Raw genomic sequence first — 56,233 nt, forward strand, 5'->3', positions numbered from 1 at the left:
GCTTGTTACGTGCCCGCCTGCTGAAGCGGCTTGATGTGGCCACGCTGGTGCCAACGGTGCTTGTACCTGACGAACAGCGGTTCAAGAAGCTGGGTACATGGTCTGATTACATCGCTGCTCTGTGCGTAGATGCCGAACTAGTGTGGCAGCCATTGCTTGCACTGGGTCTATGTACCGCTGAACAGGTTGAAGCTGCCCGCACTGGCTTGCTTGATTGTCTGCACGCCGCCATCGAAAAGGGCCGTCGAGACTACTTGGCACAGCCCCGGTTCAAGCGGGTGTATCGAGGCCGCTACTACGGCCAGTGGGGCTTTAAAGGTTACCCAGCACACCTCGAATTTCCACCAGTGGCAATAGAACCGGTAGCACAGGCGGCATAGGGGTATATCCAGCTTTGGCGATACCCATATAAGGACGCTCCTGAAAAGTCGGGGGCGTTGGTGAGGCTGAGTTTTCAGCAGTGATGTGGGGACGAACGCAAGTTTGCGTCGGTCTACTGGCACGCCAGCTAAGTGTAGGGCGATCCCCCATTGGTGGTAGGGCAAGGTGTATATAGCCCAGGCCGAACTTGGACATCACTTTTCTTCAGTTTTGAGGGAAAGTAGCAGCCGCCAGATAACTAATGGAAAACTAACGCCATATCTAATCCCGCTGGCCACCATTCCGACCCGTCTGGATACCGCTACACGGCTACAGCCCAGTGGTTCCGGGGACTTGCACTATACGGGGTCAAGCGAAGTGCCGCTTTCCCGTGTATCCCACAGTATTTGTACGGAAATGATGCCGGCCACGGTCGGTAAAGGGCGGGATTCCTACCTTTTTCCAATGCACTCAAATTTGAGTTGATCTCATCAGCCCGCTTCGGTGCGGGCTTTTTCGTGCGTGCTGGAAAGCAACCGGTGTGCCGGGGGCCAGTCGGGCGGGCCTACCATTTGGGTATAGGTATCCGAGATGGCGATAAAAAGTAACTCGGGCCTATCATTCACAAGTTGAAACAGAGCCAAACGATAGGTTATCATTTGTCTATCGAAAATCATGACAAAGGATAAACTGATGATCAAGGCCCATCTCTACCTTCGTGCTTCGACTAACGATCAGGACGCAGAACGAGCGAAACAGTCCTTGCTGGACTTCGCCCTGGGTAAGGGCCTGGAAGTGGCAGCTGTATATGCCGAGAACATCAGCGGAACCAAACTGGAACGCCCTGAGCTGTCTCGCCTGCTGGCTTCAGCTACGGCTGGTGATGTGCTGCTGGTGGAATCAGTAGACCGCCTGTCTCGCCTTTCTCAAGCTGACTGGAAGCAGCTGAAGCACATTATCGAATCCAAGGGGCTACGGCTCGTGGTGCAAGACCTAGAAACTACTCACCAGCTTGCCGACCAGAGCATTGCTGGCCAGATCATGGATGTGATCAACGGTATGCTGATCGATCTGATGGCCACCATGGCCCGTCTAGATCAAGAGAAGCGGGTAGAGCGGATCAAGCAGGGGCTGGATAACAAGCGTGCCCGTGGCGAGAAGGTGGGCGGCAAGGGCCGTAACCAGCAGAAGTGGGATAAGGTGGCTGCTTTGCTCAAGCGTAATGGCAACACGATGGAAGAGATTGCCAAGCTGGCTGATGTGGGTATTGCTACTGTTTACCGTATCAAGAAAGAAATGGCGCTTCAGGTGCCGTAATCGCCTACGCTGCGGTATCTGCCCTATAACGAGAACGCCACATGGATGATAAAGCTACGGCTGATTTCTCAGCTACAGCCGATGCCCTAGAGCTGCTGCATATGAACCAGACAGCCTTGAGGGCAGCCATCGAAGAAGTAAGCACATGGATACAGCAGCGTGGCTCTGTAAATGCCCACGAAAACACCATGACCTGCCTACAGGCACTTGATGCCAACGCTGACGCCATCACTTCAGCGATAGAACGCCTTCGCACGTAGCCGCCTTCGGGCGGCTTTTTGCTGCCTTGGATATTCGGCGATTGTGCTGTGCGGCTCGCTACGGGCCAGCCAGTAGCATTAAGCACCGATACTCACTTGGCCGACTTTGGCCAATCTCTTCGACCATATTCCCGCCCACTGCTCACAGCGATATTCGGCTGTGGGCGATGGTCTGCGTGGAAAAGTTGGGGTTACCGGTTGCCAGAATCTTCTGTAGGCCATTCTCGCATAAAACCTTTAGACGCTTGAGCCGAACACTATGGCACCATTGTGCCACTTAATCTCGCACCGTCTCGTAACCCGTCCTGTATACTCATGAAAGCCCCTGACGGTTTCCATCAACGATTGGCACAGAATCCTAGGCAGGATTCAACCTCAACCGTCCATCAGGAACGTGATGCTTTAGCCACACCTGAAGGCTGCAAAATGGAAAACCTAGAGACCCATAGGTTAGGTCTGCTTCGTCGAATCGCTGCAGGAATGAATCTGATCGAAAAACCCGCCGATTTGCCGCTACTCGATGGTTTGATTGAACAGGGCTATGCGGAAGGTTTAGAAACGACCTTCTGTGGGCAGCGGCTCTTCTTCGATGTGCGTATCCTCCCCAAAGGTGACCTTTACCTTATGAGGTCAAGGCCACCAGGCTCATCATAAATAGTCAGCAAGAAAGACACCATCACCCGCAATCACCGAGCTACTCGGTTGCATGGCTCGTACCCGCTGAATAACTAGGAAACGAGAGAAGATGAAACGCGAAAGAATTGCATTGGCAGATACAATCGAGCTGCTTCTATTAAATCAGGAAGCCTTGCGTGCCGGACTGGAAGAAGTGGCGTTGTGGCTCAAGCAACGCGGGTCAACCGTTGCTCATGAGAACGTTTCCGGCGCCCTTGAAATTCTTGACGCCAATGCTGAAGGCATCGCTAAAGGGATTGAAGCGCTTCGTGAAATGGGAGCAGAAGGCTGAAGTATGGCATTGGCAGTAGTGGAAAAAATGCGGCCACGTTTCTTATGGTGCTCGCGGCCTGAAATGGAATTTTAACCATTACGCTTAGCTTTTCAAAATAGATGGCAAACGTTCACGAGGGCCGCTGATCGGTTTTTCCCGCTTTCTCGGCAGATCGACGCACCCAGCTTACCTAATCCCCTAATATTCAACAAATTGTAGAGGAGATTAGGGACATGGAAATGAGCGACAACCTGATCTATCTATGTGTCCTTGCTGCCGTAATCGGAGCAGCACTATTCGCTTGGCTTGCCTACGACTCGTCTAGCGTAGACTTCATCTGGGCAATTCTGCACCGCTCATAATCAGCTCTGATACCGCAGCCTTCAGGCATTAGCAATGCTTCCAGCTTCACGCAGGTCTAATCACCGCTCAAGTAGACTGAACGCCCCTTTAGGTCGTCTGGTTGGTGGTTGGACATCGTGGCAAAAATGCTTCATCGCACCTTGCCCAACTCAATGGCACCATAGCCAGTGGCAGCCAACAGTGGCATTTCACCCAAAAGGACTGGTTATGACGGCAAAATCTTCATGGACGCCGATGATCGCCGACGCCTACGCCAACAAGTACGGCGAGGTGGCTCAAGACTTCCTTTCGCTCGTGGTGATTCCGTCCCTAGCAGCCCTGGAGCAGAAGAGCGTCGAGATTGCTGCACAAGAAGATCAAATTCTTGCCGCCTTCCATCTACATGATCATCGCCATCTGATCACAAAGACGAGCATGGCGCTGTGCTTGGGTATTCAGTCGCTGTGGGAACAGCAGTTACGCGAGTATCTTGGCAATTGCGGGGTACAGATTAAGCACAATGGGCCGACTTTGGATCTAATCCAACGTGCCCACTGGGGCATCTCGGGCAAAGTCCCTTCGCTGAACCATCTCTTTAGCGAGATACGCGGTTTGCAGCTTGAGAGTTTTGAGTCCTACAGTCGTCTAGACATGCTACAGCTACTGGGAAACGTCTGCCGACACGGTGAGGGTGCATCAGCGGCGAAGCTCAGGGGGAAGTACCCGAAGCTTTGGCCAAAGGCGATGACCGAGAGCGAGCAGTTTGGGATATCTGTAACGGCATTTATGCCCGTGGGCGGTATGCTGATTACAGCCGATGTATTGCGGGACTTGGTGAACGCGGTGGTGTTGTTTTGGCTGGATATGCGTATAGCGTGTACCGAAGCCCTGATTCCGAATAACCCGGCGATGATCGAAGAAGTGGCAAGGTTGCGTGCCAAGCGGGAACCGCTCATGTAGAGCCAATGCCGCTGCTAGCACAGGCCCTGAGCTGCCTACGGCTGGTGTCGGTATGCTGCGAGGGGTTGGGAAGGCGCAGGCCTCGATGAGTAGTACAATCGAGTAGTACAATCGGAAAGCAAAAAGCCCCGCAAACCGTTGATTTGCGGGGCTTTTCAGAATGTGGCGGTGAAGAAGGGATTTGAACCCTTGATACGATTTCTCGTATACACACTTTCCAGGCGTGCTCCTTCGACCACTCGGACACTTCACCGTTTTCTCTTCAAGCCTTTCAGCCTGTCGAGGCGCGCTAATTTAGTGGAAGGTCTTTCCTTTGGCAAGCATTTTTTTCAATTTTTTCATGCATTTGCATTTGAGCCCCGGCGAACGCTGACCGACCGGTCAGCCTTGCTGCTTTACCTGGCCCCTGGCGCTGGGTAACGTCGTCGCCACGCCAACAAAAGGACTCTGCCATGAGCGAGCTGATTACCTACCACGCCGAAGACGGCATCGCCACCCTGACCCTGAACAACGGCAAGGTCAATGCCATTTCGCCAGACGTCATCGCCGCGTTCAACGCCGCGCTCGACCGCGCCACTGAAGAACGCGCGGTGGTGATCATCACCGGCCAGCCGGGGATTCTGTCCGGCGGTTACGACCTCAAGGTAATGACCAGCGGCCCGCAACAAGCCATCAGCCTGGTCACCGCCGGTTCCACCCTCGCCCGCCGCCTGCTCGCGCACCCGTTCCCGGTGGTGGTCGCCTGCCCGGGCAATGCCGTGGCCAAGGGCGCCTTCCTGCTGCTGTCCGGCGACTATCGCATCGGCGTCGAAGGGCCATACAAGGTGTGCCTGAACGAAGTGCAGATCGGCATGACCATGCACCATGCCGGTATCGAGCTGGCCCGCGACCGCTTGCGCCGTTCGGCCTTCCACCGCGCGGTGATCAACGCCGAAGTGTTTGACCCGCAAGGCGCGGTAGAGGCCGGCTTCCTCGACAAGGTGGTGCCTGCCGAACAGTTGCATGAGGCCGCACTGGCGACGGCGCGCGAGCTGAAGAAGCTGAACATGCTGGCGCACAAGAACACCAAGCTGAAGGTACGCAAAGGGTTGCTGGAAGCGCTGGACAAGGCGATCGAGCTGGACCAGCAGCACATGGGTTGACCGCACTGGCTCACACCAGGGTTTGCCGCGACCAGTGCACACCCGTACACTGCGCGGCGAATGTCTGGTGTGAGTCGTACCATGCTCTACTCCCTTCGCATGTTCCTGCTGGCGCTGCATTTTCTTGTGGTTGGCGCGGTGGGCCTGGTCATTGGCCTGTGCCGCCCGTTCAACCCCGACAACAGCCGCGTGTTCGCCCGCCTCTACAGCCTGCCCGCCACCTGGCTGATGCGGCTCAAGGTCAAGGCCGAAGTCGGCCCGCTGTGGGACCAGCCGCCCGGCTGCGTGATCGTCGCCAACCACCAGTCCAACTTCGACCTGTTCGTGCTGGGCCAGGTGGTGCCCCAGCGCACCGTGGCCATCGGCAAGAAGAGCCTGGGCTGGATCCCGCTGTTCGGCCAGCTGTTCTGGCTGGGCGGCAACGTGCTGGTCGACCGCAAGAACGCCTACCAGGCACGCAAGGCCCTGCAGAAGACCACTCGGGTGCTGCAGGACGACACCTCGATCTGGATCTTCCCGGAAGGTACACGCAATGCTGGCAGGCAGTTGCTGGCGTTCAAGAAAGGTGCGTTCCACATGGCCATCGAGGCCGGTGTACCGATCGTGCCGGTGTGCGTCAGCCGTTACGCCGGGCGCTTGGCCCTGAACAGCTGGCGCCAGCGCACGGTGATCGTGCGCTCGCTCCCCCCGATCGCCACGGCCGGCATGACCCTGCAGGACCTGCCAGCCTTGATCGACCAGTGCCGCCAACAGATGCAGCACTGCATCGACCGTATGGAAGGGGAACTGGCCAAAGGCTAGGTTGCCTGCACTGGCCCCTTCGCGGGCACGCCCGCTCCCACAGGTCACCCACAATGCCTGAAGCTGTGGTAATCCTGTGGGAACGAGCAGGCCCGCGAAGAAGCCAGTAACAACTCCAGCCTTGCAGGTTGCTCTTGCGCCAGGTACAGCCCAAGCTGTACGTCGTGTCCAACCGGAATAAGCGAACAACCATGGGTCGAGTCGTGGCATCGGCGGTGTACAGCGCCGGCAGAAAGGTCACCAACATCAGCATCGACGAAGGCAGCGAGTGGGCACGCAAGCCCGGGCACTTCGTGTGGATCGGCCTGGAAGAGCCCAACGCCGAGGAGCTGGCCAACCTGCAGCGGCAGTTCAACCTGCACGAACTGGCCATCGAGGACGCCCTGGAAAAGCACAGCCGGCCCAAGCTGGAAACCTTCGGCGACGCCCTGTTCATCGTCACCTATTCGCCGGTGCGCCACGAAGGCAAGCTGGAGTTCATCGAAACCCACATCTTCGCCGGCAACGGCTACATCATCACCTGCCGCAACGGCCACTCGAAATCCTACGCCCTGGTGCGTCAGCGCTGCGAGGCGCGGCCATTGCTGCTGGAGCACGGCGAAGACTTCGTGCTGTACGCCCTGCTCGACTTCGTCACCGAGAACTACCAGCCGGTCAGCGAGGCCATTCATGGCGAGATCGAGGAGCTGGAGCAGAGCGTGCTCGGTGGCTCGCTGCAGGAGGACGATATCCGCCGCCTGCACAGCCTGCGCCGCGACATCCTGCGCCTGCGCCGCTACGTGGCGCCGATGGTGGAGGTGAGCGAGGAACTGCAACGCCTGAGCTTCCCGTTCATCGACAAGAACATGCGCCCGTATTTCCGCGACGTGCAGATCCACGTGACACGGCAGATGGAGGACCTGGCCGGCATCCGCGACATCGCCAGCCAGACCATCGAGATCGGCATGCTGCTGGAATCGTCGCGGCAGAGCATCGTGCAGCGCAAGTTCGCCGCCTGGGCGGCGATCCTGGCGTTCCCTACGGCGATTGCCGGGATTTACGGGATGAACTTCCAGAACATGCCGGAGCTGGGCTGGCACTACGGCTATTTTGCGGTGCTGGGCGTGATCGGCTTGGGCTGTAGCGGGCTCTATGCCAGCTTCAAGAAATCGGGCTGGCTCTAGAAAGCCGGGGCCGCGTTGCGGCCCCCGGCCGTTACGCCGCGTCGTGCTTGCTGATCGGGTGCTGGATGAAGCGCAGCATCCACTCCCCGACCAGGTCCCCCTGGTGCTCGGTGGCCAGGCTGGCCACCGCCTTGTGGTACACCTCATCCCCTAGGTATTCCTGGCGCGCATCCAGCAGCGCACGGGAATAGTCATGGACGAATTCCGGGTGGCCCTGGAAGCACAGCACCTGGTCACCAATGTGATAGGCCGCGTTCGGGCAGAAGTCACTGGACGCAATCACCGTGGCCCCCTCGGGTAACTCGGTCACCTGGTCCTGGTGGCTGATCAGCAAGGTCAGTTCCGACACTTCCGGGTCCATCCACGGCGCATGGGCCGCTAGCGAATAGCGATGAATGCCCACGCCCCAGCCCTGTTCGGCGCGCTCGGCCTTGCCGCCCAGGGTCAACGCCAGCAGCTGGTGGCCGAAACACACCCCCAACAGCTTCTCGCCACGCTCGTACAGCTTCAGCAGGTAGGCCTTGAGGGTCTGGATCCAGGGGTCGGTACCGAAGGAGTCGGCCTTGCTGCCGGTCACCAGGTACGCATCGAACACTTCCTCGTCGGCGGGGTAGTCGCCATTCATCACGTTGTACACACGAAACTCGGCGGCGATCGGCTGACGCGAGAAGAGCTGCTCGAACATCCTGCCGTAGCCCTGGTACTGCGCGATCAACTCCGGTCGCAGGACATCGGTTTCAAGGATGCAGATGCGTAACGACATAGGGATAGTCCTGAACGACATAGGTGGGAATTTGCTGTAGAGACTGACGCGAAAGGCACGTACAAGCAAGTAGGGCGCACTGACGAACGGTCACATTTCGTCGGCGCGCTGCTGGCACTTGCGCCACTGTCTAGTGAGAGGATGCCAGCCGGATGGCACATGGCCTCATAGCCAGATAAACCGATATCGTCAATTGTTAGAACAAAGGGTTCTCAAACATGGATGACGCACACCCTACTGTTGGTTGTATATCCACTTTCAAGAGGCAGGCAGTACCGGCGTCCACCCACGCCACTGCGATCAGCCCGAAGCTCGACAGGGAAGCCAAGGGGTATTCAGGAATAACAACAAGAAGGCGGTCCGCCATGTTCAGACAATCGAAAATTCGCCAAGCTGGGCTCATTCTCTTCGCCACGACTCTGCTGCTGATCCTGCCGAACCTGACACGCTTGTTTGGCTGATTGCCGCTGTGGCGTCAACAGGCAACGCACAGGTAACCTGCTGGCCTTGATGGTTGGAGATTACCCATGCGCCACTGCCTTGCACTGTTAGCGTTACTCCTGAGCCTGCCGCTGTCGGCGGCGCAACTGCACCTTGAACTGGGCTCCACGTCGCGCCAATGGAGCAGTGCCGAGCTGCTGGCGCATCCGCAGGCTCGGGAGATCAGCATCGACCAGGACGTGTCCTACCAGCGGCCCATGCATTATCGGGCGGTGCCGCTGGCCGTGCTGCTCGAGGGGGTGAACGCCAGCGACCATCTGCAGGCGGTGGCCCTGGACGGTTTTGCTGCCGAAATGCCCGCCGCGCCGCTGCTGCAGCGCGGGCCGGCACAGGCCTGGCTGGCCGTGGAAGACCCGGGCAAGCCGTGGCCGGCACTGGGCCAGGGCAAACCGAGTGCTGGGCCGTTCTACCTGGTGTGGACTGCACCGCAGGCAAGCGGCATCCGCCCGGAACAGTGGCCGTTCCAGATTGCCACGATTCGCAAGCTCGCCTCTGTCGAAGCGCGCTTTCCGGCGCTGCTGCCCGACCCCAAGCTGCCGGCCGACAGCCCGGTCCGCCAGGGCTTTGCCTTGTTCCAGCAAAACTGCCTGGCCTGCCACCGGCTCAACGGTGCCGGGGATGCGCAGCTGGGCCCAGACTTGAACGTGCCGCACAACCCGACCGAGTATTTCCAGCCGGGGTATCTACGGCAACTGATTCGTGACCCGCAGCGCCTGCGGCAGTGGCCGCAGGCGAAGATGCCGGCGTTTACGCAAAGCGTGTTGAGCGAAGCAGAGCTGGATAGCCTGCTGGCATATCTGGCGCACATGGCCAAGCGCAAGCCTTGAGAGCGGCGTACACGGTTTCGCGGCTGGCCCGCTGGCACAGGATGACCGGTGAATTGCCCCGGGCCAGCTCCCTGGTTGAGCGGGCACACTCGCGAAGCAGGCAGCACAGAACGCTCAGGCGGTGACCCGCTCCTGCTTGACCCCCCACCCTTCCACCTCGCCACCATAGGGCGTGACCAGCTGCTCGAAGGCCTCTTCGAAGTCACCTATGCCACCGTGGGTGGCATACATGACCTTGCTCAGTTCCAGGTGCCAGGCACCGTCGTCCAGTTCCTTCACCTGGGCATTGAGGGACTCGCCGCGAAACTGGCCGGCGGCGCGACGGGCGCCAGCCTCGTCGGGGAACACCGCGTAGAACTCGATGGGGTGGATCTGGGTGAAGTCGAAACCGCCTGCTTTCATCTGGCGCAGGACGTTGCTGCTGATATCGTCGTTCTGGCTGCTCATGAATCGTCCTCCTGAATAATGCGATGGATAGACTTTCCGTGCACTACGCACCTGCCGGCAGCGGCCGGGCAGTTCGAGCTGATGCAAGACGCGAAGAGATGCGGTGCCAACCTGCGGAACAACAGGCACCTTCCACCAGCGTAGTGCCTGCCTCGGCACCACGCAAACGTACAGGTCAGGGCGCTTCGTGGATACTGGTGATAGTCACGCCGCTCTGCTCCTTGAGCCAGCGGGCAGTGGGAGAAATGGTGCGGTCCTGGAAGTCGTTGAGGTCCAGCTCATCCATCACCGGGAACAGGTGCGAGCGTATCGCGCGGGCGGCGTCCTCCTCACTGGGACGGTGCTCGGCATGCAGCACCAGCGAGGACGGTTCGCCTTTCTGGTCGGCAAAGATGACTTCCCACTCTTTCATTGAACGAGCCCTCTCAATTCAAGGAACACAGGTGTGTGATGCCTGAATAAATGACCTTGGGCCAAGAAGAATGTTCAGTCGGGGAGGTTTGAGGCGGGGCCATTGCCAGCAGGCCGGCCCCCACCGGGGGAGTGCACAGGTTGCGCACCATGCGCTGTACCGGTGGGCGCCGGCTTGCCGGCGAACAGGGCCGCAAGGCGGCCCTGACTGCAGCCTTACTTCGGGGTACCGTGCACTACACCGGCGGTGTTATCCAGCAGGCTCTTGGTCGCCGTCTGGATATACGCCTCGAGCTTCTTCAGCATTTCCGGCTGATCCGGGCTTTCGATCAGCTCGGCCTTGAACTCGCGCCCCAGCTGGTAGCGGTACATGCGCGGGGTCATGTCCTTGGACTCGATCAGGATGCGGTCGCCCTGCACCAGGCCGACGATCTGTTCGCTGCCCGATGGCTTGATCATGCCCATGCCCTGGTCGCCCTCAGGTAGGTTGAGCAGGTCGCGGCCCCAGCACTGGTGGCGGGCCTGGCCACCCAGGCGGCCCATGATGGTCGGCACGATATCGACCTGGGTGCCCACGGTGTGGTTGACCGCGCCAAACTTCTCCTGGATGCCCGGGCCAATCAGCAGCAACGGCACGTTGAAGCGGCCCAGGTCCAGCTCGGTGACCTGCTGCTGGTTGCCAAAGCCATGGTCGCCGACGATGACGAACAGGGTTTCCTTGAAGTACGGCTGCTTGCGCGCCTTCTCGAAGAACTGGCCCAGCGCCCAGTCCGAATAACGCATGGCGGTGAGGTGCTCGTCCAGGCGGCCTTGCCCGGTGACTTTCTCTACCGGCAGGTCCTTGGGCAGCGCATACGGTGTGTGGTTGGACAGGGTCTGCAACAGTGCGTAGACCGGCTTCTTGCCGTCGTGCTTGGCCAGCTCTTCGGCGCCACGGTCGAACATGTCCTGGTCGGACACGCCCCAGGTCGGGTCGGAGAACACCGGATTGACGAAGTCGTTACGGCCAATGAAGGTGGTCATGCCCTGGTTGCCGAAGAACCCGGACTGGTTATCCCAGGCGAAGTCGCCGTTGTAGACGTACATGTCGTCGTAGTCGCGGGCGCTGAGCAAGGCCGGCAGGCCAGACAGCTTGTGGCCGCCTTCCGGGGTCTGCATCAGGTATTCGAAGCCTGGCAGGTTGGGGAAGCAGGCCATGGTGGCGAACATGCCCTGGTGGGTATGGGTGCCGTTGGAGAAGAAGCGATCGAACAGCAGGCCCTCTTTGGCCAGCTTGTCGAAGTACGGGGTGATGTTGTTGGGGCTGCCCAGCGCGCCCACCGAGTGGCCGGCAAAGCTTTCCATCAGGATTACCACCACGTTCTTGATCGGCAGGGTGCGCTCGGCCGGCGGCGTGAAGTCGCGGCGGATGGCAGCCTCGTCGGCGTCGACCAGCGTGTCGTTGGCGGTCAGCAGTTGCTCACGCACGCTTTGCGTGGCCACGTCCTGCGGCAGCACCGGCTTCCAGATGTTGGCGCGGTCCTCGCCGAAGCGGCTCTTGGCGGCATCGATCAGGGTCAGGGTGCCGTTCAGGCCCAGCTGGTTGACGAAGTTGGAATCGGTGGTGAAGGCATCACCCCAGCGCATCGGCGGGCCCTGGCGCAGGGTGCCACGCGCGGCGACCACGGCCACCAGCAGGATCACCATGAACACGGCCAGGCGGTTGTACCACGGTGCCACGCGGCGCTGCAGGGTGACTTCGCCGTTGCCAGCGCCGCGGGTGATGCGGTCGATGCCCTTGAACAGCAGGCTCAGCAGCCAGGTACCGAACAGCCAGGCCAACAGGTAGCGCACCACCGGGAAGCCGTACCAGAGCATGCTCAGCACGGTTTTCGGGTCTTCCTTGATGTACTGGAAGACCAGGCCGTTGAGGCGCTGGTGGAACTCGCGGTAGAAGTCCATTTCCATCAGGCCGAGGAACATCACCACGCTCGCGCTGATGGTCAGCCACAAGCGGAACACCCCGCGCCGGGCCATGGCCCAGGGGCTGAGGATGGCCAGCAGCAGCGGAATACTCAGGTACACCACCACCCGCAAGTCGAAGCGCAGGCCGTTGAGGAAGCCTTCGGCGACAGTCGCATATGGGGTTTCGCCGATCATGTCGCTGTTGTAGACCAGCAGCGCCAGGCGCACGAGGCTGAGCATCAGCATGATCACCAGGCCGCTGAGCAGCGTGTAGGCCAGGTGGGATTTCAGGGTCGGCGGGAACGGCGCTCGCGCGCCCCGTTGCTTCAAGGCGTCAGGGTTGGCCATGAATGGGAAGGTCCTAGGATTGCGGTTTGCGGAGATGGCGCAGGTGTGAACCAACGCAGCATGGTGCGGGTGCGAATTCTGTTTAACCCAATGTGAAAATTTTGTCACGGGGGTGTTGCCGGTTTTGTCCGTTGCGGCGCTCAGATACGCACATTTCCCCGCGGCCCGGCTATCGCCCAGATCACCAGCCCCACTACCGGCAACAAGGCGATCAGCAGGATCCACAGCACCTTGATACCCACCTCGCTGGCACTTCTGACTACATTGAGAATGGCCCAGATATCCAGCGCCAGGATGATCAGCCCGACCAGGCTGTTGAACATCGACCCCATGGCAAAACTCCTGTCAAAGGCTTTGCTGCACAGCATAGCCAGCTATCACGTCGATAGAAGGGAATCCTTGGCCGTTTGCGCGGGTCACTGCATAAACTGGCCCATCCACTGATTTCGAGGTTGCCATGCCACCCGCACACACCCACAGCATCGTCCCGCCGTCAGGCATCAGTGCCTGGCGCCAGCAGATCAACAACAGCCCGTGGGTCGGCGCCGGCCTGGCGCTGAGCCTGCTGGCGGTGCTGGTATTGCTGGGGGCAAGCCTGTGGAACGCGATCCACGGCGACCATGCTCAGCACCTGCACCTGGCGGCGCTGGGCGGGCTGTCCGGCTTCGGCGCGACCGCCCTGGGTGCGGTGCTGGCGGTGGTACTGCGTGACGTCAGCACGCGCAGCCAGGACGTGATGCTGGGCTTTGCCGCCGGCATGATGCTGGCAGCCAGTTCGTTCTCACTGATTCTGCCGGGCCTGGACGCTGCCCGGGAAATCACCGGCAATGGCCCTGCTGCGGCCCTTACCGTAGTGGTGGGCATGGGCCTGGGCGTGCTGCTGATGCTCGGCCTGGACCGTTTCACTCCGCACGAGCATGAGCGCGTCGGTGTGGCCGGGCCGGAAACCGAACGGTTCAGCCGGGTGTGGCTGTTCGTGCTGGCGATCACCCTGCATAACCTGCCCGAAGGGATGGCGATTGGCGTGAGTTTCGCCAACGGTGACATGAACATTGGCCTGCCGCTGACCACCGCCATCGCCATCCAGGACATCCCCGAAGGCCTGGCCGTGGCCCTGGCCTTGCGGGCCACGGGTTTGTCGAACCTGAAAGCGGCCCTGGTGGCGATCGGGTCGGGGCTGATGGAGCCGCTGGGCGCAGTGATCGGCCTGGGCATCTCGACCGGCTTTGCCCTGGCCTACCCGATCAGCATGGGCCTGGCGGCGGGAGCGATGATCTTCGTGGTGAGCCATGAGGTGATTCCCGAAACCCACCGCAACGGGCACCAGACCACGGCGACCCTGGGGCTGATGGGTGGGTTTGCGGTGATGATGTTTCTGGATACGGCGCTGGGCTGAAGTCATCAGCGGCCTGGGCCGGCCTCTTCGCGGATAAATCCGCTCCTGCAAGGATATCAACGGGCCTGCAGGAGCGGATTCATCCGCGAAGGGGCAAAAGGTGCCATCAGACGTGTACCGCTACCTTCAACGCCTCCAGGGCTGGCTCGACCTTGATGCCCACTTCCGCCCCCAGCTCCAGCACCCGTGCCAGGTCGTTCTGCCCCACCATCACCATCTGCAGCTCGTCATCCAGCAACTGGCTGAAATTGAGCAGTACATAACCCCCTGCTTCTTTGTTCAGCGCGCCCATTTGCACCTGGATACGGTTGAGCGCGGTCAGCGGCTCGGTGCGGGCCAGCTGCTTGGGCTTGAGGGTGAACGGTACGCTCTGGTCGAACGAAGCACTGATCTGCTCGAACAGCTCCTGGTAGCTGTCGGCCTGGAACACCACGGTGTCCGGCAGGCTGCCCAGCACCACCCATTCGCCCAGCGGGATAGGGAAGCTGTCGTCGTAGTTGATGTCAGGGTTGGCGGCGAGGAAGGCAGCCGGGTCGGCGTAGGCCTGGGCGGCTTCGTCGGCGATGCGCTCGATGTCCTCCTCGCGCATGCAGCCAGCGCCAATGAGGCTGATGAATTCGAGCAACTGAGTTTTCATGAAAGGGGCCTGCGACGGGTGAAAAGTCGCCAAGGATAGCCGCAAACGCCCCCTTGCGGTTAGCCGGCCAGCGCTTGCAGCCGTGCTGCGGTATCCACTGCGCCCATGGTTTGCGCCGCCATCAGTGCGGTGGCGCCGCGGACATCCTGGCGCGCCGGGTCGGCGCCCTGGGCCAGCAGGTAATCGAGGATTTCGCCGCGGTTGAACATGGCCGCCAGCATCAAGGCGGTGCGGCCATCCTGCGCGGCGGCATCCACCGGCACGCCATGCTCGAGCAGCAGGCGGATCATGGCCAGATCGCCCTTGAACGCGGCGCCGGCGATGGGCAACTGGCCGTTGTCATTGGCAATCAGCGGGTCGGCGCCGTGTGCCAACAGCACCCGCACGGCGTCGTGATGACCGTGGTAGCTGGCCAGCATCAGCAAGGTGTCGCCCTTGTGATTGCGCAGGTTGGCCGGCAGGCCGCTGGCCAGCAGGCGCCCGAGCATGTCGGCATCGCCCTGGCGGGCACGGTCGAATACCTGCTCGGCGAATGCGGCCGCCTCGTCTTCGCTCATGGTGGTGGGTGCGGTTTGGGTGGACATCGGGAACCTCCTGGCATCAAACATTGCCCAAGTGTTTGTCAGGCCCCGGTTGCCGGTCAAAGGTTCAGTTTCTATCGAGCCGATAGGCAACAGGCGCACCGTGCAAAATGCACTGTGCAAAATGCACGACCTTGCAGATTGCACGGCCCACCGCTTCCACAACTATATTAACCCTCTGATTTTAAACGATTTTTCCAAAACAAAACTCTTGGCACGCTCACTGCAATCTACCTGTTCACGATTGCTACCAAACCTGCCAGGAGTTGATATGGACCTCATCCAGGAAAAGTTCGTCTCGGTATTTCCGGCCTACCAGGTCACTACCCAGCCCCGCCCGGACGGCGGCATCCTGCTGACCCTGCGCGCGGCCGACGGCAAGGTGACCCGTCGGGTGCTGACCTATGGCCAACTGCATAGCGCCGAACAGCTGTCGTGGGCGATCAGCGCCATTCGCCGTGACCTGGCCGAGCAGGCCAGCGAGTTGCCGGTGATTTCCATGCTGCAGAGCCAGCAGCGCTTTGCCTTGCCAACTTACCGCTGAGTCTTGGGTTGGCGTTACCGGCCGCTTCGCGGGCTAGCCTGCGAACGGGCCGGTAATACCCTCACAACTCGTCGATACCAAGAAACGCCCTGGCGCTTTCATCCCCGGTAAAACGTGGCTGCGCACCTTGCTCGCTGGCATACAGGCGCAACGCCAGGCAAAACGGCGTATCGCCCAGTTCCACCCAGCGCCGGGTCCCCGCCGGCACCACCAGCTGGTCGCCCTTCTCGCACAGCAGCGAATATACCCAGTCGCCCGCACGCAGGCCAACCTGGGCACGCCCGCTGATCACGGCAAATACCTCTTCAGCGTCATGCACGTGTTCATCGCGTAGGTCTACCTGCGCCGGGTCGGCACCGTCACGGTTGAGCACCACGAAGGCCTTGCTGCCATGCGCTGTCATCAACCGGTCCAGGTGCTCCCGGCAGGCGCCCAGCACCTCTTCGTGGGCCGAGCCCGGGCGCACCCGCAGGCCAGGTTCGGCATGGGCAAATCGCACGCCCTGTTCGGCCAGGGTGGCGGCGATGTCATCGTGATGGGTCAGCACCTTGTTCGGCAGTTCCGGGCTGGAAGTGTGGAAAACGCTGAGAATGCTCATCAGGGGCGGGTCCTGGTCGGTTGCGAACAAAAGGCAATGATAACGGCTGCGGCCAAGGCTGCGGCACTGGCCATACCAAAGGTGAAGGTGGGCCCCAGCAGGTTCCAGCTATAGCCCGAATACAACGCCCCCAGCGCCCCGCCAGTGCCGGACAGTGCCGCATACAGTGCCTGGCCCTGGCCCTGCTGACGGGCGCCGAAGCTGGCCTGGACGAAGGCGATGCTGGCGGCGTGGAAGCAGCCGAAGGTGGCCGCATGCAGCAGCTGGGCGAACACCAGGACTGCCGGCTCGCCGGCCAGGTTACCCAGCAACAGCCAGCGCAGCGCCGCCAGCACGAAGCTGGCCAGCAGCACCCGCTGCACGGAAAAGCGCGCGAATACCCGGCTCATGAACATGAACACCAGCACTTCGGCCACCACGCCAAGGGCCCACAACAAGCCGATGGCACCGCGGCTGTAGCCCAGGTGTTCGAGGTGCAGGGTGAGGAAGGTGTAGTACGGCCCGTGGCTGAGTTGCATCAACGCCACGCAGGCATAGAACGCGATCACCCCGGGGGCACGCAACTGCTGCAGGAAGCCGCCGGCGCTGCGGCGCTCGCCCTGCTCCAGCGGCTGTGCATTGGGCACCCACAGGCTGGCGGCGACGATCCCGGCCATGATCGTGACCAGGGCCACCGGGTAGATATCCAGGCTCAGCCACTCGAACAGCCGGCCCAGGCCGACCACGGTGAGGATGAAGCCGATCGAGCCCCACAGGCGCACCTGGCTGTAGCGGGCGGTTTGCCCGTGCAGGTGGGCCAACGTGATGACCTCGAACTGGGGCAGCACCGCGTGCCAGAAGAACGCATGCAGGGCCATGACCAGCGCCAGCCAGGCATAGCTCTTGCCGAAGAAGATCAGGGCGAAGGTGGCCAGGGTCGACAGCGCGCCCAGGCGCACGATCAGCAGGCGCTGGCCGGTGCGATCGCCCAGCCAGCCCCACAGGTTGGGGGCGACGCAACGCATCAGCATGGGGATGGCCACCAGCTCGCCGATACGCGCCGCAGAGAAGCCCAGGTGGTCGAAGTACAGCGCCAGGAACGGCGCGGTGGAACCGAGCAGGGCGAAGTAGAACAGGTAGAAGCTGGACAGGCGCCAGTAGGGGATTGGTTGCTGCATGGGATGCCCTTGTGGGGACCTGGGCCGGCCTCTTCGCGGGCGCGCCCGCTCCCACAGGGAACCCACAGACTCTGAAAGCGGCGATGAACCTGTGGGAGCGGGCATGCCCGCGAAGAGGCCGGTACTGGCGAATCAGAGCTGGCCCAGCACCGGGGTATTCACCTTCACATCGGCATTCTGCGCACGGTGGCGCAGCAGGTGGTCCATCAGCGCAATGGCCATCATCGCCTCGGCGATCGGCGTGGCACGGATGCCCACGCACGGGTCGTGGCGGCCTTTGGTGATGACGTCCACCGAGTTGCCGTCGATGTCGATGGAGCGGCCCGGGGTGGTAATGCTGGAGGTTGGTTTCAGCGCCAGGTGGGCAACGATCGGCTGGCCCGAAGAGATGCCGCCGAGGATGCCGCCAGCGTTGTTGCTGAGGAAGCCTTGCGGGGTCAGCTCGTCACGGTGCTCGGTACCGCGCTGGGCCACGCTGGCGAAACCGGCGCCGATTTCCACGCCCTTGACTGCGTTGATGCTCATCAGCGCGTGGGCCAGCTCGGCATCCAGGCGGTCGAAGATCGGCTCGCCCAGGCCCGGCATCACCCCTTCGGCGACCACGGTGATCTTGGCGCCTACCGAGTCCTGGTCACGACGCAGCTGGTCCATGTAGGCCTCCAGCTCCGGCACCTTGCTCGGGTCGGGGCTGAAGAAAGCGTTCTGTTCCACCGACTCCCAGCTCTTGAACGGAATCTCGATCGGCCCCAGCTGGCTCATATAGCCACGCACGGTGATGCCCTGGGTGGCCAGGTACTTCTTGGCGATGGCACCGGCGGCCACGCGCATGGCGGTTTCGCGGGCCGAGCTGCGGCCACCGCCGCGGTAGTCGCGGATGCCGTACTTGTGGTGATAGGTATAGTCGGCGTGGGCCGGGCGGAACAGGTCCTTGATCGCCGAGTAGTCCTTGGACTTCTGGTCGGTGTTGCGGATCAGCAGGCCGATCGAGCAGCCGGTGGTCCGGCCTTCGAACACGCCGGAGAGGATCTCCACCTCGTCGGCTTCCTGGCGCTGGGTGGTGTGCCGGCTGGTGCCGGGCTTGCGCCGGTCGAGGTCGTGCTGCAGGTCGGCCAGGGAAATTTCCAGGCCCGGTGGGCATCCATCGACAATGGCGACCAACGCCGGGCCATGGCTCTCGCCAGCGGTGGTGACAGTGAACAGCTTGCCGTAGGTATTGCCGGACATGGACGCTCCGCGAGATCTGCCTGAAGTGAACGAAAGCGGCAGTATACAGATGGATTGCCTGCCTGTGCTGGGCATCGTGAACCCGTGGCAGCGGGTTTACCGGCGAAGAGGCCGAGCCTGCCCTGCACAGGCCGAGAACCTTCCCGTGGACATAGGGTCAAACTGACATCTCCCCACTGTAGTACCGCATGATGTCGCGCCTCGTCGCTTTGTTGTTCCTGCTGGGCACCAGCCTGGCCCAGGCCGCCCCCACCGTGCTGCAACGCCCGATCGACCTCGATACCGGCCAGGGTGTGCTGCACGGCAGCCTGCTGCTGCCACTGCAGGCCACCCCGCCGCCAGTGGTGCTGATCATCGCAGGCTCCGGCCCCACCGACCGCGACGGCAACAACCCGGCCTCGGGCCGGGTCGACAACCTCAAGCGCCTGGCCCTGCTGCTGGCCAACGAACACATCGCCAGCGTGCGCTACGACAAGCGCGGGGTCGCTGCCAGCCAGCCGGCCACCCCCGACGAGCGTGACCTCAGCGTGGAGCGCTACGTGGCCGACGTGGTCGCCTGGAGCCACAAGCTGAAGGCCGACCCACGCTTTGGCCCGCTGATTCTGCTCGGCCACAGCGAAGGTGCGCTGATCGCCAGCCTGGCCGCCGAGCAGGCCGGTGCCAGCGCGGTGATTACCTTGGCCGGCAGTGGCCGGCCGCTGGCCGAAGTGCTGCGCGAACAGTTGGCCCAGCGCCTGCCGCCAGCGCAACTGGCCGGTGGCAGCGCCCTGCTCGACCGCCTGCAGGCCGGGCAAACCAGCCTGGAAGTGCCGGCACCGCTGCGCCAGGTGTTCCGCCCCAGCGTGCAGCCCTACCTGATTTCGCTGTTCCGGCAGAACCCGGCCGCAGCCTTTGCCCGCCTGCCCATGCCGGCACTGATCGTGCAGGGGCGCAACGACGTGCAGGTGGACGTGGACGACGCCGAGCGGCTGAAGGCGGCCAAGCCGGATGCCCAGCTGGTGCTGATCGACGGCATGAACCATATGTTGCGCATCAGCCCCAAGGGCATGAGCCAGCAGCGCGACAGCTACCTCAACCCCGAGCTGCCGCTGGCGCGCGAGCTGGGTGAGCGGATCGTGACGTTCATCCAGCATTTGCCTTCGGCGTGAGGTAAACGGGCTCAGGTCTCGGGCATGCCTGCCGATACAGCGGGCATAGCCGAGGACAAGCCCTGATGACCACCACCCCCGCCGCCGCAGAGCCGGCCGAAGAATCCCAGGAAAGCCCGGCCCTGCCCTGGGCCGAGCTGAGCGTCGAACACTTCCAGCTGCTGCGCCTGACTGCCCTGCCTACCGATCGCAGCACCGGCGCACGGCCGCTGCGCTTCGTGCAGTTCGGCTATGCCGAGCGCCACGACAAGGCCCACAGCCTGCTGCGCATGGAAATAAAACTGCCAGGCCAGAAGGTGCACAAGGAACAGAACCGCCTGGACATCCGCGTCGACCATGGCGAACGCCTGGTACGCATTGGCGCCGAAACCGGCCTGCAACTGGAACCCTTGAACCGTGGCCTGGGCCGTTTCCTGCTGGCCCAGGCCGTGCAGTGGCTGCAGCGCAAGTGGTCGCATTACCGGGTCGAGGGCATGGCGCTGCCGAGCAAGGATGCGCTGAACGAAGACTCGCGCCTGCGCCGCGACCACTGCCTGCGCGGGGTCGGCATCGAGGTGGAGTATGAAGACGGCCAGCACCTGAAAGGCCGTACCGTGGAAACCACGGTGAGCCAGCTCAAGGGGGCCTGGAACAGCGAGCACGTGCAGCGGGTGGAGATCCTCGATGCGGCCAGCCTGCTGCAGCAGGCGGACCAGCAGTTGCAGGAAAAGGAAGCGCAACTGCGTGAGCGCGACGAACGCGTTGCCAAGTACCAGCGCGAAGACAGCGGCTTGCGCTTTACCATCACCTGCCTGGTGGCCTTTGCGGTGTTCCAGGCGGGGTTGCTGATCTGGATTGCCACGCGCTGACAGCGCGCCGCCTGGCCTTTGGCGCTCGGTGGGAATTGGGCCGCTTTGCGGCCCATCGCGACACAAGGCCGCTCCTACAGGAGACCGCGTAGCACCGGGATGACGGTATCCCTGCAGGAGGAATTGGGCCGCTTTGCGGCCCATCGCGACACAAGGCCGCTCCTACAAGAGACCGCGTAGCACCGGGATGACGGTATCCCTGCAGGAGGAATTGGGCCGCTTTGCGGCCCATCGCGACGCAAGGCCGCTCCTACAGGAGACCGCGTAGCACCGGGATGACGGTATCCCTGTAGGAGCGGCCTTGTGTCGCGATGGGCTGCAACGCAGCCCCAATGAATCAGACCCGGGCCTTGAACAGCTGCTGATGCTGGCGGCACTGCTCGGCAGTCAGCATGAACACCCCATGCCCGCCGCGCTCGAACTCCAGCCAGGCGAAGTCCACCTCAGGGTACAACGCCTCGACATGCACCTGGCTGTTGCCCACCTCGACAATCAGCAAGCCCTTGTCGGTCAGGTGGTCGGCCGCTTCGGCCAGCATGCGCCGCACCAGGTCCAGGCCGTCGTTGCCGCACGCCAGGCCCAGCTCGGGCTCATGGTGGTACTCGGCCGGCATGTCGTCGAAATCCTCGGCATCGACATACGGCGGGTTGGACAGGATCAGGTCGAAACGCTGCCCTGGCAAACCGGCAAAGCCATCGCCCTGCACGGTGTACACGCGCCCGTCCAGGCCATGCCGCTCGATGTTCTGGTTGGCCACTTCAAGTGCGTCGAACGACAGGTCGGCCAACACCACCTCGGCGTTGGGGAAGACGTCGGCGGCAACGATACCGATGCAGCCAGAACCGGTGCACAGGTCGAGAATGCGCGCCGGCTCGCTGGCCAGCCACGGTTCGAAGCGTTTCTCGATCAGCTCGCCAATCGGCGACCGCGGCACCAGCACACGCGGGTCGACGATGAACGACATGCCGCAGAACCAGGCCTCGCCCAGCAGGTAGGCAGCCGGCAGGCGCTCTTCGATACGGCGCTTCAGCAGGTGCTGCAGGCGCACCCGCTCATCGTCCTCGAGGCGGCAGTCCAGGTAGCTGTCGGCCACCTCCCACGGCAGATGCACTGCGCCCAGCACCAGCAGGCGGGCCTCGTCCCAGGCGTTGTCGGCACCGTGGCCGAAGAACAGGTCGTGCTCGTGGAAGCGGCTGACCGCCCAGCGGATGTAGTCGCGCAGCGTGCGCAGACGGGATGTGATCACGGGGTACTCCTAATTCAGACCGGACAAAAGTCTAACAGCCCCGACCGCACATTTGTTCCCTTGGATCGCCTGCCGGCCGGCCACAGGCCAGTAATCATGCCGCTTGCATTGTCAACCATTCCCATTGGCGCCAAGGCAGGGGAGAATAGGTATACAAAAGCCCTATCCAAGGAGCCCTTGATGTCCGTTCCAACCACGATGTTCCGCCTCACTGGCCGCGATTACCCGCCGGCCAAGCTGAGCCACGCCAGCCTGATCATCATCGATGCGCAAAAGGAGTACCTCAGCGGGCCCCTGGCGCTGTCGGGCATGGACGAGGCCGTGGCCAACATCGCCAGGTTGCTCGACGCCGCGCGCAAGAGCGGCCGTCCGATCATCCATGTTCGCCACCTGGGCACCGTCGGTGGCCGCTTCGACCCACAGGGGCCGGCCGGCCAGTTCATTCCGGGGCTGGAGCCGCTGGAAGGCGAAATCGTCATCGAAAAGCGCATGCCCAACGCGTTCAAGAACACCAAGCTGCACGAGACCCTCCAGGAACTGGGCCACCTGGACCTGATCGTATGCGGTTTCATGAGCCATTCCAGTGTCAGCACCACCGTGCGCCGGGCCAAGGACTATGGTTACCGCTGCACCCTGGTGGAAGATGCTTCGGCGACCCGCGACCTGGCATTCAAGGATGGGGTGATCCCGGCCGCGCAGATTCACCAGTGCGAAATGGCCGTGATGGCCGACAACTTCGCTTGCGTGGCCCCTACCGCCAGCCTGATCTGAACGCGATAAAGGGCCCCAGGTCGAATTCCGGATATCCACAGAGGAGAGCGGAATGAAGCTCAAAGGCAGTTTCGACGCCAAGCGCCTGCGCCCGCGCGAACCGCGCAACTGGGGGGCGCGGCTGGCGGCTGGCCTGGCGGCCCTGTTGGCCACCCTGGGCGTGCTGCTGGCAATGGCCGGTGTCGCCGGCCTGCTGGGCAACTACCCTGCCCTGGCGGAACTCAATGCCAACAAGTCGTTGTCCGGCGTGTTGAGCGTGGCTGGCTTGCTGTTGCTGTGGCTGGGCGTGCGCTTCTGGCGCCGCAGCCGCATTCGCCTGCGGCGTGGGCGCGAGCTGAACCTGGCGCCACACCTGATGAAAAAGCACGATTGACCGCTACGCTACGTACGCGGCCTTTGTAGGAGCGGCCTTGCGTCGCGAAAGGGCCGCAACGCGGCCCCGCAGATGTAAGCGCGAAGCTGGATTCCCGAGGGGCGCTTCGCCCCCCTTCCCGACGCAAGGCCGCTCCCACAAAAGGCCAGGCAGGCCCGACATGGCTGCATACCGCTCTGCAGTCGCGTAAACTACGCCGCCCACGTGGAGGCATCATGCAAGACGACGATTTTTCCCTGTTCAAGGCCGAAGTGCGCGGTGTGAAACCGATCAAGCACGACCGCGCCGAAGTCGGCAAACCCAAGGCCGACCGCCAGCAGCTGGCCGGCCTGCGCCAGGCAGCGACGGTGCGCAGTGACAAGGCCCTGGTGATCGACGGCATGTCCGACCAGTTCGTCATCGACGTTGGCGCCGAGGATGAACTGCTGTGGCGTCGCGACGGTGTGCAGGAAGGCCAGTTGCGCAAGCTGAAGCTGGGGCAGATTCCGTTCGAAGGCAGCCTGGACCTGCACGGCATGACCGTGGAAAAGGCCCGCGAAACCCTCTGGGACTTCATCGCCGAAGCCACCAGGCTGGAAGTGCGCTGCGTACGCGTTACCCACGGCAAGGCCGCACGCCTGGACGGCAAGCGCCCGATGATCAAGAGCCACGTCAACACCTGGTTGCGCCAGCACCCGCAGGTACTGGGTTTCGCCTCGTGCAGCGCCCGCCACGGCGGCACTGGCGCGGTGTATGTGATGCTCAAGCGAACCATGCTCGAAGGCCGCGACGAATAACGCCGCGCTTGCAGCGCCGCCTTCGCCGCCGTACCCTTCGTTTTTGCGATTTTTTCCCACAGGTAGATCCATGTCCCTGGAACAGAACTACACCGAGATCCTCAGCCAGCTGGGCGAGGACGTCTCCCGTGAGGGCCTGCTCGACACGCCCAAGCGGGCTGCAAAGGCGATGAAATACCTTTGCCGCGGTTATGAGCAAACACTGGAAGAAGTCACCAACAACGCGCTGTTCAGCTCCGACAACAGCGAAATGGTGCTGGTCCGGGACATCGAGCTGTATTCGATGTGCGAACACCACATGCTGCCGTTCATCGGCAAGGCCCACGTTGCGTACCTGCCCAAGGGCAAGGTCCTGGGCCTGTCGAAGGTGGCGCGCATCGTCGACATGTACGCCCGCCGCTTGCAGATCCAGGAAAACCTCAGCCGCCAGATCGCCGAGGCCGTGCAGCAGGTCACCGGTGCGGCAGGTGTCGCCGTGGTCATCGAAGCCAAGCACATGTGCATGATGATGCGCGGTGTCGAGAAACAGAACTCGACCATGATCACCTCGGTGATGCTGGGTGAGTTCCGCGAAAACGCCGCCACCCGCAGCGAGTTCCTCAGCCTGATCAAGTGATTGGCTGCCGTCCCCAAGCCGACCCTGCGGGTCGGCTTTTTCATGTTCAGGAGTTGCCCATGATCGTCAAAGCCCTGCGGGTTGGCCTCGGCCAGCTCATCGTGTTCGCCGACTGGCTCAGCCGCCCGGCCAAGCGCAAGCGCGACGCCGCCGCCCAGGCCCGCGTCGAACAGGCGGCCAAGGGCCTGGCGCTGTACCAGTTCCATGCCTGCCCGTTCTGCGTCAAGACCCGGCGCACCCTGCACCGCCTGAACGTGCCGGTGGCGCTGCGCGATGCCAAGAACGACCCGGTACACCGCCAGGCCCTGGCAGAAGGCGGCGGCCGAGTGAAAGTGCCGTGCCTGCGCATTGAAGAAGCCGGCAAGGTGACCTGGATGTATGAGTCCAAGGCCATCATTGCCTACCTGGACGAGAGGTTCGCTGCCCTGTAGGAGCGGCCTCGCGTCGCGAAAGGGCCGCAAAGCGGCCCCGACAGTTTACGCGGCGAAGCTGCAAACCCGGGGCGCTTCGCCCCCCTTTCGCGACACCAACCGCAGTTCACGGGCAGGCACAGCCTCAGCGCGGGTCAACCCACCATCGGCACATGCCGCGGGTGGCTGCTGACCCGCTCCAGCCAGGCCCTCACTGCCGGGTAATCGGCCAGGTCGAAGCCCCCCTGATGCGCCACGTGGGTATAGGCATACAACGCCACATCGGCAATCGAGTACTGCTCACCGACCAGGTACGGCGTCATCTGCAACTGCCGCTCCATCACCCTCAGTGCCTTGTACCCGCCCTTGTGCAGCTTGCGGTACTCCTCCACGCGATCATCCGGCAAACCGAGGTAGAACTGGATGAAACGCGCCACGGCAATGTACGGCTCATGGCTGTACTGCTCGAAGAACTGCCACTGCAACACCTGGGTGCGCAGGCGCGGCTCGACCGGCAGGAACTCGCTGCCATCGGCCAGGAAGTTGAGAATGGCGTTGGACTCCCACAGGTAGCTGCCGTCTTCCAGCTGCAGTACCGGCACCTTGCCGTTGGGGTTCATGGCCAGAAACTCGGGCGTTTCCGTCTCGCCCTTGAGAATGTCCACCGGGTGCCACTCATACGGCCGGCCCAGCAGGCTCAACATCAGCTTGATCTTGTAGCAATTGCCCGACTGGTAGTCGCCATAGACCTTGTACATCGCCCCTTCACTCCCCAAGCAGTTGTGCATTTGCGCCCAATAGTTGGCGACTGTACGGCTAAAAGCAATGGCCGCTGTATGGCAAGGATCAATCTTGCTCGCTGTAGTCTGAAAAAACTGCTTACACCTTTACAAGGATTTTGTTCATGACCGATGCCACTTCCGCTCGCCTGCGGCCACTGGCGGACAGCTCCCCGTCGGCGATCGTCGCCGGCTTCATCGCCATGCTCACCGGCTATACCAGTTCGCTGGTATTGATGTTCCAAGCTGGCCAGGCGGCCGGGCTGACCACAGCGCAGATTTCCTCGTGGATCTGGGCGTTGTCGATCGGCATGGCGGTGTGCAGCATCGGCCTGTCGCTGCGCTACCGCACGCCAATCACCGTGGCCTGGTCGACCCCGGGTGCCGCCCTGTTGATCACCAGCCTGGGTGGCGTCAGCTATGGCGAAGCGATCGGCGCCTACATCACCTGCGCTGTCCTGGTGCTGATCTGTGGCCTGACCGGCAGCTTCGAGCGCCTGGTCAAACGCATCCCGGCTTCGCTGGCGTCGGCGCTGCTGGCGGGCATCCTGTTCAAGATCGGCAGCGAAATCTTCGTGGCCGCCCAACACCGCACCTTGCTGGTGCTGGGCATGTTCTTCAGCTACCTGCTGGTCAAGCGCCTGTCGCCGCGCTACTGCGTGCTGGCCGCGCTGCTGGTGGGCACGACATTGTCCGGCGCCCTGGGCCTGCTGGACTTCAGCGGCTTCCGCCTGGAGGCTGCCACGCCGGTGTGGACCACGCCGAGCTTCTCCCTGGCGGCGACCATCAGCATTGGCATTCCGCTGTTCGTGGTGGCGATGACCTCGCAGAACATGCCGGGTGTGGCCGTACTGCGCGCCGACGGCTACCAGGTGCCGGCCTCGCCGCTGATCTCGGCCACCGGCTTTGCCTCGCTGCTGCTGGCACCGTTTGGTTCGCATGGGGTCAACCTGGCGGCGATCAGCGCGGCGATCTGCACCGGGCCACATGCCCATGAAGACCCGGCCAAACGCTACACCGCGGCGGTGTGGTGCGGGATTTTCTATGGCATTGCCGGGGTGTTCGGCGCGACCTTGGCGGCGCTGTTTGCGGCGCTGCCGAAAGAGCTGGTGCTGTCGATTGCGGCGCTGGCGCTGTTCGGCTCGATCATGAACGGGCTGACCGTGGCAATGAGCGAAGCGCGCGAGCGGGAGGCGGCGGTGATTACCTTCATGGTTACCGCTTCGGGGCTGACCTTGTTCTCGATTGGTTCGGCGTTCTGGGGGATTGTGGCGGGGGTACTGACCTTGATGATTCTGAACCCGCGCAGGGTCTGACGGTATTTGTTGCCTGTACTGGCCTCTTCGCGGGTAAACCCGCTCCCACAGGGATCACACAATATTCAGCATTGTGGTATTCCTGTGGGAGCGGGTTTACCCGCGAAGGGGCCGGTACAGGCAACACAAGCCCCAGGCCCAGATCACAACCTGAAATGCCCCACCATCCCCTTCAGGTCGGTGCCCAACTGCGCCAGCTCGACACTCGACCGGGCATTGTCCTGCATTGCCAGGGCCGCCTGGTCGGCACTGCTGCGGATCTGCGTGACGCTGCGGCTGATCTCTTCGGCCACTGAACTCTGCTGCTCGGCCGCCGCGGCAATCTGCTGGTTCATCTGCTGGATCAACGACACCGCTGCAGCAATGCTGCCCAGCGCGCTTTCGGTCTGCAATGCATCGGCAACTGCCAGGCGCACCAACTCGGTACTACCACGAATCTGCGCCACCGACTGCTGGGCATTGCCGCGCAGGCTGGCAACCAAGGTCTCGATCTGCTCGGTAGACTGCCGGGTACGCCGCGCCAGCGCACGCACCTCATCAGCCACCACGGCAAAACCACGCCCCTGCTCACCTGCACGGGCCGCTTCGATAGCCGCATTAAGCGCCAGCAGGTTGGTCTGCTCGGCCACGCTCTTGATCACTTCCAGCACGTCGCCAATGGTGTGAATCTCGGCACTGAGGCTGTCGATACCGGCGCTGGCCGTTTCCGCCGCCGCCGCCAGCTGCTCGATGCGCTGCATGCTCTGGCGCACCACCAGCTGCCCGGAATCGACCTTTTCGTCCGCAGCCTGGGCCGCCTGCGCCGCCTCCTCGGCGTTGCGCGCGACATCGTGGACGGTGGCGGTCATCTGCTGCATGGCGGTCGCCACCTGTTCGGTTTCGTCCTTCTGGCTACCCACCTCGCGGTTGGTCTGCTCGGTTACCGCCGACAGCGCCTGGGCATTACCGGCCAGTTGCTCGATACCCTGCTGCAAACCGCTGACGATGCCCGACAGGCCCTCGGCCATCTGCTGCATGGCCTGCATCAGCTGCCCTACTTCATCACGGCGTGGCGCCTGGGCGTCGAAGCCCAGCTCACCGGCGGCAATGCGCTGGGCGCGGGCAATCACATGCCTGAGCGGGCCGACCACGGCGCGGGTGATCAACCAGGCAGCCAACACACCGACCAACAGCGCCAGCGCCGTCGCCACCCCAATGGCCACGGCGTTTCGCTGCAGTTCGCCCTGTAGCGCCTGCTCCTGCCCCAGGTAGGCCTGGTCGACGCGCCCGGTGACCTGCTCGGCACTGGCCTGCAACTGCGCCTTCAGGCCCTGCTCGCGGGCCAGCTGGTCAGTGTACTCGTTGAGTTTCTCCGAGAAGCTGCCGATGTGCCCCGCCACTTCGCCCAGCACGCTCTGGTAGCCAGCATCGCTGACCGCGCCCTGCAGCTGGCCGACCAGGCTGGCGGCCTCGACGGTCTGGGCAATGCGCTCCTGGCTGACGCCTTCTTCACCCTTGCGGCTTTTTTCCAGGCGTACCCGCGCTTCGTCCATGGCCTGCAGCATCAGCCGCGAAACCTGCGCCACTTGCGCGGCCTGCTCCAGGAACTCGCCGCCCTGCTGCCCTTGCGACTGCTTGAGGGTGTACACGCCATCGTCGGCCAGGCCGGCCTGCAGCACATCGAGGTTGTTGGCCACGCTGGACACCGACCAGCTGGCCATGTCCAGTGCCAGCTCCTTGGCCTGCACCGCCTCGACAAAGGCCTCGAACGCTTGCCCGTAGGCGGTCAGGTCGGCTTCCGTCGCGGCCAGCGCCGGCAGGCCGCGGGCGCGTTCGACCAGGCTCTGCAGGCCGCTGCGCAGGGCCTCGGCCTGCTGTATGTCGGAACGCAGGGCAAACGCCTGCTCGTGCTGGCGCAGGCGCAGCAGGTCGGTATTGAACTGGCCCAGCTGGCGCAAGCTGTCGAAGCGCTGGCTGACACTGTACAGCGCAGCGATGCCAATGGCCGCCACCGCCAGGGTCAGCACCAGCACCAGGGCAAAGCCCAGGCTGAGTTTGCGGGCCATGCCCAGGTTGGCCAGCACACCGTGCTTGCTCGTGCCCATGCCGATTCCCCTTCTGCTGGCGAGGTTATCTGGAAGGCCAAGGGTGGCAACGTTGCCAGCCACTGAACAAGGGCCTGACGTCAGAATAGTGTCAAATAGCTACGACAGTGTCGCTATCAGCTTTGCGGAGGTCGCCCTGCGTGCTGAAGGAAGGCCTGGGCGCGGGCGTCCTGCCCATAGGCGACATTGATGCGCAGCCAGGCGCTGGCAGCGCCCTGGTAATCGAAGGCACTACCTGGCGTGAGCAGCACCGCATGCTGCAGCGCCAGGTGCTCCAGGCAGGCGAAATCGCGGCCCGGCACGCGGGCCCAGACGAACATGCCGCCGTAGGGTTCGCAGAACACCTGCCAGCCCGCCAGTTCCAGCTGGCCAAGCAACCGCGCCATGTGCTGCGCCAGGCGTACGCGCAGACGCTGCATGCTCTTGCGGTAACTGCCATTGGCCAGCATCTGCCCTACTACCTGCTCGGCAAAACGCGAGGTGCCGATACCGCTGACCATCTTCAACTCGGCCAGGCGCGCGACCAATGCCGGGTCGGCGACCAGATAGCCGACCCGCAGCGAGCTGCTGAGGGTTTTCGAGAAGCTGGCCATGTAGATGACCCGCTGCTCACTGTCGAGGGTGGCCAGGCGGGTGGCCGGCCCTTCCTGGAAATCGGCGTAGATATCGTCCTCGATGATGCGCAGGTCATGCTCGCGGGCCAACTCCAGCAGACGGTAGGCGACCTTGGGCGTCAGGCTGGTGCCGGTGGGGTTGTGGTACAAGCTGTTGATGAACAGGCAACGCGGCTTGTGCCTGGCCAGTAGCGCTTCGAGGGTCGCCAGGTCCGGGCCCTCGGCGCCACGTGGCACCGGCAGCATGTGCACCTGGTGCTGGCGCAGCAAGTTGTACAGGTTGTAGTAACCAGGGTTCTCCACCAGTACCGTGTCGCCCGGGCGCAGCAAGGTGCGCACCAGCAGGTCGAGGCCATGGCTGGCACCCTGGGTAGTGAGGATGCGCTCGGGGCCGGCGACAATGCCCTGCTGCGCCAGGCGCTTGTGCAGCTGCTGGCGCAGGCTGGCCAGGCCCAGCGGCGGGCAGTAATCGAACAGGTCCTGCGGGTTGCCGCGGCTGACCTGGCGCACCGCCTGGGCCAGCTCGGTGCTGGCGCGCCAGCTGCTGGGCAGCCAACCGCAGCCCAGCTTGAGCAGTTCGTCATGACCCTCGCGAAATTGCCGCCAGCTACCGTCTGCGGCTTCCCCCCAGGGCTGGGTGTCGTCCGCGGCCAGGCCGGGTTTGCGCTCGGCCACGAAAAAGCCGGTGCCATGCCGCGCCTCCAGCCAGCCGCTGGCAACCAGCCGGTCGTAGGCCTCGATCACGCAGGACGCGCTGACCGCCTGGCTGCGGGCCAGGGCGCGGATCGACGGCAGGCGCGCGCCTGGGCGCAAGCGTTGCCGGTCGATCCAGGTTTGCAGTTGGTCGGTGAGTTGCTGCACCAACGGCGTAGCACTGGTGCGGTCGAGGGTCAGGTGCATGAGGTTGACTGTTTGCCGATTTTGAGCGAACAGTTAAGCATAAATGCGCTGAGGGTGTGTCTGGTGAGCGGAATGGACGCCCATCAGAGTAGGCAGGGCTGGCTCTTTCGCGGGTAGTGCACGGCGCTTGGGTTTGGATGCGAACCCTGTGGGAGCGGTTCACCGGCGAAGAGGACGGCACACACACTACAACACCAGGACCCAACCCATGCCCTTCGCTCCGGCCCGCCTGGCCTTCGCCCTCTGCCTGATCACCCTGGCTGTCAACCTGCCGGCCCCGTTGTATATCGCTTACGCCGACCTTTCCGGCCAGGGCGCCGGTGCCACGGCAGTAGCATTCGCCAGCTATGTGCTCGGCGTTTTGCCCGTGTTGCTGGCCCTGGGTGGCCTGGCCGACCGGGTCGGGCGCCGGCCGCTGATCCTGACCGCCCTGGCCCTGTCGATGCTAGCCACGGGGCTGCTACTGCTGGCCCCCAGCCTGCACACGCTGGGCCTGGCGCGGGCGTGCCTGGGCCTCGGCACCGCCCTGGCCACCGCCACGGCGACCGCCTACATGGGCGAACTGATGGGCAGCGAGCATGGCCCTCGCGCCGCCAACTGGGTGACCGCCAGCACCTCGCTGGGTTTTGGCCTGGGTGCAGCGCTGACCAGCCTGTTCCTGCTGCGTGGCCCCAGCCTGACCCCGGGCAGCTTCTACTGGCAACTGCTGCTGGCGGCAGTGGCCATGGCGCTGGTATGGCGCCTGCCGGACCCACGCCCGGCACAGCGCACCCGCATGCTGCGCCTGCCTTGCTACCCGCGTGGCAGCGTCGGCTATGGCCTGGCCATCCTGCTGGCATGGGCCTGCTCGGGGCTGGTCATCGCCTTGTTGCCGGGCATCCTGCGCCAACATGGGCTAAGCGTCTGGTCGGGCTTCTCGACCTTTTGCGTGATCAGTTGCGGGCTGGTGTTCCAGCCGATGGCGCGGCGCCTGGACAGCCGTACGGCCACGCTGCTGGGGCTGTTGATATTGCCGTGCAGCTATGCCGTGCTGGCCTGGGGAGCAGACAGCGGCAGGCTCGGGGCGGTGTTGCTGGGGGCGGTAGCAGCCAGCAGTGCGTGCTACGGGTTTATCTACCTGGGCGGGTTGGCGGCGGTGAACCAGCTGGCCGGCAGCGAGAAAACCCGGGCCAGTGCCGGGTTCTTTCTGCTGGCCTACCTGGGGTTCAGCTTGCCGGTGATCTTCACTGGCTTGCTGAGTGACCGGCTGGGGTCGGGGTTGGCCTTGCTGGTGTTTGGCGGGGTACTGACAGTGGCATGTGTGGCGCTTGGGCTGGCGTTGCTGTCCGGTTCGGTGAAAACCGCACAGGCGGCACGCTCGGTGTAGGCGCGGCCTTGTGTCGCGAAAGGCGGCGCAGCGCCGCCCCTGCCTCGCTGCATGAATTGCCGGGGCTGCTGCGCAGCCCATCGCGACACAAGGCCGCTCCTACACCCAGGTTCAGGGATATGGCTGCGCTCAGTGATTGCCCTGCGAGAGCGGTTCAGATCGCCGTCGCCCCACCATCCACCGTCAGGCAGTGCCCGGTGGTAAACGCTGCGCCGTCGCTGCACAAGTACAGTACCGCGCTGGCAATTTCCTCGACCTTGCCAATACGCCCTACCGGGTGCATGGCAGCGGCGAACTCGGCCTTGCGCGGGTCGGCCTGGTAGGCGCGGCGGAACATCTCCGTGTCGATCACCGCCGGGCACACCGCGTTCACGCGGATGCCCTTCTTGGCGTACTCGATGGCCGCCGATTTGGTCAGGCCGATCACGGCGTGCTTGGAGGCACTGTAGATGCTCATTTTCGGCGCCGCGCCCAGCCCTGCGACCGAAGCGGTATTGACGATCACCCCAGCGCCCTGGGCCAGCAGCAGCGGCAACTGGTACTTCATGCACAACCACACGCCTTTGACATTGACGCCCATGATGGCATCGAACTCTGCTTCGCTGCCCTCGGCCAGGCGGCCCTGCTCTATCTCGATACCGGCGTTGTTGAAGGCGTAATCCAGCCGGCCATAGGCGCCAAGCAGGCGCTCGTGCAACTGGCGCACCTCGGCGTCACGGGTAACGTCGCAGGCGATGAACAGCGCCTCGCCACCTGCCGCGCGGATCAACGCCACGGTGGCCTCGCCGCCGACCGCGTCGAGGTCGGCCACCACCACCTTCAGGCCTTGCTGGGCGAACGCCAGGGCGGTTGCCCGGCCGATGCCGGCGGCAGCGCCGGTAACCAGGGCGACCTGGCCGGAAAAGGTCATGCTCATCGCGTGCTCCTGAGAGTACTGGGTGGGGTGCAAAGCATAGTCAGCCACCGTCTGGCCGGGCAGCATCATCACCCCTCCGGTTGGGCTACCATGCTTGTCAGTGATGTTACGGACCTGCCTCCATCAACAAGGTAGATTTAACGCCCGATTCCTCCACTGCCCACAAGGACCTGCCATGACCCAGACCAACCGCCGCTTCCTGCTCGCCAAACGCCCGGTCGGCGCCGTGCGCCGTGACGACTTCAGCTTCGACAGCGTTGCCGTCGAACAACCCGGCGAAGGCCAGGTACTGGTGCGCAACCTGTACCTGTCGCTGGACCCAGCCATGCGCGGCTGGATGAACGAAGGCAAGTCCTACATCCCACCCGTGGGCCTTGGCCAGGTGATGCGCGCATTGGGCGTTGGCGAGGTGGTCGCGTCCAACCACCCCGGCTTCAAGCCGGGCGACCATGTCAGCGGCGCCCTGGGCGTGCAGGACTACTTCACCGGCGATGCCCAGGGCCTGCACAAGATCGACCCCAGCCTGGCCCCCCTGCCCCGCTACCTGTCGGCACTGGGCATGACTGGCATGACCGCCTACTTCGCCCTGCTGGAAGTCGGCCAGCCCAAGGCCGGCGACACGGTGGTGATTTCCGGTGCGGCGGGTGCGGTGGGCAGCATTGTCGGGCAGATTGCCAAGATCAAAGGCTGCCGCGTGGTCGGCATTGCCGGCGGTGCCGAGAAGTGCCAGTACCTGAAGGACGAACTGGGCTTTGACGGGGTGATCGACTACAAGGCCGAGGACGTGCTGGCTGGGCTGAAGCGCGAATGCCCGAAAGGCGTCGATGTGTATTTCGACAACGTTGGTGGCGACATCCTCGATGCCGTGCTGACCCGCATCAACTTCAAGGCCCGCATCGTGATTTGCGGCGCAATCAGCCAGTACAACAACAAGGAAGCGGTGAAAGGCCCGGCCAACTACCTGTCGCTGCTGGTGAACCGTGCGCGCATGGAAGGCTTTGTGGTGATGGACCATGCCAAGGACTATGGCAAGGCCGCGCAGGAAATCGCCGGGTGGCTGGCCAGTGGGCAGGTGAAGAGCAAGGAGGATGTGGTGGACGGGCTGGAGACCTTCCCCGAGACGCTGCTGAAGCTGTTCAGTGGGGAGAACTTTGGCAAGTTGGTGCTGAAGGTTTGATTGCGGGGTTGGGCTTGCAGCTGTAGGCCTTGGGAGGATCAGCGCTGGGTAGATCGAGCGCCGCGTGGGCGGCGCTCGATTTCGCCGGCACTAGGGCGCTCAAGGCGAGCACCTCAGGCAGGCATCTTATTACCCACGAATCTCCGCCACCACCGCGGCCAGCGCCTGCGCCGGGTCGGCGACCTGGCTGATCGGGCGGCCGATCACCAGGTAATCCGAACCGGCATCCAGGGCCTGGCGCGGGGTGAGAATACGGCGCTGGTCATCCTGCGCGCTGCCCGCCGGGCGAATGCCCGGGGTGACCAGTTGCAGCGCCGGGTGCGCCGCCTTCAGCGCCGGGGCCTCCAGCGCCGAGCACACCAAGCCGTCCATGCCGGCCTTCTCGGCCAGCGCGGCCAGGCGCAGCACCTGCTCCTGCGGGTCGATATCCAGGCCGATACCGGCCAGGTCTTCACGCTCCATGCTGGTCAGCACGGTCACGCCAATCAGCAACGGCTGCGGGCCGCTGCGCTTGGCCAGTTCCTCACGGCAGGCCGCCATCATGCGCAGGCCACCGGAGCAGTGCACGTTGACCATCCACACGCCCATCTCGGCCGCCGCCTTCACCGCCATGGCAGTGGTATTGGGGATGTCGTGGAACTTGAGGTCCAGGAACACTTCGAAGCCCTTGTCGCACAGGGTTTCGACAATGCCCGAAGCACTGCTGGTGAACAGTTCCTTGCCAACCTTCACCCGGCACAGCGCAGGGTCAAGCTGGTCAGCCAGCTTCAGGGCGGCCTCACGGGTAGGGAAATCCAGGGCGACGATCAGGGGCGTCTGGCAGGCGGACATGGCAGGGTCTCTTGGCAAGTCGAAAACGGCGCGCATTGTAAACGATGTGACGCAGGCTTTGGGGCCCGCAAGTCACGGAATTGGCCCGGCACGGCCTGGCTCCTATAATTGAACCAACGGAACGGGTAATTGCTCAAAATTCGTACAAGCGCTGCCCATCATCGGTAAAAGGAGAACGACCATGCCCTGGTATGCCTGGCTGATACTCATCATAGCCCTTGGCTCGATCGTCGGCGGGCTTATGCTGCTGCGCGACACGGCGAAGAAACTGCCGCTGACCGAAGAGCAGCTGCGCAAGGTGCATGAGCGCAACGCCGAAGCGGATGCCAAGGATGCGCAAGACCGCTAGAAGGCCAACGCCAAGAAGCGGTCTTGTGTCGCGACGGGCTGCATGGCAGCCCCAGGTTCCAGCCAGCAACCTCAAGCCGACAGGCTCATCCTCCTGCCAGCTTACTCCACCATCAGCTTGTCCCGGTTACGCTCCAGCAATGCGTTGCCGATGCCTTTGATCTCAAGCAATTCATCCACCGAAGCAAATGGTCCATTGGCCTCCCGGTAGGCCACGATGGCCTCGGCCTTGGCCTTGCCAATACCGTTCAGCTCCTTCTGCAACGTGACTGCATCAGCGGTGTTCAGGTTTAGCCGCTGCGGTTGCTGGCTCACCATCGGCACCGGCTCGGGCGCTGGTGTGGCGCTGGCCGGAGCGGCACTGAGGGAAAAGGACAGGCTGGCGAACAGAGGGAGCAAAAGGTACGACAGAACGTTGTTACGCATGGTGGGTACTCCTTGGGTTGGTCATTTTCCAACAGCCGTTTTCCTTCGGCTGTGCAATCAACCCTAGCGTTTCCCTCACGGTGCAAACAGGGTCGTAACCTGGTTAATCGTTACCGGATCCAACATTGCAACACGCAACTTCTTCGACCCAAAAGTAATGGCATTAAGCCATTTTTCAGGTTAACTTCATGAAATATTGACGCTGGTAAATCGTCACTAGGTGAATTCCCATTTAATCTAGGTTTCATTCAGACAAAAAGCAGTTGTTTTTCCCACACACCTTGCTGCTCTAGGCCTACATCCGTTCGTCGCCTGGCTTGGGCAAATAAAAAGTTTTGGCATGATGCCTGAATGGCATCAATCAATCGTTTTTCATGATTCATAAACCATAAATAGGATCCAATAAATAGATATATAAACGCAAAACCGAGCCTTCAGCGGAAAAAAGCGTGCCAAACGGGGTGCCCTCTTGATGACGAAATGATAAATTTACAGTCACTGGACAACCGCTATGCTTGAAGGATCCGAGCCAACATGAATTATTCTTCATCTCCCCCCTGGCTCCTCGTCCGCTATTGCGTGCGTGGCGCCACCCAGGCCCCCCCCTCCGGCCGATTTGCCTAACACCCGCGATCCACAGCCGTAGCACTTGATCCACCGCCTTCATTCAATACACAGAAGACCGTCGCCGTGTCCCTCAAGACCCTAACCGTATTTGGCACCCGCCCAGAGGCCATAAAAATGGCCCCCCTGGCCCTCAACCTCGCCCAGGATGACCGTTTCGAGTCACGCGTCTGCGTCACTGGCCAGCACCGCCAGATGCTCGACCAGGTACTGGAGCTGTTCGAGATCACGCCCGACTACGACTTGAACATCATGAAGCCAGGCCAGGACCTGACCGATGTGACCACTGCCATCCTGCAGGGTCTCAAGCCCGTACTGGCCGAGTTCAAGCCCGACGTGGTGCTGGTGCACGGCGACACCGCAACAACCCTGGCCACCAGCCTGGCTGCCTACTACCAGCAGATTCCCATCGCTCATGTGGAGGCGGGCCTGCGCACAGGCAACCTGTATTCGCCCTGGCCGGAAGAAGGCAACCGCCGCCTGACCGGTGCCCTGGCTGCCCTGCACTTCGCGCCGACCTCCACGTCGCAAGAGAACCTGCTGAAGGAAGGCACCGACGCCACAACCATCTACACCACCGGCAACACCGTGATCGACGCGCTGCTGGAAGTGGTGCGCAAACTGGAAAGCCCCCAGCTTAAAAGCCAGTTCGAATCCCGGTTCAGCTTCCTGAACCCGCAACGCCGCATGGTGCTGGTCACTGGCCACCGCCGCGAAAACTTCGGCGGCGGCTTCGAGCGCATCTGCCAGGCCCTGGTGCAAACCGCACGACAGTTCCCTGACGTGGACATCGTTTACCCGGTGCACCTCAACCCCAACGTGCGCGAACCAGTCAACCGGCTGCTGGCCGACGTCAGCAACATTCATCTGATCGAACCGCTGGACTACCTGCCGTTCGTGTATCTGATGACCCGTTCATACCTGATCCTGACCGACTCCGGCGGCATCCAGGAAGAAGCCCCTGCCTTGGGCAAGCCAGTACTGGTGATGCGTGACACCACCGAGCGCCCCGAAGCCGTGGCCGCCGGGACCGTCAAGCTGGTAGGCACCGACGTCGAATCGATCACCGAGCACCTGGCGAAACTGCTTACCGACGATGCGACCTATCGCGAGATGAGTTTTGCCCATAACCCCTACGGCGATGGAAAAGCGTGCGCGCGAATCCTCGACGCACTCTCCGCATTCTCCAACTCCAAGGACGCAGCATGAGCTTCAGCAAGATTTCTGTCGTAGGCCTGGGCTATATAGGCCTGCCAACAGCTGCCGTTTTTGCCGCTCGCAAGAAGCGGGTGATTGGTATCGATGTGAACCAGCATGCGGTCGACACTATCAACCGTGGCGAAATCCACATCGTCGAGCCTGAGTTGGACATGGTGGTACACGCTGCGGTGACCGAAGGTTTCCTGCGCGCCTCTACCGTCCCGGAGGCAGCCGACGCCTTCCTGATTGCCGTGCCGACCCCGTTCATGGATGACCACCAGCCGGACCTGAGCTACATCGAGTCCGCCAGCAAGGCCATCGCGCCGGTGCTGAAGAAAGGTGACCTGGTCATTCTGGAGTCCACCTCGCCGGTCGGCGCCACCGAGCAGATGGCCTTCTGGCTGGCCCAGGCCCGTCCGGACCTGAGCTTCCCGCAAACCCACGGCGAAGCCTCCGATATCCGCATTGCCCACTGCCCTGAGCGCGTACTCCCAGGCCATGTGCTGCGCGAGCTGGTGGAAAACGACCGGATCATCGGTGGCATGACCGCCAAGTGCTCCGAAGCGGCCGTGCGCCTGTATCGCACCTTCGTAGAAGGTGAATGCATCGTCACCAACGCCCGCACCGCAGAAATGTGCAAGCTGACCGAAAACAGCTTCCGTGACGTGAACATTGCCTTCGCCAACGAACTGTCGATCATCTGCGACAAGCTGGACATCGATGTGTGGGAGCTGATTCGCCTGGCCAACCACCATCCGCGCGTCAACATCCTGCAGCCTGGCCCGGGCGTGGGCGGCCACTGCATCGCCGTCGACCCATGGTTCATCGTCAGCCAGACCCCGGAGCAGGCACGCTTGATCCGCACCGCCCGCGTGGTCAACGACAGCAAGCCTGAGTGGGTGATCGACAAGGTCAAGATGGCCCTGGCCAACTTCCTGATCAAGAACCCGGGCAAGTCGGCCCAGCAGGTGAAAATCGCCTGCTACGGCCTGGCGTTCAAAGCCGACATCGACGACCTGCGCGAAAGCCCGGCGCTGAGCATCGCCGAGCGCCTGGGTAATGAGCTTGAAGCCACCCTGCAACTGGTCGAGCCGAACATCGAAGCCCTGCCGCAGCGCCTGGCGCGCCATGAGCACGTGGACTTCGACCACGCGCAGGACAGCGCCGACATTCACGTACTGCTGGTGAAGCACCGCGAATTCCGCGGCACCTTCAGCGTGCGCGACGCAGCATTCGTGATCGACGCCGCTGGCGTTACCCAGGCTTGATGGATCAAACCGCATGAACAACCCCACGCTTGAGACCCTTACCGTGAACACTGAGCTGCCTTCACCTCTGGCCGATATTCATGACCGCGTGATGGAAGCCTATTACGGCAAGCTGGGGGATCAGTTCATGCGCGAAACACAGTCCCGCATCCACTGGATCTGCGCCCAGGTCAAAGGGCGCCGGATCCTCGATGTCGGCTGCTCGCAGGGCATCGTGCCCCTGTTGCTGGCACGGGAAGGCTGCCAGGTCATCGGTGTGGACACCAGCCCGCAGGCCATCGAAGAGGCCAAAGGCTACCTGTCTGCCGAACCGGCCCACATCCAGCAGAACGTCACGTATATCAATTCAGACTTCCTCGCGCTGGATGCACTCGAGGTAGAACCTGACACCGTTGTCATCAGCGAAGTGCTGGAACATCTGGTACGTCCCGAATTGTTCATCGAAAAAGCCTATGACCTGCTCAAGCAGGGGGGCCGGCTGGTGATCACCGTGCCGTTCGGGGTCAATGACTTCATTGACCACAAGCACACGTTCTACCTGGTGGAACCGTTCCGGCTGCTGTCGGAGCACCTGCAAATTGTCGAAGTGAAGATGCTCGGCAAATGGCTAGGCATCGTTGCTGTGAAGAGCGACACGCACAAGCCAGGCATCATTGACTCGATGACCATGGATCGCGTCCGTGAACTGGAAAGGGCGTTTGAATCGATCGAACGCACCTTGCGCGAGAATCTCGCCACAATGAGCAAGCGCCTGGAAGAGGCAAACAAGAAGTACCGCCTTGCTACTGAGCAAATCACCTTGCTCAGACCAGAAGCGCAAAAAGCTGAAGCGCTGTCGAAACAGTTGCAAATGCGCGATGCGGAAATCGCAGCACTGCAGAAATCCAGCCAGGAAATCCTTGAAGCCAAGGCACAACATGCCCAGGAGATTGAGGAGACTACGCAACGGTTGCTGGAAGCTAACAAGAAATACCGGGTGGCTACTGAGCAGTATGGCCAGTTGGAACAGCAACTAAAGGCGGTCGAGGAAGCTCGCGTACAAAGCCTGGCCGAGGCAAAGCAGCAGTTTGATGAACTGCAGGCCCGGCACGCAAGCACGCTGGAGCAATTGGCTGAGGTCACTGACGGGCTGCAAAGCTCCTCCGAAAACCAGGAAATCATTGATAGCCATATTGCCACCATCACCGAGCTTCGTGCTTATCAGGCCGCATTGAAAGCCGACCACGAAAGCCAGCAGCAACAAGCTGCTGAACGGCTGCGCGATGCTCAACAGAAGAACGCAGAGCACATTGAAGCGATCACCGCCCTTCGCGCCAAACAAGCAGCCCTGCAAGCCCAGATTGATGAATCGACCTGCCTGCAAGCTAAAAGCAATCAGGATATTGCTGAGAAAAACAACACAATCGCCACGCTGCGCATGCGCCAAGCGGAACTGGAAGCCGAACTTGAGAGCGAGTTGGAGTATATGAATGAATTGCAGGCCCAAACCCAACGGGCCGACGCTGCTCAGGCAGAGACCATTGCCTTGTTGAAAGCACGTCAAGCTGAACTGGAGAGCCAGTTACAAGCGATGAGCGAAACACAGGCACGCAGCCAGCGAGAGCATACCGCTCAAGCCAACACCATCAATACACTGGTGGAGGTACGCAATGGCCTGGAGGAGCAGCTGCATGCCCTGCTGCAGACCAGCACCCAAGCACAAGAAGCCCAGGCAGAACAGGCAGAAACCATTGCCTCGTTGAATCAGGCAAAGAACGAGTTGGTCGAACAGCTGGCGCTCGAAGTTGCCAGCCGCCAAGCGGCGGAAGCGAGCTTGGCGGCCACGAATGAGCAGTGGCAAGGCCTGCGGATGCAGTTAGAAAACGAGCTGAACTCGTCGAAAGCAGGCCTGGGCGCTGCAAACATGAAGTACCGTACTGTCAGCAGCGAACAGATTCCGCAACTGAAGGCCAACCTCAACCAGTTGCTGGAGCGCAGCGCGGCGCAACAGCGTAGGATCGATGAGCTCAACGCAAATCTGGAGCGTGCAAACACGCAACGCCATCTAGCTGAACAGCGTTTGGTCAAGACACGCGCCAGCATGACTTACCAGCTCGGCTATCAGATCAAGAACAGCGCCACTTCTTTGGGCGGGCTGGTAAGACTGCCAGTTCGCTTGTTACGCCTCTATCGCAAAGCCAACCAACAACGCCAGCAGAGTGAACAGAAGCGTATCGCCAACGAACCGATGAAGGCGCTGCTGCCCCCTGCACCGGTTGTTCAGGATGAGAGTTATCTTAAATTGCCTGCGGCTCTGGCGACCAGCGCGCATAGCCGCTCTACCCTCCTACGCCAGGCCGACCAACCCGTAAGCCGCTTGAAGATGGCTTGCGTAATGGACGAATTCACCTTCGGCTCCTATCGCTACGAATGTGAGCTGCTGCAGCTGACTCCGAACAACTGGAAGGCCGAGCTGGAAGGTTTCGGTCCAGAACTGTTGTTCATTGAATCGGCCTGGCGTGGCAAGGATGAGTTATGGGGCAGCAAGGTTGGCCACAACAGCCAAGAACTGCAAGACATTCTGCACTGGTGCCGCCAGAACAAAGTGCCCACCGTGTTCTGGAACAAGGAAGATCCTGTTCATTTCGAGACCTTCCTGACTACAGCCAAGCAGTTCGACCACGTGTTCACGACCGATATCGACTGTATTCATCGCTATAAAGGTGCGCTTGGGCACGACCGTGTCTACTTGCTGCCGTTTGCCTGCCAACCAGCCCTGCATAACCCGATCGAACTGTACGAGCGAAAGGATGCCTTCTGTTTCGCAGGTGCCTACTATGCTCGTTATCCGGAGCGCACCCGTGACTTGGGCAATTTTGTTTGCGAACTGCCGAAGTTCCGCTCACTGGAAATTTTCGATCGCAATTTCGGCAAGAACGACATCAATTACCAGTTCCCGGAAGAGTATCAGCCGTACATTGTCGGCACTCTGCCTTTCGAAAAGATCGACACGGCATACAAAGGCTACCGCTACGCGATCAACCTGAACTCGATCAAGCAGTCGCAATCGATGTTCGCGCGTCGAGTGTTCGAACTGTTGGGATGCAACACCATCACCGTCAGCAACTTCTCACGCGGTGTGCGCCTGTTGTTCGGCGACTTGGTTGTCACCACCGACAATGGTGAAGAAATGCTGCGCCGCCTGCAATTGCTGGCGCAAGACCCACTTAACAGTGACAAACTGAAGCTCGCCGCCCTGCGTAAAGTCATGCAAGAGCATACTTACACCCAGCGTCTGGATTACGTGCTCAGCAAGGTGACAGGCACTGTCAAGGCCCAACACCTGCCAGAAATTGTGGTCGTTTGCGAAGCACAGGATCGTCAGCAGTTCGACATGCTGCGCGCCCACCTGAACCGTCAAACCTACAGTCACGTCCGCATGGTCATCATCAGCGATGCCTATGAGAGCAGCATCGTCAGTGATGACCCCCGTATTCTTGTGCTCAGACCGACCCAGCTGAAAAAAACCAGCCTTGGCGAGCTGGTTGGCAACACCCCGTGGCTTGCTGCGTTTGTAGCAAGCGATTACTACGGCCCTAACTACCTGCTGGACTTGGCGCTGGCAACACGCTACAGCAGTGCACAGGTAGTGGGTAAAGCCGCTCATTTCACCTGCAAGGAGCAGGATGCCGAGTTGCTGTCGAATGAACTGGCATACCGCCCGGTGCAATCGCTGAGCGCAAGGCGTTCGTTGGTGGCGACTGAAATCGTTGCCGGCAAGCCACTGCTTAACTGGCTGAAGAGCCTGGCATCACTGGAGTACACGCACGAGCAAGGTTTGGCTATTGACCCATTCAACTACTGCGAGAATGGTGCGGAACGGTACGACAACATCGCCGCCAAGGTTGACGACCTGAAACTGAATCTCGGCATGAGCATCGACCAACTGCAAGCTCGAGCCCAAGCCATTGCACCTCTGAAAGTCAGCCATGACTCGCCGGAAATCACTGGCCGAGGCTTGGCTGATATCTTCGGAGTCAAGCACAACAAATTCCTGGAACTGAGCGTCGATGTGGATAACTGGCGCGTGAATTCCAGGCTGGCAGATGGCAAACATGAGTACGTGTATGCGCTGAACGAAATCAGCCTGGACCAGCTGAATATCCAGGACAGAAAGCTGAAGTTGTACCTGGACTGCACGCCGGGCCTGAACCTGCAACTAGTGGTGCTGTTCCTCGATGCGGAGAAGCAGCGGATCAGCCACGTGATGCAGCATGCCAACCGTAACCAGACTTCCGAGGTTCCGCCGGAAACCGCCTTCGTGCGCTTCGGTCTACGTGCCTATGCCTCCGGTAACACCGAAATCAAGGCTCTGGTGCTTGGCCACCGCAACCTGCAACCTTCGGAGATGCTGGGCCGTTCGCAACATCTGGTTGTCACCAATCATTACCCGGCCTACGAAGACCTTTATCGCAATGGCTTTGTGCACAGCCGAGTGATGGCGTACCGGCAGCAAAACCTCAACGTTGACATCTTCCGGCTGCGCAAGAACGAGGCGGTCAGCTATCACGAGTTCCAAAACGTGGACGTGGTAACCGGATGCCAGACTACGCTCGCCAAGATGCTCGAAAGCGGCCAATACAAAAGCGTGCTGGTGCACTTCCTTGATCCCGATATGTGGGAAGTGCTCAAGCGCTTCATTCACTTGGTCAAAGTAGTGGTGTGGGTACACGGCGCAGAAGTGCAACCCTGGTGGCGTCGCGAGTACAACTACTCGGATGAACATCAGTTGGCACTGGCAAAAGTCGAGAGTGAAAAACGCATGGCGTTCTGGCGCGACACGTTGAGCAACATGCCAGCCAACCTGAAACTGGTTTTCGTGTCTCGCTACTTTGCTGAAGAGGTCATGGAGGATGTGGGCTTCCGTATTCCTGAAGATCGCTACGAGATCATTCACAATCCGATTGATACGGAAACCTTCACGTACCAGGCAAAGCCGGAAGCACAGCGCATGAAAGTGTTGTCTATTCGCCCCTATGCATCGGCCAAGTACGCAAACGACCTTAGCGTCAAAGCCATCGAGTTGTTAGCAGAGAAACCGTACTTCAAGGATCTTGAGTTCCGCATGATCGGTGATGGCGCATTATTTGAGGAGACCCTCGCGCCGCTGCGTAAATTCAATAACGTCAAGATTGAGCGCGGCTTCCTCAAGCATCAGGAAATAGCAGCGCTACACAAAGATTACGGCCTGTTCCTTTGCCCGACACGCATGGATGCCCAAGGCGTGTCTCGTGATGAAGCGATGGCCTCCGGCCTGGTCGCCGTCACAAACGCTGTTACAGCGATCCCTGAATTCGTCAATGATGAATGTGGGATTCTTGCACCCGGTGAAGACGCCACCGCGATGGCAGAAGGTATCGCGCGAGTCATCGAATCACCGGAATTATTCTGCCGGATGTCCGCTGCGGCGCGTGTGCGTGTCGAAAAACAGACCGCGAAGTATTCAATCATCAACCGTGAAATCGAGCTGATTCGATAAGCATGATCCTGTTGCCAAGCCAACTGCTGGCATCTATGACCGCGCGGCAGGAGACCTGCCGCCGCAGCGGACTCTACGATCATCTATCAGCGAACTGACTGAGCGCCTTGTAGCGCCACTGAGGGCTGTGCTCTCTTCACTATTCAGAAAACACTACAAAGACATGCTTAAGAAAATCCGTGATCACTTCTTCAAGGACGAGGAAATCGAGGTAGGACCCGTGCCGGTGACGAATAAGCCGCCATTAGATTTCCTTTCCGACCGGGACATTCTGGATTACAGATCGTTCTGCAATCACGGGAGTGAAATCGACGAACCCTTCAACCTTCCGGGCTTCAGCGGTAACGCGCGTGCTGCGATGCCGAATGGCAATCCTGTATTTACCTTTGACGCGAACGCGAACATTTTTCAGATTCGCTTCAAAATGCCGCGACGCTTTCACGGGAACGGCCTGCACCTGAGGTTCCGCATCTCCGATTGGGCACAGCTGAATTACATCGGAGTGGGCTACACCTTCGAAGGCAGCTACCGCCATGTGAAAATCGTCAATGCTGCTCGAGGCGAGTGGATTGATTTCACCATCGGCCACAACGACCTGGCATTTGGTATTCAAAATGACTGGGAGGTGCCACCTGCCTGCGATATTGAAGAAATAAAACTCTATTTCAAAGGGCAGCCGTTAGAAGCAGGCTCGACGCTGGAAATCGAACGCCTTACCTGCTGGCGTGAAAATGACAAGCCGGCTGCCTGGCTGACAGAAGGTTTTGCAAGAGCGCCTCTTCCTGAAGCCCTCCGCGACTCGCTGTATGCCTATATGGAGAAATGCTTCAAAGACGTACCGACTCAAGCGACTGGTTACCTTGAGAAGAGCATCTGCCCACTCTACGGAAACATAGGCCTGGATTGGAACTGGCAATCGACCCTGCCAGACGAACTTGATTCTGTCGGCACTTACCGTTTTTCATGGCATTCGCTACATCCGGCAATCATTCTAATGTTGCATGCCCGGCAACAGAACAGCGTAGCGCCTCTGTTTGCGGCTCGGGAGTTCATCGGTAACTGGCTGGAACAAAGCTATTTCAATGCCGATGAGGACAGGAAGTTTGCCTGGTATGACCACGGCACCGCCGAGCGACTGCTGGCATTCCTGATGGTCTGGGATATCGGTGCGCTGCACCAGTTCGACACCCGCTTCATGCTGCGCCTGCGCGTGGCCATCTTCAAGCATGCCCAGTTACTGGCTTCGGAGATGTTCTACGCCTCACACCAGGCATCCCGCTACCACAACCATGCCTGGTTTCAGGACATGGCGCTGCTTGCAACCAGTCTGGCAATGCCTGACTTTCCATGCTCTGAACGCTGGCAATCGCTTGCCTTGTCACGCCTGACCGACCAGCTTGACACGTTGATCGTTCGCGATAATGGCTACGCGGTGTTCGTGGAAAACTCCATCGGCTATCACCAAGGTGTACAACGGTTGATTGCCTTCGCCGGTGAACTGGCGCAGCAGAGCTCACATAGCACGACCATTCCAACGGTCGCAGAGGAGTTGCTCAAGTTCTCCGACTTCTTGCGCTACCCGGATAATCGCTCCCCAGCGCAGGGCGATACGTTCCGCCGAGCTAACCCAGACCGGGAAACGGTACGTCATAGCGGTAATTACCGAACACCTTCCGCGACGATCCTGCCAACGGCAGGGTACGCAATTATCAAGGGCAACCATGCACAGACCGCTTACATGCTGAGCATGTTTGCAACTTCGCTGTGCAAGACACACAAACATCAAGACAACCTGTCTTTCACGTTGTTCATGGATGGTATTGAGTGGCTCATCGACCCAAGCTTCTACTCACATGAGTATCTCAAGCCAATACAAACCTTCCTGCGGGGCCCCTACTCGCACAACAACCCGGTTATCGGCGATGTGTCATACAGTATTGAACCGGGACACGCACAGCTCGCTGGTGAAGTCATTGACAACGACTTCGCCTTGCATGGCTCGCATGACGCCTTTGCCGACACCATCGTAAAACGTAGCATCACAGGGCATCTGGACCGTCTGCAACTCGATATCTGCGACGAGATTCATGCAGCGCTGAAAGACAAGCCCATGTTTAGCCTGTTTCACTGTGGTGACGGCACAAAGGTGACAAAGACTCAAGAAGGCGTGGAGATTCGTCATCCGGCCTCAGACTACCGAATTACCATCGCTTCAAATTGCCCCTGCACGATCGTCACAGGCTGGAACGACGATCAATTGGTGAAAGGCATAAGCGGCGTTGGATTTATGCAACAAATTGATACATCTATGGTTGCCTTTGAAATGAAGAGCGCCGAGAAAGCGCGATTCACCATTACAGCCCACCAAAACTAAAGCTTCGGTATAAACATGAAGAAGATTGCTCTGTATTCGCTGCTGGCCCTTTTCCTGACTGCTTGCGATGCACCTAACATGACCGACATCCAGCTTAAGGAAGGTCACAAGATTTCCTTGAACAATGTCAAAAGCACCAAAAGCTATATGGCAACCAAGGATGAAAAAGATCGCCAATTCCACTATTTTGAAACCACTGCCGACCTGAAGACCGTTTATCAGGACTTCAGCCAAGCATTGGAGAAGAATGGCTACAAATCAACCATCAAAGCCCAAAACGATTCGAGCATCCAGGTCTACTTCAGAAAGCCAAACGCCGCCATGATTGTTGCAAACTTCAAGCAATCCAATCCGAATCAGGCAGCTACCCAAGCGGTGCTTTCCTGGGCAGTAAACTGACGTAATACCCCGGTATGTTCAGGTGCAGATGAAACAAGGCCAGTTATCATGAGCGAAGCAAAAAGCGCAATCCCCAACTCAGGCCGCTGGATCTACTCCGTTGCTTCCAAAATAACTCGCAACATTCCGGGGCTGACGCTAACGATCATTACCTGCACCTTAGCGGCGCAGATGAGCTTATTGGCAGCCTCTTACCTGCCTCTTAAAGCGATCATTCTTATCGGCTCCCCCTCCATTCCTTCGTACTTCCCTGATTATCTCAAGGAATTTGAACAGAAGGATTTATTCATCCTACTCAGTGTGGCCGCTATTGCGTTCTACATGCTCTACCTCGCCTCTGAATCGATAACCAAAAAGCTAACGACGCTTGGCAGCGAAAAACTTGTAAGCAATAGCAGAAAACTAATCGTGTTTGATGGACAGGATGATGTAGCCCGCAAGGCCTACCTACGGCTCACACGCAGCCTGGCGGCTGTAATATTTCTTGCACTAACCATCGCCGCACTTGGGTTTATCTATTTAGAACTTACCATTGCCGTCATCTCGTTCTGGCTATGCATGGGGATTGCCGCCAAAACGATAACCGCGCTGAAAAAGGATCATTCAGCACCCACAACTGAAGGCACCTACGAACTCGTCAATTCAATGGGCTCCTTTGGCTTTTTGGCTGCATTTTCATATCTTGCCTATGATCTGCTGTCCGATACTCCTCCAAGCTTGCTTCCAGCCATTATCGGAGTATTGCTAACCCGCCAAATCATGCAACGCACCACTTTGCTTATTCAGGACGTGATGGTATTAAAAGAGCAGAGACTTCAGATCTCGGCGTTGTTTTTTAACAGCCATAAGCTGACAAGCGAATCCCAGTCTAAAGCAACAAAATTTTGGAATATCTTCACACGAAGCCAAATCGATTACTGGGTACCAGCGCTACTTAACGAGGCCACACAAAAAACATATACAGCGCACCATATCAACTGGCATCAAAGTGGTGTGCACGATATTTTTGCTCTCGAGGTAAAAGCGACATGCAATCTCGGAACAGCAGAAACATATCTTATCAAGATCTTCAACACCAATCGGAGTACTTTGGCTATCAACGAAGCCACTTTACTTTCCGAGCCCAACGTCCGGAATCTATGTACCATTCCTTTCGTTCATGCGACTGTACTTGATGGGTTTCATTGCCACATTTTCAGACCGGAGCACCTCAATAAAATACCGCCGGTTGAATTTTCCATACATCACCTTGAATTGACCAAACTGCTTATGAGAAGTACGCCTTCTCCATCATTGGTGCAAAAATATACTCGCTCCAGACCCCTGCTGTGGGACCGCCTAAGCGACCCGGCACTGGCTAATCTTGGCGAGGCACTTAACATCAGTGCGCATCACGATGCATTCAAGGAATTTATGCGACATATAGATCGCATTCGCTATCTGCTTCGCACCCTTCCTCTTCATGTTTGTAACGTTCAAGTAGGCAAGGACCAAATCTTCATTTCCACTACCGGCACCTTGACCGTTAGCCATTGGGGCAATTGGAGCCTTGAGCCTGTTGGCGCAAGCCTGCAGATATCCAGAAAATTAGAACTATTGCTACCCGAACTGCTACTTGAGCTAAAAGAGCAACGTGCAGACATGCAGTTAGTCACCGAACAGCACCTGCATTTCTCGGCACTGTGCTTCCAGCTTGATCAACTGCTCGTGAAGCAAAACTATTTATCGGCCGCAGAACTTATGCCCCAAATTTCACACCTGGCAAGCGCACTCAATCAACCCGTTTCAGAGGTGGCCGTATGCAACGTGTAGCCATGATCGTTTGGAATGAATTTCTCAATGATGCTCGTGTCCTGAAAGAAGCGCAAACGCTTCAGCGCGCAGGCTATGAAATTAGTATTTTTGCTTTGCATACACCGGGTGTCACCCGCCAACAAGAACGACTGAAAGACGGTATTAGAGTGTTCCGTGTTGCTCGTAGCCCGTTGTGGCGCTGGCGTAAAGGCAAAACTGTATCAATGCCTCCCGCTCAAGCAAGCAAACAAGCTTCCCTTGAAAAGCTGTCGTTCAAGCATCAATTTCTCCGGCTTATCGCTCGAACTTGGACGCACGCAGCCCTTCTTTGGCACATGATCCGGTATCGCCCTCATCTGGTACATGCCCATGATGTCAACACGCTTCCAACCGCCTGGCTGGCAGCGCGTTTAAGCCAGGCACGTTTGGTTTATGACGCCCATGAGATCAGCACCAGTCGCGAAGGTTATCAAAGTTTCCGCCGCATGGTGGGCTTCGTTGAAAAGAAGCTGATGCCTAAAGTCGATGGCAGTATTACTACCACTGAGGCTCGGGCGAAATACTTCGCCCGAGCCTATGGCGTGGCCCGCCCTACTGTTTTACAGAATCGCCCTCGACTAACGCATTGCCGAGGTTCGAACCGTATTAGAGAAGAACTTGGTTTGAAGGCACCATGGCCGATAATTATCTACCAAGGTGGCTTGCAACAAGGTCGTGGGCTCGAAAAACTTATCCAGACTGCCAAAGACGTACCGAATGCTTACTTTGTGCTTATCGGAGGTGGCAGGCTGACGCGAAGCCTGACCCAGCGCTGCGAAACGCTGGGCTTGCAGGAGCGGGTGCACTTCATTCCGACGGTAGCCTTATCAGAGCTTCCAGAGTATACGGCCTCTGCCGACATTGGCGTACAGCCAATTGAAAACACCTGTCTCAATCACTACACCACCGATTCCAACAAGCTCTTCGAATACTTGATCGCCGGCTTGCCTGTTGTAGCAACTGATTTCCCGGAAATACGTCGCATCGTGCGTAACAATAACGTGGGTATACTCGTGCCTGCCAACAACCAACCGGCCCTGGCGCAGGCGCTGAATCAGCTCGTCATAGACCTTGATCTACGCAAACAATTTTCCAATAACGCACAGCTCACCGCAAACACTTTGAACTGGGAGGAGCAGGAAGCTCGTCTGGTAAATCTGTACCAGCAAATACTCTCTTCAGCCTCTTCAGAAATACAGGCCCGATGATGACTACCAAGATCCTGCTGCTAAGCTTTTACTACCCACCAGATCTCTCGGCCGGTTCATTTCGTGCAGAAGCGCTAGTCAACGCCCTACGGAGCGAGTTGGGCGAGCACGTCGACATAGATGTGATCACTACACGCCCTAACCGATACCACTCTTTCACAGCAGATGCGGTGAGCCTTGAATGCTCCCCGCAGCTTACCATAAGACGGATTGATATCCCGACACATCGAAGTGGAATCAAAGACCAGACCAAAGCCTTCATTAGCTTCGCTATCAGTGCTTTAAAGATTACAAAAAAACAAAACTACGATTTGGTGTTCGCCACGTCGTCACGCTTAATGACCGCATCGCTTGGTGCCCTCATCGCGCGGCGCAATGCCTGCAGCTTGTACCTGGATATACGTGACATATTCGTGGACACTCTACGCGACCTCCTGCCCTCTGGCTGGGGGCGTTTCGCGGCTTCAATTTTTTCACCACTTGAACGCTGGACAATAAACAACGCAACCCGGGTAAACTTGATATCACCTGGATTTTTGCCCTACTTCAATACTCGCTATCCAGATCGAGACTTTACCCTTTACACCAACGGCGTGGACGATTTATTCATCAACAAAATATCGGCATCGCAGTGGACCGAACATTCAAAGACCTACCCCAAAATTAAAGTAGTTTATGCAGGCAATATCGGCGCCGGCCAAGGACTCCACCAGATTATTCCAGAACTCGCAAAAAGACTCTCAAACCAAGTTGAGTTTCATTTGATCGGAGATGGCAGTACATCAGAACACCTCAAAAAAGCCCTAGAGCAGGCCCAGGTTGATAACGTCATTATTTCGCCCCCCATGAAGCGAGATGACCTGATCCACATTTACCAACAAGCGGACGTTCTTTTCCTGCATTTGAACAACCTAAAAGCCTTTCGCCGCGTTCTGCCTTCAAAACTTTTCGAGTATGCCGCCACTAACAAACCTATCTGGGGCGGCCTGTCCGGCTATGCGGCTCGCTTTGCACAAAAACATATCAAGAATACTGCAATCTTTCGGCCTTGCGACATAGATTGCGCTATTGAGGCACTAAGCCTACTAAAAATGCAGCAAACTCCGCGATCTGATTTCGTTGACCAATTCTCGCGACATAACATCAAGAAAGAAATGGCCAAGGACATATTGAAAATTTCCCCAAAACACCTGTGCCGGAGCACTAAAAATTGAAGCATAGCGAATATGCTGCTATTGGAGCTGCGAGATCTACGTTGAACTGAAGATTATTTTTCGCGCCTAAAAACACTCTTGCCGTACTGTCTTAAACGAAATAGGCTCTTATTCTCCTCCTTTGCCTCCACTCGTCCGGATCGATGCCCTCTCAGGTATCGCCTCCCGAAGCGCCTCTGCCTAACAAAAAATGAACTCTCACCCCGGCTGTGGGTCCTACCCTTACGCCCATACCATCTTGGACGAAACGAGAACCACCAGACCGGCATGAGCGCTATTCGCCACGATTTTAGTATTGTGACGTACTACGAATTTCGACGCCTCACAGGCGCTGCGTGGTCGTTGCATTCTCCTATCATGCTCGGGATAATGGTTTTTCAGTTCCCTAAAGGGTGCAAATTGGATCCTATATGACCGCCACTACTAGCGACCCTGTGAATATCAAAGCGTGTCAGCCTAACGCCAAGATAATCCAGTCGGGTCCATCCAAAAGCCTTATGGATTTTGTAGCAGCGTCATGCGATGCACTTCCAATGCTGCGTCACTCCAGAAGGCTAGAACAAGACAGTGATTAAAAATCTAATTATTTATGGCAGCTGCGTTTCCCGGGATATATTCAACCTAGAAGCAATCGACGACTTCAAGCTCCTAGAATACTATGCCAGATGCTCTATGGCTTCGCTATGCAGTGCGGCCTATGCGAACGAAGACGCATTGCAACGCATTCCTTCCGCTTTTCGACGCCGCATGGTGGCCTACGACTTCTCGAAGGCAATATTGTCCGAAAGCAACCATTTCGATGACTCGGACATAATTTTAATCGACCTTATCGATGAAAGATTTGATCTTATAGCCTTGCCGTCAGGCCAAATAATTACGCTCTCAAATGAACTCATAGAGAGCGGATTGCTTGAGGATGGGTCCGTCACCGGTTACAGGATCATTCCTCAGGGGTCCTTGGAGCGTCGTAGCCTCTGGCTTCAAGGCATGCAGAAACTATTTACCTTCTTGAGAGACCGAAACAAGCTTGACCGAGTCGTCATCAATAAGGTCTTCTGGTCGTCAACGTTTGAAAAAGAGAACGACACCCATCTTCCTGTAGCGCCTGCTTTAATTGAAAAAGCCAATGCCGAACTGAGCTGGATGTATGAAGTGCTGGCCCATGAATTGGCCGAGCACCAGTTCATGAACTTTTCACCAGCACTATTGACTGCCGCCGAGCAGCATAAGTGGGGTGTTTCGCCGTTTCATTACTGTGAGGGTTACTACGCAGAAGCCCTCATGCAAGTCAGAAATAAATTTGAATACCTGCACGAGGCGACTATAGAAGCTCCGCTGATGCCTCGCCCCTATCCACCACCAATTTCTCTGGGCGCGAAGCTCACCGTAGCCGCCATTAAAACAGACGAAGAGATCTTTGTACATTGCTCTTTAGTCATTGATGGAAAGTTCCAGGATAATGGGAACTTTGCTTTCTACCTTGTAGTCGACGGCGCACGCCGTGATGTTCGTTGGTATAACTCCTCGGCAGACGCCCGTTTTCCGACTCCAAAGGCGTACAACACATTGGAGATTATGGCTTTTTACAAAGACATACTCGGAGAGCATATATCTGCAAGATGCAGCGTGAAACAAATTGACGACGTTGAATAACCACGCTCGGCACTAGCAAGCGGCATCTGGTAGGTACTTCAGGTATCTATGCCCCTCTAAAGCGACCGAGTCGTCGTGTGATTCAACCAGGCTCTACGAAGATCGATGTCGCAAAGACCGCATGAATCAAGCCAGTGAAACCATGGCGGCAAAGCGTTTCGCGAGCTTGTCAAAGCATGCCACGATCGGAGATCGAGCGCCGCGCGGGCGGCGCTCGATCTCACAGACGCCCAACTTCTCACCCCCCAACTGACACCATCAGTCAAACAGCTCCGCCTCGCCCAGCGCCTTGCCCAGCTTGTCCTTGGCTGACAGCGTAGGCTCGAAGTCTATCGGCCACTCGATGGCAATCTGCGGGTCATCCCAGGCAATGCAACGTTCGCTCTGGGCCGCGTAGAAGTCAGTCGTCTTGTAGACAAATTCCGCAGTCGCACTCAGCGTCACGAAACCGTGAGCGAAGCCCGGTGGAATCCACAGTTGGTTATGATTTTCCGACGACAACACCGCACCCACCCATTGACCGAAGGTGGGCGAACTGCGGCGGATATCCACGGCCACATCAAACACTTCACCCTGCACCACGCGCACCAACTTGCCCTGGGCATGGGGCGGCAGCTGGTAGTGCAGGCCACGCAGTACGCCCTTCACCGAGCGGGAATGGTTGTCTTGAACGAAGTCTGGGCGCAGGCCAGTCGCATCACTGAAAACACGCTGGTTGAAACTCTCAAAGAAAAAGCCCCGCTCATCACCGAAAACCTTTGGGCTGAACAGGAAAACTTCAGGGATGGCCAATGAAACAGCGTGCATCAAAATACCTTCACTTCAAGCAGGTTCTTCAAATATTGCCCGTAACCATTCTTGAGTAACGGCTGGGCAAGGCGTTCAAGCTGTTCAGCGTTGATCCAGCCCGCGCGATAGCAAATCTCTTCAGGGCAGGCGACCTTGAGGCCCTGGCGCCGCTCCAAGGTGGCGATGTACTGGCTAGCATCCAACAGGCTGTCGTGGGTGCCGGTATCCAGCCATGCATAACCACGCCCCATGATTTCAACCTGGAGCTGCTGTTGTTGCAGGTACAGGTTGTTGAGGTCGGTGATCTCCAGCTCGCCGCGTGCCGACGGTTTCAACTGCCTGGCCAGGTCCACGACCTGGTTGTCGTAGAAATAGAGCCCGGTGACCGCATAGTTGGACTTGGGCGCTTTCGGCTTTTCTTCAATCGACAATACCCGGCCCTTGCCATCGAACTCGGCGACACCGTAGCGCTCCGGGTCCTGGACGTGGTAAGCGAAAATACTGGCCCCGCTGTGCTGCTGGTCCGCATTGAGGAGCAACGACTGGAAGTCGTGGCCATAGAATATATTGTCACCCAGCACCAGGGCGGACGCGGCGTTGCCGATAAAGTCCGCGCCGATCATGAACGCCTGGGCCAACCCGTCCGGGCTCGCCTGCACAGCATACGAAAGATTGATGCCCCAACGGCTACCATCCCCCAGCAATTGCTCGAAGCGTGGCGTGTCCTGGGGGGTCGAGATGATCAGGATGTCACGAATGCCAGCCAGCAACAGCGTACTGAGCGGGTAGTAGATCATCGGCTTGTCGTATACCGGCAACAGCTGCTTGGACACAGACAGCGTGGCGGGGTGCAGGCGGGTACCAGAGCCGCCCGCCAGAATGAGTCCTTTACGTGCCATAACAATTCCTAGCGCTGGATTTCGTCCAGCATGCGTTGCACACCCTGTTGCCAAGGCGGCATCTTGAGGTTGAAGGTCTCTTCGAGTTTAGCCAATGCCAGCCGAGAATTGCGCGGGCGTAACGCCGGCAACGGGTAATCCTCGGTACCGATTGCGACCAGTTGTTCGGCTGAAACCTTCAAGGCAACCCCGCTATGGCGGGCATGCACCAATACGAACTGGGCATACCCGTGCCAGCTAGTTTCACCGGCTGCTGCAAGATGGTAGGTGCCAGCCAGGCGACTCGCATCGTGAGCACTAAAGAGCCGATGCAAAATATGGGCAGTGACATCGGCGATCAGCTCTGCACTGGTGGGGGCTCCAACTTGGTCCGCCACTACCCTGAGTACATCGCGCTCGGCTGCCAGGCGCAACATGGTCTTGGCAAAATTCTGCCCGCGCGCAGCATATACCCAGCTGGTACGCAGCACCACGGCAGCGGCGCCGCTGGCCTGGATGGCCAACTCGCCCTCGCGCTTGGTACGGCCATAGACAGACAACGGAGCGGTGGGGGCATCCTCTTGCCACTGCGCCTGGCCACTGCCATCGAACACGTAATCTGTGGAGTAGTGGATCAGCCAGGCGCCCAGCTTCGCCGCCTCACGCGCCAGAACGCCTGGCGCTTCGGCATTGATTCGAGCAGCCAGTGCTGGCTCGCTCTCGGCCTTGTCCACTGCCGTGTAGGCCGCTGCGTTGACGATCGCATCCGGGGCCAGCGAGCGCACTGTAGCAGCCAGGCCCTCGAGGTTGCTCAGATCGCCGCACAGGCCGTTTTCAACGTGGCGATCAAGGGCGATTACTTCGCCCAATGGCGCGAGGGCGCGCTGCAACTCCCAACCGACTTGGCCATTTTTCCCCAACAGCAAAATCTTCAATCGTTGTTTACCCCATACTGCTGCGCAACCCAGTCGCGATAACTGCCGTTCATGACGCCGTCGACCCACTGCTGGTTGGCCAGGTACCAGGTCACCGTCTTGCGGATGCCGGATTCAAACGTTTCAGCAGGCTTCCAGCCCAGCTCGTGCTCGATCTTGCGTGCATCAATGGCATAGCGGCGGTCGTGGCCCGGGCGGTCGCTGACAAAGCTGATCTGGCTGGCGTAAGGCTGGCCGTCAGCCCGCGGGCGAAGCTCGTCGAGCAGTGCGCAAACGCGCTGGACAATTCCCAGGTTAGGCATCTCGTTCCAGCCGCCAACGTTGTACACCTCCCCCACCTGCCCCGCCTCAAGCACCCGGCGGATGGCGCTGCAGTGATCCTTGACATACAGCCAGTCACGAATCTGCTGACCGTCGCCGTAGACCGGCAGCGGTTTGCCGGCCAGCGCATTGACGATCATCAGCGGGATGAGCTTTTCAGGGAAGTGCAGCGGCCCATAGTTGTTAGAGCAATTGGTGGTCAGTACCGGCAGGCCATAGGTGTGGTGATAGGCGCGGACCAAGTGATCGCTGGCCGCCTTGCTGGCCGAGTACGGGCTGTTTGGCTGGTACTGGTGGGTCTCGGTAAACGCAGGCTCACCGGCCTTGAGCGAACCGTAGACCTCATCGGTGGACACGTGCAGGAAGCGGAACGCCGCCCTCTCCTGCGCACTCAGCGCTTGC

General features: G+C 59.8%; 53 protein-coding genes, 1 tRNA gene and 1 pseudogene (2 of these 55 only partly in view). 32 read left to right on the top strand and 23 right to left on the bottom strand.

Annotation, left to right across the window (positions count from 1 at the left end; all coding sequences use genetic code 11):
• The 6 genes from JKP78_RS16540 to JKP78_RS16565 form a co-directional block, all read left to right on the top strand.
• Nucleotides 1–380, top strand: partial view of a hypothetical protein gene (locus tag JKP78_RS16540; protein ID WP_234454633.1) — the 3' end only. It extends 1,156 nt beyond the left edge of the window; the window shows 380 of its 1,536 coding nt (coding positions 1,157–1,536); its start codon lies beyond the left edge, outside the window; it ends in the stop codon at nt 378–380.
• 676 nt (nt 381–1,056) lie between these two features.
• The gene (locus JKP78_RS16545; protein ID WP_200627111.1) at nt 1,057–1,677 is read left to right on the top strand and encodes a recombinase family protein; all 621 of its coding nucleotides are present in this window, start codon (nt 1,057–1,059) and stop codon (nt 1,675–1,677) included.
• 41 nt (nt 1,678–1,718) lie between these two features.
• On the top strand, nt 1,719–1,937 hold the full coding sequence (locus tag JKP78_RS16550) for a hypothetical protein (protein WP_200626992.1): 219 nt from the start codon (nt 1,719–1,721) through the stop codon (nt 1,935–1,937).
• A 315-nt stretch (nt 1,938–2,252) separates the two neighbouring features.
• Nucleotides 2,253–2,591, top strand: coding sequence for a hypothetical protein (locus tag JKP78_RS16555; RefSeq protein WP_200626993.1), 339 nt, complete (start codon nt 2,253–2,255; stop codon nt 2,589–2,591).
• A gap of 91 nt (nt 2,592–2,682) precedes the next feature.
• Nucleotides 2,683–2,904 (top strand): hypothetical protein, encoded by a 222-nt coding sequence (locus JKP78_RS16560; protein WP_200626994.1) that lies wholly within the window; start codon nt 2,683–2,685, stop codon nt 2,902–2,904.
• A 552-nt stretch (nt 2,905–3,456) separates the two neighbouring features.
• Nucleotides 3,457–4,188: a hypothetical protein gene (locus tag JKP78_RS16565; protein WP_200626995.1), complete on the top strand. Its 732-nt coding sequence runs from the start codon at nt 3,457–3,459 to the stop codon at nt 4,186–4,188.
• A gap of 163 nt (nt 4,189–4,351) precedes the next feature.
• Here JKP78_RS16565 and JKP78_RS16570 read toward each other — a convergent pair.
• Nucleotides 4,352–4,441 (bottom strand) — tRNA-Ser (locus JKP78_RS16570).
• 199 nt (nt 4,442–4,640) lie between these two features.
• Here JKP78_RS16570 and JKP78_RS16575 point away from each other — a divergent pair.
• The 3 genes from JKP78_RS16575 to JKP78_RS16585 all read left to right on the top strand — a co-directional run bounded on the left by JKP78_RS16575 (nt 4,641) and on the right by JKP78_RS16585 (nt 7,294).
• Entirely contained in the window at nt 4,641–5,330 is a 690-nt protein-coding gene (locus JKP78_RS16575) for a crotonase/enoyl-CoA hydratase family protein (RefSeq protein ID WP_186689009.1), read from the top strand.
• Between the two features lie 81 nt (nt 5,331–5,411).
• Nucleotides 5,412–6,131: a lysophospholipid acyltransferase family protein gene (locus tag JKP78_RS16580; RefSeq protein WP_186689006.1), complete on the top strand. Its 720-nt coding sequence runs from the start codon at nt 5,412–5,414 to the stop codon at nt 6,129–6,131.
• Between the two features lie 191 nt (nt 6,132–6,322).
• On the top strand, nt 6,323–7,294 hold the full coding sequence (locus JKP78_RS16585) for a magnesium and cobalt transport protein CorA (RefSeq protein ID WP_186689003.1): 972 nt from the start codon (nt 6,323–6,325) through the stop codon (nt 7,292–7,294).
• A 31-nt stretch (nt 7,295–7,325) separates the two neighbouring features.
• Here the strand turns inward: JKP78_RS16585 and JKP78_RS16590 are convergent, their stop codons facing one another.
• On the bottom strand, nt 7,326–8,057 hold the full coding sequence (locus JKP78_RS16590; protein WP_186689000.1) for an amidotransferase: 732 nt from the start codon (nt 8,055–8,057) through the stop codon (nt 7,326–7,328).
• Nucleotides 8,058–8,584: 527 nt separating this feature from the next.
• On the opposite strand from JKP78_RS16590, the gene JKP78_RS16595 reads away from it, so the two are divergent.
• Entirely contained in the window at nt 8,585–9,385 is an 801-nt protein-coding gene (locus JKP78_RS16595; RefSeq protein WP_200626996.1) for a cytochrome c, read from the top strand.
• Between the two features lie 114 nt (nt 9,386–9,499).
• Here the strand turns inward: JKP78_RS16595 and JKP78_RS16600 are convergent, their stop codons facing one another.
• The 4 genes from JKP78_RS16600 to JKP78_RS16615 all read right to left on the bottom strand — a co-directional run bounded on the left by JKP78_RS16600 (nt 9,500) and on the right by JKP78_RS16615 (nt 12,867).
• Nucleotides 9,500–9,832, bottom strand: coding sequence for a ribonuclease E inhibitor RraB (locus tag JKP78_RS16600; RefSeq protein WP_170028856.1), 333 nt, complete (start codon nt 9,830–9,832; stop codon nt 9,500–9,502).
• A 175-nt stretch (nt 9,833–10,007) separates the two neighbouring features.
• Nucleotides 10,008–10,244, bottom strand: coding sequence for a hypothetical protein (locus JKP78_RS16605; protein ID WP_170028855.1), 237 nt, complete (start codon nt 10,242–10,244; stop codon nt 10,008–10,010).
• 215 nt (nt 10,245–10,459) lie between these two features.
• Complete coding sequence (locus JKP78_RS16610; protein ID WP_186688995.1) at nt 10,460–12,535, bottom strand: LTA synthase family protein; 2,076 nt, start codon at nt 12,533–12,535, stop codon at nt 10,460–10,462.
• Nucleotides 12,536–12,675: 140 nt separating this feature from the next.
• Entirely contained in the window at nt 12,676–12,867 is a 192-nt protein-coding gene (locus JKP78_RS16615) for a PLDc N-terminal domain-containing protein (protein WP_170028853.1), read from the bottom strand.
• Nucleotides 12,868–12,992: 125 nt separating this feature from the next.
• Here JKP78_RS16615 and JKP78_RS16620 point away from each other — a divergent pair, with 125 nt between their 5' ends.
• Complete coding sequence (locus JKP78_RS16620) at nt 12,993–13,931, top strand: ZIP family metal transporter (RefSeq protein ID WP_170028852.1); 939 nt, start codon at nt 12,993–12,995, stop codon at nt 13,929–13,931.
• A gap of 106 nt (nt 13,932–14,037) precedes the next feature.
• Here JKP78_RS16620 and JKP78_RS16625 read toward each other — a convergent pair whose 3' ends face one another.
• Nucleotides 14,038–14,568 (bottom strand): hypothetical protein, encoded by a 531-nt coding sequence (locus JKP78_RS16625; protein WP_186688992.1) that lies wholly within the window; start codon nt 14,566–14,568, stop codon nt 14,038–14,040.
• Nucleotides 14,569–14,627: 59 nt separating this feature from the next.
• Complete coding sequence (locus tag JKP78_RS16630; protein WP_186688987.1) at nt 14,628–15,152, bottom strand: ankyrin repeat domain-containing protein; 525 nt, start codon at nt 15,150–15,152, stop codon at nt 14,628–14,630.
• 268 nt (nt 15,153–15,420) lie between these two features.
• Here JKP78_RS16630 and JKP78_RS16635 point away from each other — a divergent pair, with 268 nt between their 5' ends.
• The gene (locus JKP78_RS16635; protein WP_170028849.1) at nt 15,421–15,693 is read left to right on the top strand and encodes a DUF3509 domain-containing protein; all 273 of its coding nucleotides are present in this window, start codon (nt 15,421–15,423) and stop codon (nt 15,691–15,693) included.
• 61 nt (nt 15,694–15,754) lie between these two features.
• Here JKP78_RS16635 and JKP78_RS16640 read toward each other — a convergent pair whose 3' ends face one another.
• The 3 genes from JKP78_RS16640 to aroC form a co-directional block, all read right to left on the bottom strand.
• Nucleotides 15,755–16,291: an oxidase gene (locus JKP78_RS16640; protein WP_200626997.1), complete on the bottom strand. Its 537-nt coding sequence runs from the start codon at nt 16,289–16,291 to the stop codon at nt 15,755–15,757.
• On the bottom strand, nt 16,291–17,448 hold the full coding sequence (locus tag JKP78_RS16645) for an MFS transporter (RefSeq protein WP_186688981.1): 1,158 nt from the start codon (nt 17,446–17,448) through the stop codon (nt 16,291–16,293). The genes JKP78_RS16640 and JKP78_RS16645 overlap by 1 nt, the downstream gene beginning before the upstream one ends.
• 132 nt (nt 17,449–17,580) lie before the next feature.
• Complete coding sequence (gene aroC / locus JKP78_RS16650; RefSeq protein WP_200626998.1) at nt 17,581–18,672, bottom strand: chorismate synthase; 1,092 nt, start codon at nt 18,670–18,672, stop codon at nt 17,581–17,583.
• Between the two features lie 188 nt (nt 18,673–18,860).
• Between aroC and JKP78_RS16655 the strand changes: the two genes are divergently transcribed.
• Both JKP78_RS16655 and JKP78_RS16660 read left to right on the top strand, forming a co-directional pair.
• Nucleotides 18,861–19,820: an alpha/beta hydrolase gene (locus JKP78_RS16655; RefSeq protein ID WP_200626999.1), complete on the top strand. Its 960-nt coding sequence runs from the start codon at nt 18,861–18,863 to the stop codon at nt 19,818–19,820.
• A 65-nt stretch (nt 19,821–19,885) separates the two neighbouring features.
• Nucleotides 19,886–20,668, top strand: a complete 783-nt coding sequence (locus tag JKP78_RS16660) for a hypothetical protein (RefSeq protein ID WP_200627000.1) — start codon at nt 19,886–19,888, stop codon at nt 20,666–20,668.
• A gap of 337 nt (nt 20,669–21,005) precedes the next feature.
• Here the strand turns inward: JKP78_RS16660 and prmB are convergent, their stop codons facing one another.
• Nucleotides 21,006–21,914: a 50S ribosomal protein L3 N(5)-glutamine methyltransferase gene (gene prmB / locus JKP78_RS16665; RefSeq protein ID WP_200627001.1), complete on the bottom strand. Its 909-nt coding sequence runs from the start codon at nt 21,912–21,914 to the stop codon at nt 21,006–21,008.
• A gap of 180 nt (nt 21,915–22,094) precedes the next feature.
• Here prmB and JKP78_RS16670 point away from each other — a divergent pair, with 180 nt between their 5' ends.
• The 5 genes from JKP78_RS16670 (at nt 22,095) to JKP78_RS16690 (ending at nt 24,881) form a co-directional block, all read left to right on the top strand.
• Nucleotides 22,095–22,685: a cysteine hydrolase family protein gene (locus tag JKP78_RS16670; RefSeq protein WP_063911663.1), complete on the top strand. Its 591-nt coding sequence runs from the start codon at nt 22,095–22,097 to the stop codon at nt 22,683–22,685.
• A 52-nt stretch (nt 22,686–22,737) separates the two neighbouring features.
• On the top strand, nt 22,738–23,058 hold the full coding sequence (locus JKP78_RS16675) for a hypothetical protein (protein WP_200627002.1): 321 nt from the start codon (nt 22,738–22,740) through the stop codon (nt 23,056–23,058).
• A 215-nt stretch (nt 23,059–23,273) separates the two neighbouring features.
• Nucleotides 23,274–23,834, top strand: a complete 561-nt coding sequence (locus JKP78_RS16680; protein WP_186688960.1) for a Smr/MutS family protein — start codon at nt 23,274–23,276, stop codon at nt 23,832–23,834.
• A 70-nt stretch (nt 23,835–23,904) separates the two neighbouring features.
• Entirely contained in the window at nt 23,905–24,450 is a 546-nt protein-coding gene (folE, locus tag JKP78_RS16685; RefSeq protein WP_170028840.1) for a GTP cyclohydrolase I FolE, read from the top strand.
• 59 nt (nt 24,451–24,509) lie between these two features.
• Nucleotides 24,510–24,881 (top strand): glutaredoxin family protein, encoded by a 372-nt coding sequence (locus tag JKP78_RS16690; protein ID WP_186688954.1) that lies wholly within the window; start codon nt 24,510–24,512, stop codon nt 24,879–24,881.
• 134 nt (nt 24,882–25,015) lie between these two features.
• Here JKP78_RS16690 and JKP78_RS16695 read toward each other — a convergent pair whose 3' ends face one another.
• Entirely contained in the window at nt 25,016–25,618 is a 603-nt protein-coding gene (locus tag JKP78_RS16695) for a glutathione S-transferase family protein (protein ID WP_170028838.1), read from the bottom strand.
• Nucleotides 25,619–25,764: 146 nt separating this feature from the next.
• On the opposite strand from JKP78_RS16695, the gene JKP78_RS16700 reads away from it, so the two are divergent.
• Nucleotides 25,765–26,955, top strand: coding sequence for a benzoate/H(+) symporter BenE family transporter (locus JKP78_RS16700; RefSeq protein WP_200627003.1), 1,191 nt, complete (start codon nt 25,765–25,767; stop codon nt 26,953–26,955).
• A 143-nt stretch (nt 26,956–27,098) separates the two neighbouring features.
• On the opposite strand, the gene JKP78_RS25485 is transcribed toward JKP78_RS16700, so the two are convergent.
• From JKP78_RS25485 to JKP78_RS16710, 3 genes and pseudogenes are all read right to left on the bottom strand, one after another.
• Complete coding sequence (locus JKP78_RS25485) at nt 27,099–27,980, bottom strand: methyl-accepting chemotaxis protein (RefSeq protein WP_442794006.1); 882 nt, start codon at nt 27,978–27,980, stop codon at nt 27,099–27,101.
• Nucleotides 27,981–28,004: 24 nt separating this feature from the next.
• Nucleotides 28,005–29,039: pseudogene (locus JKP78_RS25490) on the bottom strand (methyl-accepting chemotaxis protein); the annotation flags it as partial.
• Nucleotides 29,040–29,155: 116 nt separating this feature from the next.
• A complete protein-coding gene (locus JKP78_RS16710; protein ID WP_200627005.1) occupies nt 29,156–30,553 on the bottom strand; it encodes an aminotransferase-like domain-containing protein in 1,398 nt (465 codons plus the stop codon).
• A 208-nt stretch (nt 30,554–30,761) separates the two neighbouring features.
• Here JKP78_RS16710 and JKP78_RS16715 point away from each other — a divergent pair, with 208 nt between their 5' ends.
• Nucleotides 30,762–31,919 carry an MFS transporter gene (locus JKP78_RS16715; RefSeq protein WP_200627006.1) on the top strand — a complete coding sequence of 386 codons (1,158 nt, stop codon included), beginning with the start codon at nt 30,762–30,764 and terminating at the stop codon, nt 31,917–31,919.
• A gap of 154 nt (nt 31,920–32,073) precedes the next feature.
• On the opposite strand, the gene JKP78_RS16720 is transcribed toward JKP78_RS16715, so the two are convergent.
• Nucleotides 32,074–32,835, bottom strand: a complete 762-nt coding sequence (locus tag JKP78_RS16720) for an SDR family oxidoreductase (RefSeq protein WP_186688943.1) — start codon at nt 32,833–32,835, stop codon at nt 32,074–32,076.
• 175 nt (nt 32,836–33,010) lie between these two features.
• Here JKP78_RS16720 and JKP78_RS16725 point away from each other — a divergent pair, with 175 nt between their 5' ends.
• Nucleotides 33,011–34,012 (top strand): NADP-dependent oxidoreductase, encoded by a 1,002-nt coding sequence (locus JKP78_RS16725; RefSeq protein WP_170028832.1) that lies wholly within the window; start codon nt 33,011–33,013, stop codon nt 34,010–34,012.
• Nucleotides 34,013–34,141: 129 nt separating this feature from the next.
• Here the strand turns inward: JKP78_RS16725 and pyrF are convergent, their stop codons facing one another.
• Nucleotides 34,142–34,843, bottom strand: a complete 702-nt coding sequence (gene pyrF, locus JKP78_RS16730; protein ID WP_200627007.1) for an orotidine-5'-phosphate decarboxylase — start codon at nt 34,841–34,843, stop codon at nt 34,142–34,144.
• Nucleotides 34,844–35,024: 181 nt separating this feature from the next.
• Here pyrF and JKP78_RS16735 point away from each other — a divergent pair, with 181 nt between their 5' ends.
• Nucleotides 35,025–35,192, top strand: a complete 168-nt coding sequence (locus JKP78_RS16735; protein ID WP_010952850.1) for a DUF2897 family protein — start codon at nt 35,025–35,027, stop codon at nt 35,190–35,192.
• Nucleotides 35,193–35,293: 101 nt separating this feature from the next.
• Here JKP78_RS16735 and JKP78_RS16740 read toward each other — a convergent pair whose 3' ends face one another.
• Nucleotides 35,294–35,617: a ComEA family DNA-binding protein gene (locus JKP78_RS16740; protein WP_200627008.1), complete on the bottom strand. Its 324-nt coding sequence runs from the start codon at nt 35,615–35,617 to the stop codon at nt 35,294–35,296.
• A 690-nt stretch (nt 35,618–36,307) separates the two neighbouring features.
• Here JKP78_RS16740 and wecB point away from each other — a divergent pair.
• From wecB to JKP78_RS16785, 9 genes are all read left to right on the top strand, one after another.
• Nucleotides 36,308–37,450 carry a non-hydrolyzing UDP-N-acetylglucosamine 2-epimerase gene (gene wecB / locus JKP78_RS16745; RefSeq protein ID WP_200627009.1) on the top strand — a complete coding sequence of 381 codons (1,143 nt, stop codon included), beginning with the start codon at nt 36,308–36,310 and terminating at the stop codon, nt 37,448–37,450.
• A complete protein-coding gene (wecC, locus tag JKP78_RS16750; protein WP_200627010.1) occupies nt 37,447–38,709 on the top strand; it encodes a UDP-N-acetyl-D-mannosamine dehydrogenase in 1,263 nt (420 codons plus the stop codon). Before wecB ends, wecC begins: the two co-directional genes overlap by 4 nt.
• A 13-nt stretch (nt 38,710–38,722) precedes the next feature.
• Nucleotides 38,723–44,227 carry a glycosyltransferase family protein gene (locus JKP78_RS16755; RefSeq protein ID WP_200627011.1) on the top strand — a complete coding sequence of 1,835 codons (5,505 nt, stop codon included), beginning with the start codon at nt 38,723–38,725 and terminating at the stop codon, nt 44,225–44,227.
• A gap of 163 nt (nt 44,228–44,390) precedes the next feature.
• On the top strand, nt 44,391–46,601 hold the full coding sequence (locus JKP78_RS16760) for a heparinase II/III domain-containing protein (RefSeq protein ID WP_200627012.1): 2,211 nt from the start codon (nt 44,391–44,393) through the stop codon (nt 46,599–46,601).
• A gap of 15 nt (nt 46,602–46,616) precedes the next feature.
• The gene (locus tag JKP78_RS16765) at nt 46,617–47,000 is read left to right on the top strand and encodes a hypothetical protein (RefSeq protein WP_200627013.1); all 384 of its coding nucleotides are present in this window, start codon (nt 46,617–46,619) and stop codon (nt 46,998–47,000) included.
• 48 nt (nt 47,001–47,048) lie between these two features.
• Entirely contained in the window at nt 47,049–48,812 is a 1,764-nt protein-coding gene (locus tag JKP78_RS16770; protein ID WP_200627014.1) for a hypothetical protein, read from the top strand.
• Nucleotides 48,800–50,041, top strand: a complete 1,242-nt coding sequence (locus tag JKP78_RS16775; protein ID WP_200627015.1) for a glycosyltransferase family 4 protein — start codon at nt 48,800–48,802, stop codon at nt 50,039–50,041. Before JKP78_RS16770 ends, JKP78_RS16775 begins: the two co-directional genes overlap by 13 nt.
• Nucleotides 50,041–51,255 carry a glycosyltransferase family 4 protein gene (locus tag JKP78_RS16780; protein WP_200627016.1) on the top strand — a complete coding sequence of 405 codons (1,215 nt, stop codon included), beginning with the start codon at nt 50,041–50,043 and terminating at the stop codon, nt 51,253–51,255. The genes JKP78_RS16775 and JKP78_RS16780 overlap by 1 nt, the downstream gene beginning before the upstream one ends.
• Before the next feature lie 567 nt (nt 51,256–51,822).
• Nucleotides 51,823–52,908, top strand: a complete 1,086-nt coding sequence (locus tag JKP78_RS16785; RefSeq protein WP_200627017.1) for a DUF6270 domain-containing protein — start codon at nt 51,823–51,825, stop codon at nt 52,906–52,908.
• Nucleotides 52,909–53,166: 258 nt separating this feature from the next.
• On the opposite strand, the gene rfbC is transcribed toward JKP78_RS16785, so the two are convergent.
• The 4 genes in view from rfbC to rfbB are tightly spaced (at most 8 nt apart) and all read right to left on the bottom strand, a layout consistent with a single transcriptional unit that may run on beyond the window.
• Nucleotides 53,167–53,715: a dTDP-4-dehydrorhamnose 3,5-epimerase gene (rfbC, locus tag JKP78_RS16790; protein ID WP_200627018.1), complete on the bottom strand. Its 549-nt coding sequence runs from the start codon at nt 53,713–53,715 to the stop codon at nt 53,167–53,169.
• The gene (gene rfbA, locus JKP78_RS16795; protein WP_200627019.1) at nt 53,715–54,596 is read right to left on the bottom strand and encodes a glucose-1-phosphate thymidylyltransferase RfbA; all 882 of its coding nucleotides are present in this window, start codon (nt 54,594–54,596) and stop codon (nt 53,715–53,717) included. Before rfbA ends, rfbC begins: the two co-directional genes overlap by 1 nt.
• Nucleotides 54,597–54,604: 8 nt before the next feature.
• Nucleotides 54,605–55,510 (bottom strand): dTDP-4-dehydrorhamnose reductase, encoded by a 906-nt coding sequence (gene rfbD, locus JKP78_RS16800; protein WP_200627020.1) that lies wholly within the window; start codon nt 55,508–55,510, stop codon nt 54,605–54,607.
• Nucleotides 55,507–56,233: the 3' portion of a dTDP-glucose 4,6-dehydratase gene (rfbB, locus tag JKP78_RS16805; RefSeq protein WP_200627021.1), read on the bottom strand. It continues 344 nt past the right edge of the window; only the last 727 of its 1,071 coding nucleotides appear in the window; its start codon lies beyond the right edge, outside the window; its stop codon occupies nt 55,507–55,509. The genes rfbD and rfbB overlap by 4 nt, the downstream gene beginning before the upstream one ends.

It is taken from the genome of Pseudomonas sp. LAM2023 (assembly GCF_016620375.1).
In the GTDB taxonomy this organism is placed as follows: Bacteria; Pseudomonadota; Gammaproteobacteria; order Pseudomonadales; family Pseudomonadaceae; genus Aquipseudomonas; species Aquipseudomonas anuradhapurensis.

Coding starts and splice junctions, on each gene's coding strand:
- JKP78_RS16550 (WP_200626992.1), top strand. CDS start 1,719: ATGGATGATAAAGCTACGGCTGATTTCTCAGCTACAGCCGATGCCCTA.
- JKP78_RS16555 (WP_200626993.1), top strand. CDS start 2,253: ATGAAAGCCCCTGACGGTTTCCATCAACGATTGGCACAGAATCCTAGG.
- JKP78_RS16560 (WP_200626994.1), top strand. CDS start 2,683: ATGAAACGCGAAAGAATTGCATTGGCAGATACAATCGAGCTGCTTCTA.
- JKP78_RS16565 (WP_200626995.1), top strand. CDS start 3,457: ATGACGGCAAAATCTTCATGGACGCCGATGATCGCCGACGCCTACGCC.
- JKP78_RS16575 (WP_186689009.1), top strand. CDS start 4,641: ATGAGCGAGCTGATTACCTACCACGCCGAAGACGGCATCGCCACCCTG.
- JKP78_RS16580 (WP_186689006.1), top strand. CDS start 5,412: ATGCTCTACTCCCTTCGCATGTTCCTGCTGGCGCTGCATTTTCTTGTG.
- JKP78_RS16585 (WP_186689003.1), top strand. CDS start 6,323: ATGGGTCGAGTCGTGGCATCGGCGGTGTACAGCGCCGGCAGAAAGGTC.
- JKP78_RS16590 (WP_186689000.1), bottom strand. CDS start 8,057: ATGTCGTTACGCATCTGCATCCTTGAAACCGATGTCCTGCGACCGGAG.
- JKP78_RS16595 (WP_200626996.1), top strand. CDS start 8,585: ATGCGCCACTGCCTTGCACTGTTAGCGTTACTCCTGAGCCTGCCGCTG.
- JKP78_RS16600 (WP_170028856.1), bottom strand. CDS start 9,832: ATGAGCAGCCAGAACGACGATATCAGCAGCAACGTCCTGCGCCAGATG.
- JKP78_RS16605 (WP_170028855.1), bottom strand. CDS start 10,244: ATGAAAGAGTGGGAAGTCATCTTTGCCGACCAGAAAGGCGAACCGTCC.
- JKP78_RS16610 (WP_186688995.1), bottom strand. CDS start 12,535: ATGGCCAACCCTGACGCCTTGAAGCAACGGGGCGCGCGAGCGCCGTTC.
- JKP78_RS16615 (WP_170028853.1), bottom strand. CDS start 12,867: ATGGGGTCGATGTTCAACAGCCTGGTCGGGCTGATCATCCTGGCGCTG.
- JKP78_RS16620 (WP_170028852.1), top strand. CDS start 12,993: ATGCCACCCGCACACACCCACAGCATCGTCCCGCCGTCAGGCATCAGT.
- JKP78_RS16625 (WP_186688992.1), bottom strand. CDS start 14,568: ATGAAAACTCAGTTGCTCGAATTCATCAGCCTCATTGGCGCTGGCTGC.
- JKP78_RS16630 (WP_186688987.1), bottom strand. CDS start 15,152: ATGTCCACCCAAACCGCACCCACCACCATGAGCGAAGACGAGGCGGCC.
- JKP78_RS16635 (WP_170028849.1), top strand. CDS start 15,421: ATGGACCTCATCCAGGAAAAGTTCGTCTCGGTATTTCCGGCCTACCAG.
- JKP78_RS16640 (WP_200626997.1), bottom strand. CDS start 16,291: ATGAGCATTCTCAGCGTTTTCCACACTTCCAGCCCGGAACTGCCGAAC.
- JKP78_RS16645 (WP_186688981.1), bottom strand. CDS start 17,448: ATGCAGCAACCAATCCCCTACTGGCGCCTGTCCAGCTTCTACCTGTTC.
- aroC (WP_200626998.1), bottom strand. CDS start 18,672: ATGTCCGGCAATACCTACGGCAAGCTGTTCACTGTCACCACCGCTGGC.
- JKP78_RS16655 (WP_200626999.1), top strand. CDS start 18,861: ATGATGTCGCGCCTCGTCGCTTTGTTGTTCCTGCTGGGCACCAGCCTG.
- JKP78_RS16660 (WP_200627000.1), top strand. CDS start 19,886: ATGACCACCACCCCCGCCGCCGCAGAGCCGGCCGAAGAATCCCAGGAA.
- JKP78_RS16670 (WP_063911663.1), top strand. CDS start 22,095: ATGTCCGTTCCAACCACGATGTTCCGCCTCACTGGCCGCGATTACCCG.
- JKP78_RS16675 (WP_200627002.1), top strand. CDS start 22,738: ATGAAGCTCAAAGGCAGTTTCGACGCCAAGCGCCTGCGCCCGCGCGAA.
- JKP78_RS16680 (WP_186688960.1), top strand. CDS start 23,274: ATGCAAGACGACGATTTTTCCCTGTTCAAGGCCGAAGTGCGCGGTGTG.
- folE (WP_170028840.1), top strand. CDS start 23,905: ATGTCCCTGGAACAGAACTACACCGAGATCCTCAGCCAGCTGGGCGAG.
- JKP78_RS16690 (WP_186688954.1), top strand. CDS start 24,510: ATGATCGTCAAAGCCCTGCGGGTTGGCCTCGGCCAGCTCATCGTGTTC.
- JKP78_RS16695 (WP_170028838.1), bottom strand. CDS start 25,618: ATGTACAAGGTCTATGGCGACTACCAGTCGGGCAATTGCTACAAGATC.
- JKP78_RS16700 (WP_200627003.1), top strand. CDS start 25,765: ATGACCGATGCCACTTCCGCTCGCCTGCGGCCACTGGCGGACAGCTCC.
- JKP78_RS25485 (WP_442794006.1), bottom strand. CDS start 27,980: ATGCAGGCCATGCAGCAGATGGCCGAGGGCCTGTCGGGCATCGTCAGC.
- JKP78_RS16710 (WP_200627005.1), bottom strand. CDS start 30,553: ATGCACCTGACCCTCGACCGCACCAGTGCTACGCCGTTGGTGCAGCAA.
- JKP78_RS16715 (WP_200627006.1), top strand. CDS start 30,762: ATGCCCTTCGCTCCGGCCCGCCTGGCCTTCGCCCTCTGCCTGATCACC.
- JKP78_RS16720 (WP_186688943.1), bottom strand. CDS start 32,835: ATGAGCATGACCTTTTCCGGCCAGGTCGCCCTGGTTACCGGCGCTGCC.
- JKP78_RS16725 (WP_170028832.1), top strand. CDS start 33,011: ATGACCCAGACCAACCGCCGCTTCCTGCTCGCCAAACGCCCGGTCGGC.
- pyrF (WP_200627007.1), bottom strand. CDS start 34,843: ATGTCCGCCTGCCAGACGCCCCTGATCGTCGCCCTGGATTTCCCTACC.
- JKP78_RS16735 (WP_010952850.1), top strand. CDS start 35,025: ATGCCCTGGTATGCCTGGCTGATACTCATCATAGCCCTTGGCTCGATC.
- JKP78_RS16740 (WP_200627008.1), bottom strand. CDS start 35,617: ATGCGTAACAACGTTCTGTCGTACCTTTTGCTCCCTCTGTTCGCCAGC.
- wecC (WP_200627010.1), top strand. CDS start 37,447: ATGAGCTTCAGCAAGATTTCTGTCGTAGGCCTGGGCTATATAGGCCTG.
- JKP78_RS16755 (WP_200627011.1), top strand. CDS start 38,723: ATGAACAACCCCACGCTTGAGACCCTTACCGTGAACACTGAGCTGCCT.
- JKP78_RS16760 (WP_200627012.1), top strand. CDS start 44,391: ATGCTTAAGAAAATCCGTGATCACTTCTTCAAGGACGAGGAAATCGAG.
- JKP78_RS16765 (WP_200627013.1), top strand. CDS start 46,617: ATGAAGAAGATTGCTCTGTATTCGCTGCTGGCCCTTTTCCTGACTGCT.
- JKP78_RS16770 (WP_200627014.1), top strand. CDS start 47,049: ATGAGCGAAGCAAAAAGCGCAATCCCCAACTCAGGCCGCTGGATCTAC.
- JKP78_RS16775 (WP_200627015.1), top strand. CDS start 48,800: ATGCAACGTGTAGCCATGATCGTTTGGAATGAATTTCTCAATGATGCT.
- JKP78_RS16780 (WP_200627016.1), top strand. CDS start 50,041: ATGACTACCAAGATCCTGCTGCTAAGCTTTTACTACCCACCAGATCTC.
- rfbC (WP_200627018.1), bottom strand. CDS start 53,715: ATGCACGCTGTTTCATTGGCCATCCCTGAAGTTTTCCTGTTCAGCCCA.
- rfbA (WP_200627019.1), bottom strand. CDS start 54,596: ATGGCACGTAAAGGACTCATTCTGGCGGGCGGCTCTGGTACCCGCCTG.